This window comes from Novosphingobium sp. CCH12-A3 (assembly GCF_001556015.1).
Taxonomy (GTDB): domain Bacteria; phylum Pseudomonadota; class Alphaproteobacteria; order Sphingomonadales; family Sphingomonadaceae; genus Novosphingobium; species Novosphingobium subterraneum.
On sequence record NZ_LSIA01000089.1, the window covers coordinates 1 to 54386 of the forward strand.

General features: G+C 62.6%; 64 protein-coding genes and 1 tRNA gene (1 of these 65 running past the window's edge). 50 read left to right on the forward strand and 15 right to left on the reverse strand.

Going from position 1 to position 54386, the window contains the following annotated elements:
- Positions 1-158: 158 nt before the first annotated feature.
- From AX703_RS06855 to AX703_RS06875, 5 genes are all read left to right on the forward strand, one after another.
- Positions 159-365, forward strand: a complete 207-nt coding sequence (locus tag AX703_RS06855) for an AlpA family transcriptional regulator (protein ID WP_011536543.1) — start codon at positions 159-161, stop codon at positions 363-365.
- Positions 362-556: a helix-turn-helix domain-containing protein gene (locus AX703_RS06860; protein ID WP_041384254.1), complete on the forward strand. Its 195-nt coding sequence runs from the start codon at positions 362-364 to the stop codon at positions 554-556. Before AX703_RS06855 ends, AX703_RS06860 begins: the two co-directional genes overlap by 4 nt.
- 320 nt (positions 557-876) lie before the next feature.
- Positions 877-1740 (forward strand): alpha/beta fold hydrolase, encoded by an 864-nt coding sequence (locus tag AX703_RS06865; RefSeq protein WP_062343405.1) that lies wholly within the window; start codon positions 877-879, stop codon positions 1738-1740.
- A 39-nt stretch (positions 1741-1779) separates the two neighbouring features.
- Positions 1780-2529, forward strand: a complete 750-nt coding sequence (locus AX703_RS06870) for a phosphatidylserine decarboxylase (protein ID WP_039337508.1) — start codon at positions 1780-1782, stop codon at positions 2527-2529.
- Positions 2526-3368 carry a phosphatidylcholine/phosphatidylserine synthase gene (locus tag AX703_RS06875; RefSeq protein WP_062343406.1) on the forward strand — a complete coding sequence of 281 codons (843 nt, stop codon included), beginning with the start codon at positions 2526-2528 and terminating at the stop codon, positions 3366-3368. Before AX703_RS06870 ends, AX703_RS06875 begins: the two co-directional genes overlap by 4 nt.
- Here the strand turns inward: AX703_RS06875 and AX703_RS06880 are convergent.
- Positions 3316-3594, reverse strand: coding sequence for a hypothetical protein (locus AX703_RS06880; RefSeq protein WP_062343407.1), 279 nt, complete (start codon positions 3592-3594; stop codon positions 3316-3318). The two genes, AX703_RS06875 and AX703_RS06880, sit on opposite strands and share 53 nt — an antisense overlap.
- 467 nt (positions 3595-4061) lie before the next feature.
- Here AX703_RS06880 and rpsB point away from each other — a divergent pair, with 467 nt between their 5' ends.
- The 13 genes from rpsB (at position 4062) to AX703_RS06945 (ending at position 15929) form a co-directional block, all read left to right on the forward strand.
- A complete protein-coding gene (gene rpsB / locus AX703_RS06885; protein WP_039337510.1) occupies positions 4062-4820 on the forward strand; it encodes a 30S ribosomal protein S2 in 759 nt (252 codons plus the stop codon).
- Positions 4821-4944: 124 nt separating this feature from the next.
- Positions 4945-5871 (forward strand): translation elongation factor Ts, encoded by a 927-nt coding sequence (gene tsf, locus AX703_RS06890; RefSeq protein WP_039337443.1) that lies wholly within the window; start codon positions 4945-4947, stop codon positions 5869-5871.
- A gap of 142 nt (positions 5872-6013) precedes the next feature.
- A complete protein-coding gene (gene pyrH / locus AX703_RS06895; protein ID WP_062343408.1) occupies positions 6014-6736 on the forward strand; it encodes a UMP kinase in 723 nt (240 codons plus the stop codon).
- A 3-nt stretch (positions 6737-6739) separates the two neighbouring features.
- Entirely contained in the window at positions 6740-7297 is a 558-nt protein-coding gene (gene frr / locus AX703_RS06900) for a ribosome recycling factor (RefSeq protein ID WP_039337446.1), read from the forward strand.
- Positions 7298-7359: 62 nt separating this feature from the next.
- Positions 7360-8004: a polyprenyl diphosphate synthase gene (gene uppS, locus AX703_RS06905; protein WP_231735428.1), complete on the forward strand. Its 645-nt coding sequence runs from the start codon at positions 7360-7362 to the stop codon at positions 8002-8004.
- Positions 7994-8740 (forward strand): phosphatidate cytidylyltransferase, encoded by a 747-nt coding sequence (locus AX703_RS06910; RefSeq protein WP_062343410.1) that lies wholly within the window; start codon positions 7994-7996, stop codon positions 8738-8740. Before uppS ends, AX703_RS06910 begins: the two co-directional genes overlap by 11 nt.
- 6 nt (positions 8741-8746) lie before the next feature.
- The gene (locus AX703_RS06915; protein ID WP_062343411.1) at positions 8747-9904 is read left to right on the forward strand and encodes a 1-deoxy-D-xylulose-5-phosphate reductoisomerase; all 1158 of its coding nucleotides are present in this window, start codon (positions 8747-8749) and stop codon (positions 9902-9904) included.
- Entirely contained in the window at positions 9904-11025 is a 1122-nt protein-coding gene (gene rseP, locus AX703_RS06920; protein ID WP_082013475.1) for an RIP metalloprotease RseP, read from the forward strand. The genes AX703_RS06915 and rseP overlap by 1 nt, the downstream gene beginning before the upstream one ends.
- Positions 11026-11236: 211 nt before the next feature.
- Entirely contained in the window at positions 11237-13870 is a 2634-nt protein-coding gene (bamA, locus tag AX703_RS06925) for an outer membrane protein assembly factor BamA (protein ID WP_062343412.1), read from the forward strand.
- Complete coding sequence (locus AX703_RS06930) at positions 13870-14553, forward strand: OmpH family outer membrane protein (protein ID WP_039337455.1); 684 nt, start codon at positions 13870-13872, stop codon at positions 14551-14553. The genes bamA and AX703_RS06930 overlap by 1 nt, the downstream gene beginning before the upstream one ends.
- Before the next feature lie 24 nt (positions 14554-14577).
- Positions 14578-15051, forward strand: a complete 474-nt coding sequence (gene fabZ, locus AX703_RS06935) for a 3-hydroxyacyl-ACP dehydratase FabZ (RefSeq protein ID WP_062343413.1) — start codon at positions 14578-14580, stop codon at positions 15049-15051.
- A 99-nt stretch (positions 15052-15150) separates the two neighbouring features.
- Positions 15151-15375, forward strand: a complete 225-nt coding sequence (rpmE, locus tag AX703_RS06940; RefSeq protein ID WP_039337458.1) for a 50S ribosomal protein L31 — start codon at positions 15151-15153, stop codon at positions 15373-15375.
- 113 nt (positions 15376-15488) lie between these two features.
- Positions 15489-15929, forward strand: a complete 441-nt coding sequence (locus AX703_RS06945; RefSeq protein WP_062343414.1) for a MarR family winged helix-turn-helix transcriptional regulator — start codon at positions 15489-15491, stop codon at positions 15927-15929.
- Between the two features lie 3 nt (positions 15930-15932).
- Here AX703_RS06945 and AX703_RS06950 read toward each other — a convergent pair whose 3' ends face one another.
- On the reverse strand, positions 15933-16565 hold the full coding sequence (locus AX703_RS06950; RefSeq protein ID WP_062343415.1) for a 2OG-Fe(II) oxygenase: 633 nt from the start codon (positions 16563-16565) through the stop codon (positions 15933-15935).
- A gap of 85 nt (positions 16566-16650) precedes the next feature.
- Between AX703_RS06950 and AX703_RS26505 the strand changes: the two genes are divergently transcribed.
- The 15 genes from AX703_RS26505 (at position 16651) to AX703_RS07020 (ending at position 27860) form a co-directional block, all read left to right on the forward strand.
- Positions 16651-17121, forward strand: coding sequence for a GspH/FimT family pseudopilin (locus tag AX703_RS26505; RefSeq protein ID WP_231735418.1), 471 nt, complete (start codon positions 16651-16653; stop codon positions 17119-17121).
- A complete protein-coding gene (gspI, locus tag AX703_RS06960) occupies positions 17111-17485 on the forward strand; it encodes a type II secretion system minor pseudopilin GspI (protein WP_062343417.1) in 375 nt (124 codons plus the stop codon). The genes AX703_RS26505 and gspI overlap by 11 nt, the downstream gene beginning before the upstream one ends.
- Positions 17482-18078 carry a type II secretion system minor pseudopilin GspJ gene (gene gspJ, locus AX703_RS06965; protein WP_062343418.1) on the forward strand — a complete coding sequence of 199 codons (597 nt, stop codon included), beginning with the start codon at positions 17482-17484 and terminating at the stop codon, positions 18076-18078. The genes gspI and gspJ overlap by 4 nt, the downstream gene beginning before the upstream one ends.
- Positions 18075-19058, forward strand: a complete 984-nt coding sequence (gene gspK, locus AX703_RS06970) for a type II secretion system minor pseudopilin GspK (protein ID WP_062343419.1) — start codon at positions 18075-18077, stop codon at positions 19056-19058. The genes gspJ and gspK overlap by 4 nt, the downstream gene beginning before the upstream one ends.
- A 90-nt stretch (positions 19059-19148) precedes the next feature.
- A tRNA-His gene (locus tag AX703_RS06975) sits at positions 19149-19225 on the forward strand.
- A gap of 153 nt (positions 19226-19378) precedes the next feature.
- Positions 19379-20107 carry a heme ABC transporter permease CcmC gene (gene ccmC / locus AX703_RS06980; RefSeq protein WP_039337467.1) on the forward strand — a complete coding sequence of 243 codons (729 nt, stop codon included), beginning with the start codon at positions 19379-19381 and terminating at the stop codon, positions 20105-20107.
- 7 nt (positions 20108-20114) lie between these two features.
- Complete coding sequence (locus AX703_RS27815; RefSeq protein WP_169745750.1) at positions 20115-20255, forward strand: hypothetical protein; 141 nt, start codon at positions 20115-20117, stop codon at positions 20253-20255.
- Positions 20252-20731, forward strand: coding sequence for a cytochrome c maturation protein CcmE (gene ccmE, locus AX703_RS06985; RefSeq protein WP_231735420.1), 480 nt, complete (start codon positions 20252-20254; stop codon positions 20729-20731). The genes AX703_RS27815 and ccmE overlap by 4 nt, the downstream gene beginning before the upstream one ends.
- Positions 20728-22683 carry a heme lyase CcmF/NrfE family subunit gene (locus tag AX703_RS06990; RefSeq protein WP_062343420.1) on the forward strand — a complete coding sequence of 652 codons (1956 nt, stop codon included), beginning with the start codon at positions 20728-20730 and terminating at the stop codon, positions 22681-22683. Before ccmE ends, AX703_RS06990 begins: the two co-directional genes overlap by 4 nt.
- Positions 22680-23228, forward strand: a complete 549-nt coding sequence (locus AX703_RS06995) for a DsbE family thiol:disulfide interchange protein (RefSeq protein ID WP_062343421.1) — start codon at positions 22680-22682, stop codon at positions 23226-23228. The genes AX703_RS06990 and AX703_RS06995 overlap by 4 nt, the downstream gene beginning before the upstream one ends.
- A 14-nt stretch (positions 23229-23242) precedes the next feature.
- Positions 23243-23650 carry a cytochrome c-type biogenesis protein gene (locus tag AX703_RS07000; protein WP_062343445.1) on the forward strand — a complete coding sequence of 136 codons (408 nt, stop codon included), beginning with the start codon at positions 23243-23245 and terminating at the stop codon, positions 23648-23650.
- Positions 23647-24345, forward strand: a complete 699-nt coding sequence (locus AX703_RS07005; protein WP_039337471.1) for a tetratricopeptide repeat protein — start codon at positions 23647-23649, stop codon at positions 24343-24345. The genes AX703_RS07000 and AX703_RS07005 overlap by 4 nt, the downstream gene beginning before the upstream one ends.
- A 166-nt stretch (positions 24346-24511) precedes the next feature.
- Positions 24512-26446 (forward strand): potassium transporter Kup, encoded by a 1935-nt coding sequence (locus tag AX703_RS07010; RefSeq protein WP_039337473.1) that lies wholly within the window; start codon positions 24512-24514, stop codon positions 26444-26446.
- Between the two features lie 96 nt (positions 26447-26542).
- A complete protein-coding gene (locus tag AX703_RS07015; protein ID WP_062343422.1) occupies positions 26543-27517 on the forward strand; it encodes a sensor histidine kinase in 975 nt (324 codons plus the stop codon).
- Entirely contained in the window at positions 27510-27860 is a 351-nt protein-coding gene (locus tag AX703_RS07020) for a response regulator (RefSeq protein ID WP_039337474.1), read from the forward strand. Before AX703_RS07015 ends, AX703_RS07020 begins: the two co-directional genes overlap by 8 nt.
- A 51-nt stretch (positions 27861-27911) precedes the next feature.
- Here AX703_RS07020 and AX703_RS07025 read toward each other — a convergent pair whose 3' ends face one another.
- The 7 genes from AX703_RS07025 to AX703_RS07055 all read right to left on the reverse strand — a co-directional run bounded on the left by AX703_RS07025 (position 27912) and on the right by AX703_RS07055 (position 34413).
- Positions 27912-28217, reverse strand: coding sequence for a hypothetical protein (locus AX703_RS07025; protein WP_062343423.1), 306 nt, complete (start codon positions 28215-28217; stop codon positions 27912-27914).
- 146 nt (positions 28218-28363) lie between these two features.
- Positions 28364-28936 (reverse strand): urate hydroxylase PuuD, encoded by a 573-nt coding sequence (locus AX703_RS07030; RefSeq protein WP_039337478.1) that lies wholly within the window; start codon positions 28934-28936, stop codon positions 28364-28366.
- 143 nt (positions 28937-29079) lie between these two features.
- Complete coding sequence (locus AX703_RS07035) at positions 29080-29739, reverse strand: inner membrane-spanning protein YciB (protein ID WP_062343424.1); 660 nt, start codon at positions 29737-29739, stop codon at positions 29080-29082.
- Positions 29736-30674 (reverse strand): signal recognition particle-docking protein FtsY, encoded by a 939-nt coding sequence (gene ftsY, locus AX703_RS07040; RefSeq protein ID WP_039337482.1) that lies wholly within the window; start codon positions 30672-30674, stop codon positions 29736-29738. The genes AX703_RS07035 and ftsY overlap by 4 nt, the downstream gene beginning before the upstream one ends.
- Positions 30671-31891 (reverse strand): MiaB/RimO family radical SAM methylthiotransferase, encoded by a 1221-nt coding sequence (locus AX703_RS07045; protein WP_062343425.1) that lies wholly within the window; start codon positions 31889-31891, stop codon positions 30671-30673. The genes ftsY and AX703_RS07045 overlap by 4 nt, the downstream gene beginning before the upstream one ends.
- Positions 31888-32697 carry a diaminopimelate epimerase gene (gene dapF, locus AX703_RS07050; RefSeq protein ID WP_062343426.1) on the reverse strand — a complete coding sequence of 270 codons (810 nt, stop codon included), beginning with the start codon at positions 32695-32697 and terminating at the stop codon, positions 31888-31890. Before dapF ends, AX703_RS07045 begins: the two co-directional genes overlap by 4 nt.
- Positions 32698-32748: 51 nt before the next feature.
- Complete coding sequence (locus AX703_RS07055) at positions 32749-34413, reverse strand: bifunctional diguanylate cyclase/phosphodiesterase (protein ID WP_062343427.1); 1665 nt, start codon at positions 34411-34413, stop codon at positions 32749-32751.
- A 334-nt stretch (positions 34414-34747) separates the two neighbouring features.
- On the opposite strand from AX703_RS07055, the gene ffh reads away from it, so the two are divergent.
- The 12 genes from ffh (at position 34748) to AX703_RS07115 (ending at position 44240) form a co-directional block, all read left to right on the forward strand.
- On the forward strand, positions 34748-36223 hold the full coding sequence (gene ffh, locus AX703_RS07060) for a signal recognition particle protein (protein ID WP_062343428.1): 1476 nt from the start codon (positions 34748-34750) through the stop codon (positions 36221-36223).
- A 45-nt stretch (positions 36224-36268) separates the two neighbouring features.
- Positions 36269-36697: a 30S ribosomal protein S16 gene (rpsP, locus tag AX703_RS07065; RefSeq protein ID WP_039334735.1), complete on the forward strand. Its 429-nt coding sequence runs from the start codon at positions 36269-36271 to the stop codon at positions 36695-36697.
- Positions 36698-36699: 2 nt separating this feature from the next.
- Complete coding sequence (rimM, locus tag AX703_RS07070) at positions 36700-37197, forward strand: ribosome maturation factor RimM (protein WP_062343429.1); 498 nt, start codon at positions 36700-36702, stop codon at positions 37195-37197.
- Between the two features lie 30 nt (positions 37198-37227).
- Positions 37228-37497 carry a hypothetical protein gene (locus tag AX703_RS07075; RefSeq protein ID WP_062343430.1) on the forward strand — a complete coding sequence of 90 codons (270 nt, stop codon included), beginning with the start codon at positions 37228-37230 and terminating at the stop codon, positions 37495-37497.
- Complete coding sequence (locus AX703_RS07080; protein ID WP_082734466.1) at positions 37494-37871, forward strand: type II toxin-antitoxin system VapC family toxin; 378 nt, start codon at positions 37494-37496, stop codon at positions 37869-37871. The genes AX703_RS07075 and AX703_RS07080 overlap by 4 nt, the downstream gene beginning before the upstream one ends.
- A 5-nt stretch (positions 37872-37876) precedes the next feature.
- Entirely contained in the window at positions 37877-38224 is a 348-nt protein-coding gene (locus AX703_RS07085; protein ID WP_156451949.1) for a hypothetical protein, read from the forward strand.
- Entirely contained in the window at positions 38221-38961 is a 741-nt protein-coding gene (trmD, locus tag AX703_RS07090; RefSeq protein WP_062343432.1) for a tRNA (guanosine(37)-N1)-methyltransferase TrmD, read from the forward strand. The genes AX703_RS07085 and trmD overlap by 4 nt, the downstream gene beginning before the upstream one ends.
- 2 nt (positions 38962-38963) lie before the next feature.
- Positions 38964-39332 carry a 50S ribosomal protein L19 gene (rplS, locus tag AX703_RS07095; RefSeq protein WP_011445066.1) on the forward strand — a complete coding sequence of 123 codons (369 nt, stop codon included), beginning with the start codon at positions 38964-38966 and terminating at the stop codon, positions 39330-39332.
- Positions 39333-39485: 153 nt separating this feature from the next.
- Positions 39486-41756 (forward strand): S9 family peptidase, encoded by a 2271-nt coding sequence (locus tag AX703_RS07100; RefSeq protein WP_062343433.1) that lies wholly within the window; start codon positions 39486-39488, stop codon positions 41754-41756.
- Positions 41757-41861: 105 nt separating this feature from the next.
- Positions 41862-42887, forward strand: a complete 1026-nt coding sequence (locus tag AX703_RS07105) for an aspartate-semialdehyde dehydrogenase (RefSeq protein ID WP_039334753.1) — start codon at positions 41862-41864, stop codon at positions 42885-42887.
- 7 nt (positions 42888-42894) lie between these two features.
- Complete coding sequence (locus AX703_RS07110) at positions 42895-43647, forward strand: alpha/beta fold hydrolase (protein ID WP_062343434.1); 753 nt, start codon at positions 42895-42897, stop codon at positions 43645-43647.
- Positions 43648-43760: 113 nt separating this feature from the next.
- The gene (locus AX703_RS07115; protein ID WP_231735422.1) at positions 43761-44240 is read left to right on the forward strand and encodes a YbjN domain-containing protein; all 480 of its coding nucleotides are present in this window, start codon (positions 43761-43763) and stop codon (positions 44238-44240) included.
- Between the two features lie 96 nt (positions 44241-44336).
- On the opposite strand, the gene AX703_RS07120 is transcribed toward AX703_RS07115, so the two are convergent.
- Positions 44337-45779 (reverse strand): AMP nucleosidase, encoded by a 1443-nt coding sequence (locus AX703_RS07120; protein ID WP_255355036.1) that lies wholly within the window; start codon positions 45777-45779, stop codon positions 44337-44339.
- Positions 45780-45945: 166 nt separating this feature from the next.
- On the opposite strand from AX703_RS07120, the gene AX703_RS07125 reads away from it, so the two are divergent.
- Positions 45946-46902 (forward strand): amidohydrolase family protein, encoded by a 957-nt coding sequence (locus tag AX703_RS07125; protein ID WP_197423637.1) that lies wholly within the window; start codon positions 45946-45948, stop codon positions 46900-46902.
- Positions 46903-46966: 64 nt separating this feature from the next.
- Here AX703_RS07125 and rplI read toward each other — a convergent pair whose 3' ends face one another.
- Genes rplI through rpsF form a run of 3 tightly spaced genes read right to left on the reverse strand, consistent with a single transcriptional unit; the run spans position 46967 to position 48169 of the window.
- Positions 46967-47566, reverse strand: coding sequence for a 50S ribosomal protein L9 (gene rplI, locus AX703_RS07130; protein ID WP_039334765.1), 600 nt, complete (start codon positions 47564-47566; stop codon positions 46967-46969).
- Between the two features lie 12 nt (positions 47567-47578).
- The gene (gene rpsR / locus AX703_RS07135) at positions 47579-47803 is read right to left on the reverse strand and encodes a 30S ribosomal protein S18 (protein ID WP_011445073.1); all 225 of its coding nucleotides are present in this window, start codon (positions 47801-47803) and stop codon (positions 47579-47581) included.
- Positions 47804-47806: 3 nt separating this feature from the next.
- On the reverse strand, positions 47807-48169 hold the full coding sequence (gene rpsF, locus AX703_RS07140) for a 30S ribosomal protein S6 (RefSeq protein ID WP_039334770.1): 363 nt from the start codon (positions 48167-48169) through the stop codon (positions 47807-47809).
- Positions 48170-48377: 208 nt separating this feature from the next.
- Here rpsF and AX703_RS07145 point away from each other — a divergent pair, with 208 nt between their 5' ends.
- Entirely contained in the window at positions 48378-49154 is a 777-nt protein-coding gene (locus AX703_RS07145; protein WP_156451950.1) for an enoyl-CoA hydratase, read from the forward strand.
- 21 nt (positions 49155-49175) lie between these two features.
- On the opposite strand, the gene AX703_RS07150 is transcribed toward AX703_RS07145, so the two are convergent.
- Positions 49176-50333, reverse strand: a complete 1158-nt coding sequence (locus AX703_RS07150; protein ID WP_062343438.1) for an acyltransferase family protein — start codon at positions 50331-50333, stop codon at positions 49176-49178.
- Positions 50334-50488: 155 nt separating this feature from the next.
- Here AX703_RS07150 and AX703_RS07155 point away from each other — a divergent pair, with 155 nt between their 5' ends.
- Complete coding sequence (locus AX703_RS07155) at positions 50489-52660, forward strand: EAL domain-containing protein (protein ID WP_231735424.1); 2172 nt, start codon at positions 50489-50491, stop codon at positions 52658-52660.
- Between the two features lie 92 nt (positions 52661-52752).
- The gene (locus AX703_RS07160) at positions 52753-53694 is read left to right on the forward strand and encodes a DUF808 domain-containing protein (RefSeq protein ID WP_062343439.1); all 942 of its coding nucleotides are present in this window, start codon (positions 52753-52755) and stop codon (positions 53692-53694) included.
- Positions 53695-53698: 4 nt separating this feature from the next.
- Here AX703_RS07160 and AX703_RS07165 read toward each other — a convergent pair whose 3' ends face one another.
- Entirely contained in the window at positions 53699-54067 is a 369-nt protein-coding gene (locus tag AX703_RS07165; protein WP_052242402.1) for a PilZ domain-containing protein, read from the reverse strand.
- A gap of 216 nt (positions 54068-54283) precedes the next feature.
- Here AX703_RS07165 and AX703_RS07170 point away from each other — a divergent pair, with 216 nt between their 5' ends.
- A protein-coding gene (locus tag AX703_RS07170; RefSeq protein WP_062343440.1) for a GNAT family N-acetyltransferase crosses the window boundary here: on the forward strand, positions 54284-54386 show its beginning. 431 nt of this gene lie beyond the right edge of the window; 103 of the gene's 534 nt are visible here — the first part of the coding sequence; its start codon is at positions 54284-54286; its stop codon lies beyond the right edge, outside the window.

Genomic DNA, 54386 nt, shown 5'->3' on the forward strand with positions numbered 1-54386 from the left:
ATCCGGCGTGCCGCAAGACACTGTCATTCAACGAATTAGTTTCGAATCCGACTCTAAGGATGCGTCTGAATTTCCGCTCGTTCGACCTCTTGCGTTACGTCGAAAAGTTCTCACTATGTTCCGTAGAGGGGCTGCCAATGTCAAAGTGAGAACGCCCAATGTCCAATACCGAACGCATTATCCGACTGAAGACCGTGCTCGACCGAACCGGTCTCTCCCGCTCCACCATCTATCGCAAGATCGCAGAGGGCACTTTCCCGACGCAGGTGAAAATTAGTGTCCACGGCGCGGGCTGGCATGAGTCTGCTATAAATCGCTGGATCGCCGATCCCGTTCACTACCGCGAAGAAGATCTGGCTGAATGAGCGGTCAACGAACAGTCGAGCCGATCTGCGTCCGGGTCAATGATGCCGCACGCATGATCGGCGTCGGGCGCACAAAGCTCTACGAACTGATCTCCAGTGGCGAGCTCGAAACCATCAAGATTGGCAAGGCAACGCGCATCACGACAGCCAGTTTGCATAGGTTGGTGGAGCGGCATCGGGCATTGAACTGACCAGGCCGCTAACTCGCAATTGGACAGCGTCAGACCGTACCATTATGTTGCGATCAGGCGCAGCACGAACCACCCATTTATTCAGCTTTCCGGTCAAAACGCTGAACAGAACCACCGTTAAATGAACGAAAATGTGGGGGAGAGTGTGGGGGAAGGCCTGCGTTTGTTCCAAGAACAGGATTGATATCAAAAGGTTATTTTTTCGGTTCGATTCAAGCCCTGCCACCACCGCTGCTTCTCGATTACGAGAGAATTCCAGGCCTTAATCGGCCAATTAATTCCTGTTGCATGGCGCGGGATGTTGCGCAACGCTGCGCAGCATGACGACGATCCGCATTCCCGCAGCTGGCGGTTTGGCCATCGTGGCCGACGAACTGGGCAACCCGGATGCGCCTACCGTGATCCTCGGGCACGGCGGTGGGCAGACGCGGCACAGCTGGGACCGCGCCGGGCATGAACTGGCCGAGGCCGGCTATCATGTCATCAACTACGATCTGCTGGGCCACGGTGAGAGCGACTGGGAGCCTGATGGCGATTATTCCTATGCCCGCCGTGCTGCTGACCTCACGGCCATCGCAGCGCGGGCGCGGGGACCATTCGCGTTCGTCGGTGCTTCCCTGGGGGGACTTTCGTCGATGGCGGCGGCAAGCCTTGGGACGATGCCGGCAGCGATGGTGCTGGTGGACGTGGTGGTGCGTCTGTCCGAATCCGGGGTGGACCGCATCGTCGAGTTCATGTCGGCCAATCCGCGTGGTTTCGGTTCGCTTGAGGAAGTTGCAGATGCGATCGCGGCTTATTATCCGGACAGGAAACGCCCGGCGCGGCTCGATGGCTTGCGCAAGAACCTGCGCGAGAGTTCCGATGGGCGGTTCTACTGGCACTGGGACCCGAAGTTCCTGATCGGAGGGCGGCCTCACGGCGCACTCGAAGACCTGATCGAGAACGCGGGCTGGACCGCGACTGTGCCGACATTGCTGGTCCGCGGCATGAAGTCGGACATCGTTACCGACGAAGGCGTGGCGCATCTCGCAGAACGGATTGCGCGGCTCGAGGTCGTCGACATTGGCGGCGCGGGACACATGGTTGCCGGCGATCGCAACGACCTTTTCAACGAGGCGGTCATCGGCTTTCTGGCGCGTGTGATGCCGCCTGTGACGGGCGAAGCGCTGCGCGAGCCGGGATGATTGCTTGTCCCCGCGCGAGGCAGCGCCTAGATGGGAAGCATGTCCGGAGAAATTCTCGATAACCGTGGTCGCGGTTCCGCCGGTTGGTCATGGCCATCCATCCATCCCGAAGGGCGCAAGTTCGGCCTGATCGCTGCTGCGTTGAGCGCGGGCGCCGCCTTCATGGCGTGGGAGACCATCGCCTGGCCGCTCGCCTTTCTGACGCTGGGCGTGCTGGCCTTCTTCCGCGATCCCGTGCGCGTTACGCCGCGGGACGACAGGTTCGTCGTATCGCCCGCCGACGGTCTGATCACGCTGATCCAGAAGGTGCCGCCGCCGCGCGAACTGTGCGCCGACGATGGTTCTGGCGTCCGCGGCATGAACCCCGAGCCGGTCACCCGCGTGTCGATCTTCATGTCGGTATTCGACGTGCACATCAACCGCACCCCGATCGCCGGGACGATTCGCCGTGTCGTCTATATTCCCGGCAAGTTCGTGAACGCCGACCTCGACAAGGCGAGCGACGAGAACGAACGCCAGCACTTCCTCGTCGAACGTGGTGATGGCGTACAGATCGGCTTTACGCAGATCGCAGGGCTTGTAGCGCGCCGCATCGTGCCGTTCGTCAAGGGTGGAGACATCGTGGCGGTGGGGCAGCGCGTGGGACTTATCCGTTTCGGCAGCCGTGTTGACGTCTATCTGCCTGCCGGGACCGAGCCGAAGGTGCTCATGGGCCAGAAGTGCGTCGCCGGGGAGACGATCCTTGCCGAGATCGGTGAAGCTCCGATGATCGAAGGCATCGGCCAATGATCGACGAGGGCAGGGCGGCTCGCCTCCGTCGCGGGCGCCTGCCCGGGGGGCTGACGTTGCGGGCGATGGCCCCGAATGCGATTACCACTGCCGCGCTTTGCTCGGGCCTGACCGGGATACGGTTCGCGGTTACTGCAGCGTCCGGCACCGATCCGGTGCAGGTGGCCGAGGATTGGCGCAAGGCAGTTGCTGCCGTCATCATCGCAGGCCTGCTCGACGGCATCGATGGCCGCATCGCCCGCCTGCTGAAGGCGCAGTCGCGCTTTGGCGCGGAGCTCGACAGTCTGGCGGACAACGTCTCGTTCGGCGTAGCGCCTGCTCTCATCCTGTTCCTGTGGTCTCTGCAGGAGGCGCCCCGCGTCGGCTGGTTTGCAGCACTTGCGGTAGCGATCGCTTGCGCGCTTCGGCTTGCCCGATTCAACGCGCGCATCGACATGGAGGAACAACCCCACAAGTCGGCAGGTTTCCTGACAGGTGTACCTGCGCCGGTTGGGGCGGGGCTGGCGTTTCTGCCGCTCTACCTCTGGATCGCAACGGACAACCCGATGTTCCGCGAACCCTTGCTGGTCGGGCCGTGGCTCGTTCTGGTGGCATTCCTGATGATTTCCAACATCGCTACGCTGAGCTGGTCGTCACTCCGACCCCGTCGCAGCGTACGGCTGGAACTGATTGCACTGTTTGGTCTGGTGATTGCGGCGCTGCTGAGCGAGCCTTGGCTGACCCTGTCGGGGATCTGCATCGTCTATTTGCTGCTGATCCCCGTAGGCGTGGTGCGCTACGCGAGAGTCAGGCGGCAGCGCGCCGCGAGCGTGCGGAGCGAACCGCATCCGCCTGCTTGAACGGGCGGCGCGGCGTGCGACGGAGCTGAGGCGCGGCGAAAGCCCGGGGCGCGTCGGCTTCGTGGCTGGTGACATGGACGAGAAATTCGCGGTCACGCTCCAGCGAGCGGTATTCTGCCAGAAGAGCAGTGATCTGCCCTTTTCGCCCCTGCATCGTCACGAAGACCGCGCCCACGGCGAAGGTGGCTGCAGCTGCGAAGACGAGTGTGCAAACAAGAGCGAGCATTGGACCATTCCCTGCGTTCTGCCAGATCCACCTGGTTAAGAATCCATTTACGATTCACCTGTGGATAACCTGTGGATTGAGCTATCGTTCCTGACTGTCCGATGACTGATTCGGTTATGGAGCTAATGTTCCTGTTTTGTTCCGATCCGTCAAGCTGGAACAGGCGTGCCAACAGCCAAATTGCTGCCAAACGACCCATATCCTTGATTTGAAGCGGATATTTATTGCAGCGTGATCGGATTAATCTCGATCAAGCACGGCGTTCGCCTAGGGACCAGCGGCGCGATTCAATGCTGGATTTTCCCGCATTCCTCATCTATCGGCGGCGCGTTCGCATGAATCCGTTCGGCATGGTGCTGACGGAATAGGGTGAACAATCCACACGGGATGCACTTTCACCGGTGCCGCCAGCGGGAGCTCCGCAGCGGTTCCAGCGTCCCGGAGGCACAACCGGAAAGGAATTACCCATGGCGGCACCAGTCGTCACGATGCATCAGCTTATCGAAGCCGGGGCCCACTTCGGCCACCAGACCCACCGTTGGAACCCGCGGATGAAGCCGTACATCTTCGGCGCCCGCAACGGCATCCACATCCTTGACCTGTCGCAGACCGTTCCCCTGTTTGCCCGTGCGCTCGAGTTTATCTCGGCGACGGTCCAGGCTGGCGGAAAGGTCCTGTTCGTTGGCACCAAGCGCCAGGCGCAGGAGCCGATCGCCCAGGCTGCGCGCGCTGCCGGTCAGCACTACGTCAACCACCGCTGGCTGGGCGGCATGCTCACCAACTGGAAGACCATCTCGGGCTCGATCAAGCGCTTTAAGGCTCTTGAAGAGCAGCTCGCTGGCGATACTGCCGGTCTGACCAAGAAGGAAGTCCTTCAGCTGACCCGCGAGCGTGACAAGCTCGAGCTGTCGCTGGGCGGCATCCGCGACATGGGCGGCATTCCGGACGTGATGTTCGTGATCGACGCCAACAAGGAAGAGCTGGCGATCAAGGAAGCGAACGTCCTCGGTATCCCGGTCGTCGCGATTCTCGATTCGAACGTCTCGCCCGATGGCATCGCATTCCCGGTTCCGGCAAACGACGACGCAAGCCGCGCCATCCGCCTTTACTGCGAAGCCGTTGCTGCTGCTGCCACCAAGGGTGGCCGTGACGCGGCGATCGCTTCGGGTGCCGACCTTGGCGCCATGGCCGAGCCGCTGGCAGAAGAAGCCACGGCTGAAGCCTGATCCGGATTTTCGTGTGGCGGCCTTGCCTTGCAATGGCGGGCCGTCACCGAACTGACCCGGGTACGATTTACGAGCCGCGGCAGTGCTGCGGCTTCCTGTGTTTTCAAGATAAAGGATCAACGCAATGGCTTACACCGCCGCTGACGTGAAGAACCTGCGCGAGCGCACCGGCGCCGGCATGATGGATTGCAAGAAGGCTCTCGACGAGGCCGGCGGCGATTTTGAAGCCGCCGTTGACGCACTGCGCGCCAAGGGTCTGGCCGCTGCTGCCAAGAAGTCGAGCCGCACCGCCGCCGAAGGGCTTGTCGGCGTTGCCGTTTCGGGCACGAAGGGCGTTGCCGTCGAAGTGAACTCGGAAACCGACTTCGTCGCCAAGAACGACCAGTTCCAGGACTTTGTCCGCAAGGCGACCGAAGTTGCGCTGAACACCGGCGCTTCGGACGTCGAGACGCTGAAGGCCGCAGCCTATCCGGACGGCGGTTCGGTTGCTGACAAGCTGACCAACAACGTCGCCACCATCGGCGAAAATCAGCAGCTGCGTCGCATCAAGCATGTCGAAGTCTCGAACGGCGTCGTCGTGCCCTACATGCACAATGCGGCCGCCACCAACCTTGGCAAGATCGGCGTGCTCGTCGCGCTCGAATCGGATGCTGCTGCCGACAAGCTCGAGGCGCTCGGCAAGCAGATCGCGATGCACATCGCTGCTGCCTTCCCGCAGGCCCTCACCGCCGACCAGCTCGACGCCGAGCTGATCGCGCGCGAGCGCAAGATCGCGGCAGAGAAGGCTGCCGAGAGCGGCAAGCCGGCGGAAGTCCAGGCCAAGATGGTGGACGGTGCCGTCGCCAAGTACGCCAAGGAAAACGCACTGCTGTCGCAGATCTTCGTGATGGACAACAAGTCGACCATCCAGCAGGTCGTCGACGCCGCTGGCAAGGAAGCCGGCACGAAGATCGTGCTGAAGGACTATGTCCGCTTCCAGCTCGGCGAAGGCATCGAGAAGGAAGAGACCGACTTCGCTGCCGAAGTGGCTGCTGCCGCCGGCATCAAGTAAGTCTGCGTTGAACAATCCCCGCATTGACGGGCCGGATATCTGGCCCGTCGGTGCGGGGATTGTTATGCCTGCGCCCTTGGCAGGCCCCTTCACAGGGCTATAAGGGCGGCCACTTCCCTTTGGTTACGAGTGCATCCGATCCATGAGTGTCCCCAGCTACAAGCGCATTCTTCTGAAGCTCTCGGGCGAAGTGCTGATGGGGGAACAGCAGTTCGGGATCGACACGGGCTACGTCGCCCGCGTGGCGCAGGAAGTGAAGGACGCGCGCGACAGCGGCCTCGAGATATGCCTGGTCATCGGTGGCGGCAACATCTTCCGCGGCATGGCCGGAGCTGCCAAGGGCATGGATCGGGCGCAGGCCGACTACATGGGCATGCTGGCTACGGTGATGAACGCGCTGGCGATGCAGTCGGCGCTGGAACAGCTTGGCGTCCCGACCCGCGTGCAATCAGCGATCGAGATGGACAAGGTGTGCGAGCCGGTGATCCGTCGTCGTGCCGAGCGTCACCTGGAAAAGGGCCGCATCGTGATTTTCGCAGCCGGCGTAGGCGCACCCTATTTCACCACTGACTCCGGCGCTGCGCTGCGCGCTGCCGAAATGAAGTGCGACGCCTTGCTCAAGGGGACCAGCGTGGACGGCGTCTATGATGCTGACCCGAAGAAGGATGCCACCGCAAAGCGTTATGAAACCGTGGATTATGACACGGTGCTGGCAGACAACCTGAAGGTCATGGACGCAAGCGCAGTGGCGCTGTGCCGTGACAACAACATTCCGATCGTCGTCTTTTCGATCCGCGAGCGCGGCAATCTTGCCCGCGTGCTTGCGGGCGAGGGGACGCAGACGATCGTCAAGCAAGGAGCCTGAGCCATGGCAAAGTACGACAAGGCCGATCTCGAACGCCGCATGAAGGGCGCTGTTGAATCGCTCAAGGGCGATCTTTCCGGCCTGCGCACCGGTCGCGCCAATACCGCGCTGCTCGATCCGATCATGGTCGAGGTTTACGGCAGCCACATGCCGCTCAGCCAGGTGGCCAGCGTCTCCGCGCCGGAACCGCGCATGCTTTCGGTACAGGTGTGGGACAAGTCGAACGTGACTCCGGTCGAGAAGGCAATCCGCTCGGCAGGCCTGGGCCTTAATCCGATCAGTGATGGACAGACCCTGCGCCTCCCGATCCCGGACCTCACCGAGGAGCGCCGCAAGGAACTGGCCAAGCTTGCGAGCAAGTATGCCGAGAACGCCCGCATCGCGATCCGTAATGTGCGCCGCGATGGCATGGATGCTCTCAAGGCCGACGAGAACAAGAAGGAAATCTCGGAAGATGAGCGCAAGCGCGCCGAGACCGACCTGCAGAAGCTGACCGACGATATCATCAAGCAGGCCGATGAAGCGGCCGTGGCCAAGGAAAAGGAAATCCTCGGCAAGTGACGGCGGTCCCCGCCTCGACGGGCGGCAGCGCGTCCCATGGCGCGCGGCACGTCGCGATCATCATGGACGGCAATGGCCGGTGGGCGAAGAAGCGGATGATGCCGCGCGCCTTCGGCCACAAGCGCGGTGTAGACACGGTGCGCGACATTGCCCGCGCCGCGCGCGACATGGGGCTTGAGGCGCTGACGCTCTATGCTTTCTCGTCGGAGAACTGGAAGCGTCCGGCAGACGAGATTGCCGACCTGATGGGGCTGTTGCGGACATTCATCCGCAATGACTTGGCGGAACTCGTTGGCAACAAAACGCGACTGAAGATCATCGGCGATTATCAGGCGCTTGCGCCCGATATCGTGGAATTGATCGAAGATGCGATGGCGCGGACGGCGGGCAACACCGGCACGACGCTGGCAATCGCGCTGAATTACGGCTCGCAACAGGAAATTGCCCGGGCGGCGGCCAAGGCCGCAGCCAAGGGGCCGGTCACGCCCGAAGCTATCGAGGCGGAACTGGACACCGCGTGCCTGCCACCCCTTGACCTGCTGATCCGGACTTCGGGCGAGGTTCGCCTTTCGAACTTCCTGCTGTGGCAGGCGGCCTATGCCGAGATGTGGTTCACGGACGTGCTCTGGCCGGACTTTACCGCGGCGCACCTGCGGGAGGCACTTGAGCAGTTCGGATCGCGCGAGAGGCGCTTCGGTGGACGCTGAACCCCAAGTCGCACCGAGCGCGGCAGAAGCTCCCAGAAAATCCGATCTCGGCGTGCGTGTTGCTTCCGCTGTGGTGATGCTCACGATCGCCGGTGCCGCCTTCTGGGCGGGCGGTCTGTGGCTGGACCTGTTCGTGGCCGTCGTGGCTTTCGGTGTATTCGTGGAGTACGTGCGACTGGTCGGCAAGATCGCTGACAATGCAGCGCGCCTCTCTTCCATGGTGATCTTCGGTGCGGTCTACGTCGGCTGGGGCGGGCTTGCCCTTGCCGTCATGCCTGAGCCGTTGATGCTGGCGGTGCTGGGCCTGGTGATCTGCACCGATACGGGTGCCTACTTCACCGGCCGTTCGCTCGGCGGGCCGAAGATCGCTCCCAGGATCAGCCCATCAAAGACATGGTCCGGGCTGCTCGGAGGTATGGCGGCAGCAGGCATCTGGGCGTCGTTAGTGGTGCTTTCCGCAAGCTATCTCGTCTCTGCTATCGGGCCCACGGGGCCAAGCGTGGCGGCGGCGCTGGAAGTCGCCAACCTTGGCATGGCTGCCATCGCGGGCGCGGTGCTGGCCGTTTTTGCCCAAGTCGGAGACTTCTACGAATCGTGGTTGAAGCGCCGGGCAGGGGTGAAGGATTCATCGCGGCTGATTCCAGGACACGGTGGTCTGTTCGACAGGGTTGACGGACTGCTCCCGGTTGCCATCATCGTCGGCACGGCTTGGGCCGCAACGCAGGCAGGACTTTAGAGGCAGATGGCGCGCTCCATTTCCGTTCTGGGCGCAACCGGCTCGATCGGTGCCTCCACGCTCGACCTGATCAGACGCAATCGCAATGACTGGCGTGTCATTGCCTTGACCGCCAATGGTGACGCCGAGGGTCTGGCCAGGCTGGCCCGCGAGTTCGGCGCTGAAGTTGCGGTGGTGGCCGATGAGGGCGCGCTGCCTGCCCTCCGCGAAGCCCTTGCGGGGACCAGCATCCACGCAGCAGCGGGATCGGCAGCCCTGATCGAGGCCGCCTCGCGTGGGGCTGACATCACCGTGGCGGCGATTGTTGGATGCGCCGGGCTTGCCCCGACGATGGCGGCAATCGAGCGCGGCGGTGTGATCGCCTTGGCCAACAAGGAAGCGCTGGTTTCCGCAGGAGACGTGATGACTGCGGCCGTCGCGCGGCACGGCGCAACGTTGCTTCCGGTCGATTCCGAGCACAATGCCATCTTTCAGTGCCTGGCTGGCAATAGCCTTGAGCACGTCCACGCGATCACGCTGACGGCGAGTGGCGGGCCTTTCCGCGATTGGACGTTGGAACAGTTGCAGCGCGCAACCCCGGCAGAAGCGGTCAAGCATCCCAACTGGTCGATGGGCGCCAAGATCAGCGTGGATTCCGCCACGATGATGAACAAAGGCCTCGAGTTCATCGAGGCGTTCCATCTGTTCCCCGTCGGGGTGGAGCGCCTGCGCATCATCGTCCACCCGCAATCGATCGTGCATTCGATGGTCGAATATCGCGACGGATCGACTCTCGCCCAGCTTGGCCCCTCGGACATGCGGGTGCCGATTGCTTCGGCGCTCGCCTGGCCCGAGCGGATGGACACACCCTGTGCTCCGCTCGATCTCGCCGCCATTGGACAACTGACTTTCCGCGCGCCGGACGAGATCCGCTTTCCGGCTACGCGCCTTGCCCGCAACGCCGTGATCGAAGGTGGCGCGGCCCCTGCCACTATGAACGCGGCCAACGAGATCGCCGTGGCAGCGTTTCTGGATGGTCAGATTGCATTCACCCGGATCGTGCAATCGGTTGAGGATGTGCTTTCGCGCAGCGCCATGCCGGCGCCCACCTGCCTTGACGATGTCATCGCAATCGATGCCGAGGCGCGGGCAAGGGCGCGCGAACTGATGGAACCCGTACGCTGATGTCGCCGATGGAAAGCCCTGGAATTCTCGTCACTTTGCTCGGTTTCGTGCTGGTGCTGGGGCCTTTGGTGTTCATCCACGAACTGGGCCATTACCTTGTTGGCCGCTGGTTCGGGGTAAAGGCCGACGTCTTCTCCATAGGATTCGGCAAGGAAATTGCGGGCTGGACCGACAAGCGCGGCACGCGATGGAAGCTCTCTGCCCTGCCGCTGGGCGGCTATGTCCAGTTCGCCGGGGACATGAATGCGGCGAGCCAGCCCAGCCCCGAATGGCTTGCTCTCCCGGCCGAGGAACGCAATCGCACCTTCCAGGCGAAGCCGCTGTGGCAACGGGCGCTGATCGTGCTGGCGGGGCCGGTTACAAACCTTCTGTTCGCGGTGCTGATCCTGGCCGGGTTTACCCTCGCCTACGGCAAATCGGTCGTTCCTCCTGTGGTGGGCGAAGTTCAGGCGGGTTCCGTTGCTGAGCGTGCAGGGGTGAAGGTAGGCGACCGCGTGGTTTCCATCCGAGGTCGTGCGATCGAGTCTTTCCTCGATATCCGTCTCGAGGTTGGCCAGAATCCGGGGGAACCACTCGATCTGGTCGTGTTGCGGGAAGGTCGCCAGATTGACGTGCCAGTCAGCGCCGCTGTGAAGGTCGAAAGCGACCGGTTCGGCAATACGCAGAAGATCGGCTTTCTTGGCATCGGTCCCAAGAGTTACGAGATCGTCAGGGTCGGGCCAGTTGAGGCGGTAGTGGACGGCGTCAGGCAAACCGGCAACATCATCGCGATGATGGTCAACGGCATTGGCCAGATTGTCATGGGCAAACGCGAGGTCAAGGAACTCGGCGGACCGATCAAGATTGCCAAATATTCGGGTGAGCAGCTGGTTTCCGGTTGGCAATCGTTCGTCGGCTTCGTGGCACTTATCTCGATTAACTTGGGGTTCATTAACCTCCTGCCAATTCCGGTTCTCGACGGGGGCCACCTCGCTTTCTACGCGGCCGAGGCAATCCGCCGGAAGCCGGTTGGCCAGCGCGGGCAGGAGTGGGCATTCCGCACCGGCCTGGCGTTCGTCATGGCATTGATGCTGTTCGTCACGATCAACGACGTGGCGTCGCTCAAGCTGTTTGGAGGGTGAGGCGAGTTTGACTGCGTCCGGTGCGGGGACGCGTGGTATTCGGCGGTCAGGGGTGGCAGGCGGATTTCCACATAATGTCTTTCCACAGAAATGCGGGGCAATGTTTGCTTGATTGGCCTTGTGGCATCGGGCAGAGGGCTACATTGCTTGCCGTGGCCGGACTTCCTCGGGGGCGTCCTGCTGCCACTTTATTACGGGATGGCGCTTGGTGATGATTGGACGTAACGCGGGCCGGGCAGAGAATCGGAACGCCAGGACTTCCCCGCTGTGCGCAGGCCTTCTGGCCACCAGCGCCTTGGTGGCTGTTCCAGGAATTGCCTCGGCGCAGGCCGTGGCTCCTGTTTCGCAACCTGCAGCCCCGGCTCCGGTGGTGCAGGCGCCGGTACCTGCCGGAGACGTCATTCGCACTGTGACTGTGCAGGGCTCGCAGCGCCTTGAGCCGGACACGATCCTTTCGTACATCCGCCTGCGTCCGGGCCAGACATATACGCAGGCGCTGGGTGACCAGGCGCTGAAGGACCTTTACGCGACTGAACTCTTCGCCGACGTCTCGATCCGCAACAACGGCGGTGACGTTGTGGTTCAGGTCAAGGAAAACCCGGTCATCAACCGCATCATCCTTGAAGGCAACAAGCGCCTCAAGGAAGACAAGATCCTCCCCGAGATCAAGTTGGCGGCTCGCCAGATCTTCACGCGATCAAAGGTCCGGGCCGACGTTGCGCGCATCATCGAACTCTACAAGCGGCAGGGCCGCTTTGCCGCGACGGTCGAGCCGAAGATGGTCATGCTTGACCAGAACCGCGTCGACATCGTGTTCGAGATCAGCGAGGGGCCGAAGTCCAAGGTTCGTCAGATCAACATTATCGGCAACGAGAAGTTTTCGGACGGGAAGCTTCGCGGCGAGATGGTGACCAAGCAGGCGCGTTTCTTCCGCCTGTTCTCCTCGGGCACCAGCTACGACCCCGACCGTCTGGCCTTCGATCAGCAGAAGCTGCGCCAGTTCTATCTGACCGAAGGCTATGCCGACTTCCGCGTGGTTTCGGCCGTGGCCGAACTGACTCCGGACAAGCGTGACTTCATCATCACCTACGTGGTGGAGGAAGGCGATCGCTACAAGTTCGGCGACGTGAAGGTTGACAGCCAGCTGCGCGATTTCGACAGCGATGCGATGTCCAAGCGCCTGCCGATCAAGGCGGGTGACTGGTACAACGCCAAGATGGTCGAGGACCAGGTCGACGCGTTGACCGAAACCGCAGGCGCGTTCGGCTATGCCTTTGCCGACGTCCGCCCGGACTTTTCGCGCAACAAGGATGACCTGACGATGTCGGTCACCTTCCGCATTGCCGAAGCGCCTCGCGTCTATGTCGAAAGGGTCGACGTCAACGGCAATACGCTGACGCAGGACAAGGTCGTGCGCCGCGAGTTCCGTCTAGCCGAGGGCGATGCGTTCAACACGTTCCAGGTCAAGCGTTCGACCAACCGCATCAAGTCGCTGGGCTACTTCCAGGAAAAGTTCGAGATCGAGCAGAAGCCGGGCAGCGCGCCCGACCGCATCGTGCTTGAAGCTAACGTGGAAGAGCGGCCCACCGGCGAACTTCAGCTCTCTGCCGGTTTCTCAAGCCTCGAGAGCTTCATTTTCCAAGGGTCGATCCGCCAGAACAACTTCCGCGGTCGTGGCCAGACGATTGGCCTCTCGGTCGACTACTCGCGCTTTACCCGTTCGGTCCAGGTGAGCTTCACGGAACCGTACCTGTTCGACAAAAACATCTCGATGGGTGTCGACGTCTACCGCCGTGACTTGAACAGCTTCAACCAGTTCAACTCGAACCGCAACACGACCTACAAGCAGGCAACCACGGGCTTTTCGGCGCGTATCGGCGTGCCGCTGTCGGAGTACATGTCGCTGATAGGGCGCTACACGTTCAATCTCGATGACGTCACTCTGGACCAGAGCACGTTCTATGTGAACGGCCAGTGCAGCATTCTGCTGGCAGGGCGTTACCTGTGCGATGCCATCGGCAAGCGGACAAGCTCCATTCTTGGCGCTTCGCTGGTCTACGACACGCTGGATAACCGCCTGCGTCCGAGCCGGGGCACGCAGTTCGTCGTCGGCGCCGACGTTGCCGGGCTGGGCGGTTCGGTCCGCTACGCACGCATTACTGCCAACGCAGCCAAGTTCTGGCCCGTGGGTGGGGGATTCATCTTCTCCGTCCGCGCCGAAGGTGGCGCGATCAAGGCGCTTTCGAGCCGTTCCAGCGATCCCACCATCGACGACGTGCGCCTGACGGACCGCTTCTTCCTGGGCGAACCCCAGATCCGCGGCTTCGACATTCGCGGTGTCGGACCCCGCGTCCTGCGCAAGTTCCTGACGATCGATACCAACAACGACAACATTCCCGACACGGCATCGACTGACCGCAACCAGTGGGTCGATGACGCTCTGGGCGGCAAGTATTATTACCTGACCCGCGCCGAGCTTGAGATTCCGCTGGGATCGGGCGCACGCGAACTCGGTCTGCGTCCGTCGATCTATGTCGACGCCGGCGCGGTCTGGGGCATTGCCAACCCGCTCACGCAGAACCCGAACAACGTCGTCTATTACACTGACGCGCTGACCGGGAAGATCACGAACAGCCCGACCGCATCGGATGGTACGGCAAACACTGCCACGCGTTATGTCGAAGAGTACGTTGGCGATACGCTGTCGCCGCGCGTCTCCGTCGGCATCGGCGTGAACTGGAATTCGCCGTTCGGCCCGTTCCGCCTCGATTTCGCCAAGGTTCTCAAGAAGGCCAATGGCGACGACCCCAAGACTTTCACTTTCAACGTGGGAACCCAGTTCTGATGAAAATCCGTTACGCTTCCGCGCTTCTCGCGGGCCTCGCTGTTCTTTCCGTTTCGCCGACCGCTGCCGTGGCACAGGCCACCTCGGGCACGGTCACGCCCGGTATCGCCATCGCCAATCCGTCGGCGGTTGTCGCCGCTTCTGCTGCCTATCAGACCGCCCAGCAGCAGCGTCCGACGACCTACAAGCCGCAAATCGACCAGGCCAATGCACGCAAGGGCCAGATCGAAGCGCAGCTCAAGCCTCTGATCGACAAGCTTCAGGCGGATTCGAAGGCGGCCAACCCCAACCGTGCGGCGCTTCAGGCCCAGTACGAGCAGATCCAGCAGATCGAACAGGCCGGCCAGGCAGAGATCCAGAAGATCCTCGAGCCGCTGAACCTTTCGCAGCAGTACGTGCTCGAGCAGATCGGCGACAAGCTTGACGCTGCCACCCAGGCCGCGATGGACAAAAAGAAGATCACGCTGGTGATCGATTCGCAGTCGGTCATCAAGGCTGGCCAGGTCTACAATCTCAACCAGGACATCCTGACCGAGCTCAACAAGGCCATTCCTTCGGCACAGCTGGTGCCGCCGGCTGGCTGGATGCCGCGCGCGCAGCGTGAGCAGCAGGCTCAGGCTCAGGCCGCACAGCAGCCGGCTACCGCCGCGCAGCCTGCGAAGAAGGCACCCGAAGGCCGCTGAGGTCTTCGGTTTGGGGGCCGGGTAATGTCCGAGGATCAGAACGCGCCGCAGGGCGTGATCACCGACTATGACGTGCGCAAGGTTATGGCGGCGCTTCCGCACCGCTATCCGCTCTTGCTGGTCGATCGTGTCGCTTCGCTCACCCTGAACGAGCGTATCCACGCGGTTAAGGCCGTGTCGATGAACGAGCAGTTCTTCCAGGGGCATTTCCCCGGACGCCCGATCATGCCCGGCGTCCTCCAGATCGAGGCGCTGGCCCAGGCGGCTGGCGTGCTCGCGGTGGAATCGCTCGGCCTCGCAGGTTCCGGCAAGCTGGTCTACTTCATGGCGATCGAGGAGGCCAAGTTCCGCAATCCCGTGGAGCCCGGCGTCCTGCTCGACCTGCATGTCGAGTTCACCCAGAAGCGTTCGCGCGTGTGCAAGTTCGCTGGCAAGGCGATGGTCGGTGACAAGGTGACCTGCGAGGTCAGCTTTACCGCGATGATCGCAGACAGCTGAGGCTGCAGCCGCTGGACAACCTTGCGGCTTTCCGCTAGGCGCGCGCCCTTACAGATTCTAGCGGCCGGTCGGAACCGGCTGCGCACCGGAGCAAGACCCATGAAGACTGGCATTCACCCCGACTACCACATGATCAAGGTGCAGATGACCGACGGCACCGTTTTCGAGACTCGCTCCACCTGGGGCAAGGAAGGCGACACGCTCGCTCTCGAAATCGACCCGACCTCGCACCCGGCATGGACTGGTGGTACGCGCCAGCTGGACCAGGGTGGCCGCGTTGCCCAGTTCAACAAGCGCTTTGGTGGACTTTCGCTCAAGCGCTGAGCGCTGGCGACAGGACATTGACGGGAAGGGCGGCTTCGGTCGCCCTTTTCTTTTGCGTGAACGGTTTGCCATGGCATATTGCTATCACCGATAGCCGTCCTAAAGATCAGGCCATGACGCTGACCAATTCCCTCGAGAGCCGCCTCGGCTATCAGCTCCGCCGCGCATCCGCCGTGATGATGGCAGACCTGGGGCGCGAGCTTTCCGATCTTGACCTGCGTCCGGCCGAAGTGACGACGCTGTTGGTCATCGCCGAAAATCCCGACTGTTCGCAGACCGAGGTCGGGCAAGTGCTGGCGATCAAGCGGGCCAACATGGTTCCGATCATATCCCGGCTGATGGAACGAGGCCTGGTCGAACGTCGGCGTCTGGATGGGCGCAGTCACGCACTGACGTTGACGGACGCTGGCCGCAGGATGGCAGACGATGCCGTGGCGCGGATCGACAAGCATGAAACCCGATTTACCGCCTTGCTTGGGGATGCGGACACGGGCGTTCTGTTTCGGTGCCTTCCGACCATCCGAAGCGCGCGGAGTGGTGAAGAGGAAAGCTGACCGTCAGACCCAGGGTCTTTCACGATACCATTTGGTTATCACGTACTTGAGGCCCTTGCGCACCTTCATGGCATGGTGAAGCGTGGCCGGGTTCACCGAACCATCGGGACGACGATTGTTCCAGCACACCAGCTTGCCTTTTTCGGGCTGGATGATCTTGTCGATCACTTTGAACCGCGTTGCACCGCCCGCCTCGACATCGTTGAGATAGACCATGAAGGTCCACGTGCGCTGACCTGCTAAGTGGCAATATCGCTGGAAGTCTGCGCCATGCGGATCGAAGTAATCCGTGTGCGATTTGAATTCCTGCCCCGGTTCGTACCGCTGACCCTGAATGGGTTCGCCGAACTGTCGATCAATTCCCGAGATTGCCGAGATCTTTTCGTCCAGCGCAACGATCTCCGGCTCCTGCATCGGCAGATCGCAGGTTTCGCTCGTCCGGAAATAGTGGTCACCGTTGGCATCTGCGATTGTGGAAGGCCGGCGGTCACGATCGATCCTAGCGATGAGCGAAGCGCATTCCCGATCGCTCAGAAATCCGCGCAGCATGAACATCTCGAGTCTGGGCGTTGGCACGCGCATCATTCCCGGCAAGGTCAGCAAGCGGTCGGCAGAAGCTTCATTGGCGGGCGTCATCGCCAGTTCTCTACTCCAGCGACATGCCAGACTGCAACTTGAAGCCTCTGGTGTCTTGGTCGTAAAACCGTCACGTTTCTGCCGCATGCGAGCTACCGTGCCCTGTCAGAGTCCATCCTGCGCTGTCCGCAACGGCTTCTCGTTGGTCGAGATGATGGTGGTCCTGCTCGTGATGGGGCTGCTGGCGACCGCTGCAGTGCTGACGATCCCCGGCGATGGGCGCAAACTTCGCGACGAGGCCGAGCGCTTTGCAGCGCGAACGCTCGCGGCGCGGGACGAGGCCATTGTCGGCGCGCGACCTGTATCGCTGGTAGTGAGCGAGAGGGGATACTACTTCGAAGGGCGCCGCGAAGGTCGTTGGGAGCCCTTGCCGGGCCGGGGCTTTGAACTTACGGGGTGGAATGCCGAGACCATTGTCGACGGCCAGCGGCAACGCATCGTTTTCGATTCGCTGGGGCTTGCCAGCAGCGAAGCCCTTATCCGCTTGCGGCGTGCTGAAACGGCGCTTTCAATCCACCTGCGCCGAGACGGGAGCGTGATCGTCGATGGCGGTTGAGCGCAACGGCTTCACCTTGCTCGAACTGCTCGTTGCACTTGCCGTGTTTGCGATCGCGGCGCTTGCCCTGCTGCAGATGGAAGGCGCAAGTATCTCCCGCACCGCAGATCTGGACCAGCGCCTGCTTCGAGAAATCGTGGCGCAGAACATGGCGGCCGAGATACTGACCGATCCAGCGCCGCCGCCGGTTGGATCGGCTTCGGGCACCATAGAGAATGCGGGACGCCGCTTCCAGTGGACCCGCACCGTCGAGATGCAGCAAGATTACGGCGTGTTGCGCATTGCTCTGTCGGTCCGCGAGACGACTCCGGGCGCGCAGAGCCAGGCTTTCACTCTCGATTTCACCAGGCTGCCGGGAGCATGAGGCAGGAACCCTCGCCCAACGGCTTCACCTTGGTGGAGATGCTGGTGGCGCTTGCCCTGTTCGCGGTGATCGCGGTCGGCGCACTGGGGCTGCTGCGGTTCTCGGTGGACGCGGAGCTTGCGAGCCGGGACAAGACGGAAAGCATTGCTAGCCAGCGGCGGTTCCTGTCAGTTTGGACAGCGGATCTGGCTCAGGCGGTGCCGCGCCCTTCGCGTGACGCGTCCGGCACGAGCCGTCCGGCCTTCGAAGCCAATACCGATGGCGTGATGATCCGTTTTACCCGGAGCGGCTGGGACAATGTCGATGGCGCGCCGCGTCCGGGCTTGCAGAAGGTCGAGTACCGAATCACCGCAGGAGCACTGGTTCGCGCAGGCTATCCCTTTCCCGATGGCTCTGTCGCAGAAGCCGGAGCGGATGTTCTCTCCCTCAGCGCGCCGGCCACGGTGCGTTTCCGGGCGAAAGACGGCAATTGGCGCGATCGCTGGGACCCGCAACTGTCGACCGAACTGCCCGTGGCGATCGAGCTGCTGATTCCGCAAAAGGGCGTGCCGCCGTTGCGGGTGGTCTCCCTTGTCGGGGTGAACTATCAGTGAGGCCGGATGACCCTCGCGAGCGTGGCGCAGCGTTGCTCTCCGTCCTGCTGCTGGTCGCCGTGATGGCAGTCATTGCGGCGTTGATGCTCGACCGTCTCAATCTGGCCACGCGCCTTGCCGCCAATGGCCAGGCCATGACGCAAGCGAGGCTCTATGCGACTAGCGCCGAGACGCTGGCGATGGCGCGGATCAAGGCGCTGGTCGAAACCTCCCAGGAAAGGACGGTAGATCGCAGCGGTCTGCTCGGTCGAGACTTTCCGCTGCCCTTGCCGCGCGGCACCGTGATGGCGCGCGTTGATGATGCGGGGAACTGCTTCAATCTCAATTCGCTCGTCGAAGCCGATGTGCAAGGCGCCTTGCGCCTCAGGCTGGTCGGGCTGGGCCAGATGCGTGCATTGATGAAGGGTCTGGCCATTCCCGAAGCGGAAGCGGCCATCATAAGCGATTCGATTGCCGATTGGATCGACAGTGATAATGCGCCGGCTCCAAATGGTGCCGAGGACGACAGCTATCAGGGCCGTGCCGTCCCCTACCGCACGGCCGGCCGGTTGATCAGCGACGTCAGCGAGATTCGCGCGGTGCGGGGGATGACGCCGCAATTCTATGAGCGTTTGCGCCCATGGCTCTGTGCCTTGCCCGGGGCGGACCTGTCGCCAATCAACGTCAACACGCTGCGCCCGGATCAGGCCCTCCTGCTGACGATGATCGCACCCCAGGCCATTCCCGCGCAGCGCGCCCGCGCCATGTTGGCGGTACGACCTGCGCTTGGCTGGAAAAGTCCCGATGAGGCCTTGCGTGGCGTGGGAGGGGAGGGCGCTGCCGTTCCTCTCAACCAGTTGCAGGTGCGCAGCCGCTGGTTCCTGCTTACGCAGACAGTGACGGTCGATTCGGTCAGCGTGGAGGAGCAGGCATTGATCGATGTCGGCGTGAACCCGCCGCGCGTCGCTTTCCGCAGCTGGGGGGACAGGTTCAGCCGCTGAATCGTCGCCACCCGCAAATTTCCGCTTCCCTTTGTCGCGCCTTTCTGCAAAGGGGCCACCCCGCGCAGAGCAAACCTGCGCAGCAATGTGGCGACCGTAGCTCAGTTGGTTAGAGCGCCGGTTTGTGGTACCGGAGGTCGTGGGTTCGAACCCCATCGGTCGCCCCATTCTCTCCTGACATCAAAGGCATTTTCGCCATGTCGTATCGCCTTTTGGTACGGCTCGGCGCCATTGCGCTTGCCCCGTGGCGCGGCAAGTGGCAGAGCGATCATGGACCGGCGGCGGGGGTCGCCGGGAGAAGGATCAGATTCCCCGCGCCCATGCACGGATTTGCCAATCCCGCCCGTTTCCTGCGCCTTGCCCGCTGGATGATGCCGTTGCTTCTGGTGTCCGGCCTGCTCCTGTCGATGGGGGCGGTACTCTATGGCGCAATCGTTGTGCCGCCCGATCGGCTCATGGGCGATACGGTCCGCATCCTGTTCATTCATGTTCCGGCAGCCTGGCTCGGCATGGCTGGCTGGTCCACCATTGCCATCGCCAGTCTCGTCGAGCTCGTCTGGCGGCACCCGTTGGCAGCCATTGCAGGGCGGGCGGCCGCGGTTCCCGGCGCGACGTTCACGGCAATCTGCCTCGCCACCGGCTCGATCTGGGCGCGGCCCACTTGGGGCACGTGGTGGGTCTGGGATGGGCGCCTTACCAGTTTCCTCGTCCTGCTGTTCCTTTACTTCGGCTATATCGCACTGTCCGGCGCGGCGCAGCGCGACATGGCAGGCGGAGGTGGCGGCAGTCGCATCACGGCTATCTTCGGGCTGGTCGGTGCTATCAACATCCCGATCATCAATCGTTCAGTGGTGTGGTGGAACAGTCTGCATCAACCTCCATCGATCACGGCCGGCAAGTCTGCAATTGATGGCACCTTTCTGTGGCCCCTGCTGATTGCCGCACTCGGCTTCAGCCTCGTGTTCGGCGGCGTGGTCCTTGCGCGGATGCGCACTCTTCTGGCCGATATCCAGGCCGAGGCGCGGCTGCGCCGGAAAGCGATGGCGTAAACGTACGATGCGCGAAGGTCTTCAGCAGTGGGATTACGTGGCAGCAGCCCTGGCAATCGGCGTGATCGGCACGCTGGTGCTGGTAGGCTGGACGCTGGTGGCGATGATCCGGGCGGAACGCCGTCGTGACAAGGTGAGAGGCAAGTGAGCAGCATTTCCAGCGGCGGGCCAACCGGCGGCATCAAGCCGAAGCATCAGCGGCTCGTCCTGCTGGTGATCGCACTTGTTGCGCTGATCGGGGCAGGGCTGCTTGCGGCCTATGCCTTGTCAAACCAAGCCAGCTACTTCTACGTGCCGAGCGACCTGGTGAGAGACAAGCCGGAGCAGGGCCGCGCCATCCGCCTCGGCGGCATGGTCGAGCAGGGCTCGCTCAAGACGCAGGCTGATGGCGTGACGATCGATTTCATCGTCGGCGACGGCAAGGCCCGCGTGCCGGTCCGCTATACCGGCATTACCCCGGATCTCTTCGTCGAGGGATCGGGCGTCGTCGCCGAGGGCCGGATGGAGGGCGACACTTTCGTCGCCGACAATCTTCTTGCCAAGCATGACGAGAAGTACGTTCCCCGCCAGATGGGCGACATGACCGCCGCACAGGCCAAGCAAGTGGTGGCCGAAACCAAATGATCGCAGAACTCGGTCTTGCCGTATTGTGGATGGCGGCAGCGCTTGCCGTGTTGCAGCTGTTCGCCGGTTTCTCGGCGCTTCGGCCGGGCGGGAAGGTGCTGGCCGGCGTGGTTCGGCCGCTCGCGGTGATGCAGGGGGCACTGGTTGCGGTGTCCTTCCTCTGCCTGATCGACCTTTTTCTCGAGACCGATCTTTCGGTGAAGCTCGTCGCCGAGAATAGCCATTCGATGAAGCCATTCATCTTCAAGCTGGCTGGAACCTGGGGCAACCACGAAGGCTCGATGCTGCTGTGGGTGACGATCATGGCGGTTTCGGGCGGCATCGTTGCCCTGGTCGAGAAGCGCCTGCGCGAGGAAACGCTGCTGGCCACGCTTGCTGGGCAAGCCTTCGTCAGCCTTGGCTTCTATGCCTTCCTGCTCCTGTCGTCGAACCCGTTCGAACGACTGCCGGAACCGGCACCGGAAGGAGCAGGGCTGAACCCGCTTCTCCAGGATATCGGCCTCGCGTTCCACCCGCCGACGCTGTACGTCGGCTATGTCGGTCTTTCGGTCGCCTTCAGCTTCGCCATTGGCGCGCTGATCACGCGCGATGTTGGTCCCGCGTTTGCCCGGGCGATGCGTCCCTGGGTACTTGGTGCATGGATTTTCCTTACCATCGGCATCACTGCCGGTTCCTACTGGGCATACTACACGCTCGGCTGGGGCGGCTGGTGGTTCTGGGACCCGGTCGAGAACGCTTCGCTGATGCCCTGGTTGGCGGCGACGGCGCTGCTGCATTCGGCTTCGGTGCTGGCGAGCCGCAATGCCTTGCGGGCCTGGACCGTGATGCTCGGCGTGATTGCTTTCTCGATGTCGATGGTGGGCACGTTCCTTGTCCGCTCTGGCATTCTGACCTCGGTTCACGCCTTCGCAGTCGATCCTGAGCGCGGCTCGTTCATCCTTGCGCTGCTGGCGATTTACATCGGCGGTGCATTGGCTCTGTTCGGCGTTCGCGCCTCGACCGTCACCGAAGGTGAGCGGTTCAGCGTGTTCAGCCGCGAATCCAGCCTGGTGTTCAACAACGTGATGCTGTGCGGCATTCTCGGCATCGTGCTTCTGGGCACGCTTTACCCCCTGCTGACCGAGGCGTTCGGAGCCAAGGTCTCGGTCGGTCCGCCGTATTTCAATCCGGTCTCGGCCATTTTCGCGATCCCGATGATGATGGTCATGGCGGTCGGACCATTGCTGCGCTGGCGCAAGGACAAGCCGGGGCGGATAACCGCCACCGTCGCGGTGCCCGCATTGCTGGCGGCATTGGTGCTGCTGGCCGTTGCGGTCATGGCGCCGGGCATTCGTGTGCTGCCGATGCTGGGCATCGCCGTGGGCGCAGGGCTCGCAGTGGCGAGCTGGTTCCCGCTGCGTGGCCGCAATCTGCGCCGCACGCCGCTGGCGGTCTATGGCATGGTCTTCGGGCACTTCGGCATTGCCGTGGCGCTGCTTGGCGCGGCGGCGGAAAGTGCATTCTCGACCGAGCGCCTCGCCGCCATGAACGTTGGCGATACGCAGACCGTGGGGCCGATCTCGCTCAAGCTGCATAGCGTCGAGCCGGTGGCGGGGCCGAACTGGACCGCGCTGGAGGCCACCGTCAGCGCATCGTACAAGGGCGGTACGCCGGTAACGCTTCACCCGCAGGCGCGCACTTTCACCTCGCCGCCGGGCGAGCGCACAGAATCCGCGCTGCACACGCGGTGGAACGGCCAGCTCTACGCAGTCTTGGGCAACGAGGGTGAGGACGGCCGCTGGCAGATGCGCTTCTGGTGGAAGCCCTTCGTGCCACTGCTATGGCTGGGTGGCCTGCTCGTGGCCTTTGGTGGCCTGCTCGCCTTGATTGGTCGCGTGGCGCACGACGTCCGTCGCCTGCGCGCTGAAGGGAAGATTGCCTGGCGCAAGTCGCAGCAGGAGCAGCTCAAGTGACCGAGCCCGCGCCAAAGCGCTCCAGACTCGCCATCTGGCTGCCACTGATCCTGTTCGGCGCGTTCTTCGCCCTCGTGATCTGGGGCCTTGTTCGCCCGGCTGACCGTGAAGTCGCCAGCACCTTCATCGGCAAGCCTCTGCCGAGTTTTAATCTCCCGGCAGCAACCGATGACAGGCCTGGGCTGAACACTGCAGAGATGAAGGGCAAGCCCAGGCTTCTCAACGTCTTTGCTAGCTGGTGTATTCCTTGCGCCGTGGAAGCCCCACAGTTGGAAGCGCTGCGCCAGCAGGGCATCGAAATTGACGGTGTTGCCTTGCGTGATCGCAAGCAGGACCTTGAGGATTTTCTTGCCAGAAACGGCAATCCCTTTGCCCGCATCGGCAAGGACGACCTCTCCGAAGTGCAGCTCGCCATTGGCTCATCCGGCGTGCCGGAGACATTCGTCATCGATGCCAAAGGGGTGATCCGGTACCAGCACATTGGCGAGATTCGCCCCGAGGATGTGCCGCTGATCCTTGAAAAGCTGAAGGAGGCGCAATCGTGAAGCGCCTGTTCCTCATGATCGTGGCGTTGCTGGCGTCTCAGCCCCTGTTCGCTCAGGATCAGCTGCCACCTGCGCCTTATGCCTACAAGCAGCTTGAAGACCCGACGCTGGAGGCCAAAGCACAACGGCTGATGGAAACGCTGCGCTGCCTCAAGTGCCAGAGCCAGGCCATTTCGGATTCCGATGCGCCGATGGCCGGTGACATGCGGCATCAGGTCCGCACCCGCATCAAGGCGGGCGAGGACCCCGAGGCCATTCGCGCCTGGCTGGTTGAACGCTATGGCGATTACGTCAGCTACGCGCCGCAGAACAAACCGATCATGTGGCCGCTGTTTGCGGCACCGCTCGTCATTCTGCTCCTCGCTGCCGTTCTGCTGCGGGGGCGCTTCCGCAGGAGCATCAAGCCGGAGGACGGCCAATGACCTGGGTCCTGATCCTGCTGATTGCCGCGATCGTCTTCGTGCTGTTGGCTTTCGTGTTGAAGATGCCGCGTGCCGGCTGGGAACTGTCAGGCGCGGCGTTGCTCGTGGGGATCGCAGGCTATGCGCTGCAAGGCCACCCGGGCGCGCCCGGCGCGCCCAAGGCGCCGATCGAGAACAAGCGCGCCGCGGACGAGGCTCTGGTCAAGCAGCGCCAGCAGATGGGTGACCAGTTTGCCCAGGGGCAGAGCTGGATGATCCTGGCAGACGGACTTGCCCGGCAGGGGCAGTACGGCGCGGCCGCGGAGGTTTTGCGCAAGGGGACGCAACAGTTCCCCCAGGACGCCGACTTGTGGGTATCGCTCGGCAATGCGCTGGTCGGTCACAGCGATGGCATAATCACTCCCGCAGCGCAGTTCGCGTTCCAGAAGGCCGCGGCGATTGCGCCGGATCATCCCGGCCCACCGTTCTTCATGGGGCTGGCACTTGCCCAGTCCGGCAGGCTTGCCGATGCTCGCGCGATGTGGGCCGAACTGCTCCGGCGTTCTCCTGCAGACGCGCCCTATCGCGCCGATCTCTCGGAGCGAATCCAGCGCATCGACTCGATGCTTGGCGCAACCTCGGGCGCGTCGACTGCCGGAGCGCCGGTTGCGGTGCCCTCGGCAGAGGCCGGCGGATCTGGTCAAGCTGCTGAATAAAAATCAGAATTTTCTGATGAGGAACGGCCCCGTATGCCGTTCGTTAGGCTCCCGCGCGCCCGTTTTCCAGCCCATTGCGGGGGCATTGGGGCAGTGCTAAAGCGCCGCGCCGCGCCGCCCTTTCGGCGGTCGCGATCAAGGCTATGAGGCCGGGGGCACTGTTGCCATGAGTAATGCTGTCAGCAATGCCGAACCAGCCAGTGGAAGCGCACCTGCGCATTCCGCAGGGCACGGTCATCCCGGCCATTCGCACGGCCCCCTGCTGAAGCTTGCCGTCGGCGCAATCGGGGTCGTGTTCGGCGATATCGGTACCAGCCCGCTTTACGCGCTGCGCGATACGTTTGCCGGCCATCACAAGCTCCCGCTGGATCTGCTGCACATCTACGGCATCATCAGCCTGATGTTCTGGTCGATGATGATCATCGTGACGTTCAAGTACGTCTCGATCATCATGCGCGCCGACAACAAGGGCGAAGGCGGCAGCCTTGCACTGCTTGCGCTGATCAACCAGCACACTGACGGAAAGCGCTGGGGCAAGGGGATCATCCTTCTGGGGGTGTTCGCCACCGCGCTGTTCTATGGTGACTCCATGATCACCCCGGCGGTTTCGGTAATGGGCGCGATCGAAGGCGTCGCGGTTTACCGACCTGACATGCATCCGCTGATCGTGCCGCTGGTCGTCGGTATCCTGATCGGCCTGTTCTTTATCCAGAGCCGCGGGACTGAGAAGGTTGCCGCGTTCTTCGGGCCGATCATGCTGGTCTATTTCGGCACGATTGCGGTGCTCGGGAGCTTCAGCATCGCTGAATACCCTCAGGTCATCACCGCGCTCAGCCCCCACCACGCGGTCACCATGTTCATCTCCGACCCATGGCGAGGCTTCCTGGCCATGGGCGCCGCCGTGCTCGCAGTGACCGGTGCCGAGGCGCTTTACGCAGACATGGGCCACTTTGGCCGCAGCCCGATCCGGATGTCGTGGCTGGTCTTCGTCCTTCCGGCGCTGGTGCTCAACTATCTCGGCCAGGCATCGCTGCTGATCCGCAATCCCGCGGCGCTTGAAAGCCCGTTCTATTATCTTGCGCCAGAGTGGTTCCAGTGGCCGCTGCTGTTCATTGCCTCCTGCGCTGCCGTGATCGCCTCACAAGCAGTGATCTCCGGCGCATTTTCGGTGACGCAGCAGGCGATCCAGCTTGGTTTCATCCCGCGCATGACGATCAAGCACACCTCCACTGCGGCCGGCCAGATCTACATCCCCGTGATCAACTGGGCGCTGATGATTGCGGTGATCCTGCTGGTGCTGGTGTTCCAGCGCTCGTCGAACCTGACCGCCGCCTACGGCATCGCGGTCACCGGTGCGATGCTGATCGACAACTTCCTTCTTGCCGTTGTGCTGTTCAAGCTGTGGCATTGGAAGGCTCCTGCGGCCGTCGTCATGCTGGCCTTGTTCTTCGCGATCGACGGGGCATACCTTGGCGCGAACATGACCAAGATCCCCGACGGTGGCTGGGTTCCGCTCGTCATGGGCATTGCCATCTTCACCCTGTTGACGACATGGTCGCGTGGCCGTGCCCTGATGCGGGAGAACATGGCCGAAGGCACGATCCCGCTTGAGGTGTTCACAAAGTCTGCCCATTCGAGCGCGGCGCGCGTGTCCGGCACGGCGATCTTCATGGCGTCGACTGCCGCTGGCGTCCCTTCGGCCCTGCTGCACAACATCAAGCACAACAAGGTCCTGCACGAGCGCGTCGTGATCCTCACGGTCTCGATCGAGGATGTGCCCTACGTTGACGAAGGCGATCGCTATTCGGTCAAGGATTTCGGCAACGGCTTCTACCGGCTGAACCTTCGATTTGGCTTCCTCGAAGAGACGGACGTGCCCGGCGCATTGAAGGGCGTGAGCATGTGTGGCGAGCCGTTCAACATGATGAAGACCAGCTTCTTCCTCTCGCGCCAGACGCTCATCCCCTCGGAAAAGCCCGGCATGGCTTTGTGGCGCGAGAAGTTGTTTGCCTGGATGTTGCGTAATGCGGCAAGCGCCATGGAGTTCTTCCGGCTTCCCACCAACCGCGTTGTCGAACTGGGCAGTCAGTTGAAAATTTGAACGGTCCGCTTCGGTTCGTCCGGTTTTCAGTAGCGGATATTGGAATTCGGGAGAATTCCGTTACTTCTTGCCCAACGTGGCAACAGGGACGCCCACATGGCCGATAGCGCGCTTCTGCGCGAGATTCTCGATGCTCAGCTTGAAACCGTCTGCCGTTTTCGGGCGGACGGCACGATCCTGTTCGTCAATCGCGCCTACGCAGCAACCTTGGGGCGCGAGCCGCACGAACTGACGGGGCGGAACCTGTGGGATTTCGTCACGGGTGAAGATCAGGCGCATGTCCGCGCCATGTTGCTCAACCTGACCCCTGCGCAGCCTGAACTGACCATAGAGAACCGTTTCGAAGCTGCGGGCGGGACCCGGTGGATGCTGTGGCGCAATCACGCCCTCGAATTCGATGATGCGGGCGCATGGTCGGTTGCCCAATCGACCGGCATCGACATTACCGAGCGCAAGCAACTGGAAGAGCAACTCAAGCTGCTCGTCGACGAGCTGAATCATCGCGTGAAGAACACGCTCATGGTGGTTCAGGCGATGGCTCATCAGACGTTTCGTGGCGAAGGCGCAGCCGATGGTCGCATCAGCACATTCAGCGACAGGCTTGCCGCGCTATCCGGAGCCCACGACGCCCTGAGCCGGACAAACTGGGCCGGAGCGCGGCTGGCCGATATCGTGAACCATGGGCTGTTGATCTGCAGAGCCGATGACATGCGGATCGATTTGTCGGGGCCGGAAGTGATCATGCCTGCGAATGCCACTGTTTCGCTGGTCATGGTCCTGCATGAACTGGCTACCAACGCCATGAAATACGGCGCGCTGTCGGGCCTTACCGGCCGAGTGACGGTGCGTTGGGCGCTCGATGACTCCGAAATGGTTGTAATAGATTGGGTCGAAAGCGGTGGCCCTGAGGTGAATATGCCGGAACGCAAGGGTTTCGGCTCGCGCCTGTTGGCCGAAGCGATACCTCGCCAGCTTGGTGGTCGCGTCGATCTGGACTATGACAGGGCCGGGTTACGATGCCGTATCGCAGTGCCGCATTTCCGGCCATTTCCTGGGACGCAAGATGATTGACGGGAAACGCATACTGGTCGTTGAAGACGAGTTCATTGTCGCGGCAATGCTTTGCGATACCCTGGAGGATCACGGCGCCATGCCTGTGGGTCCGGTCGGCAGGGTGAGCGAGGGGCTGGATGTGATCGCCGCAGGCGGAATAGACGCTGCGGTACTTGATTGGAACCTTGCCGGGGAATCCGGTTCGTCACTGGCAGAAGCGCTGGCTGCGCGAGACGTTCCGTTCATCATCGCCACGGGTTATGGTTCGGTCGATGCGCCGTTCAACGATCGGCCAATTCTGAGCAAGCCATACGTGTCGGCTCATCTCATTGAAAAGCTGTCCGGTCTTTTCACCGGCTGACTTGCAAAACCGTTGAACCCCGGAGCGGCATTGCCGCCCCGGGAATTCAGATCAGTCCTTCTTGGCTTCCGCCACGGATTCGTTGTGAAGGCTGGCTTCGGCTTCGGCGGCTTCCTGCTTGGTAGCCGCAGCTGCCTTGTCGGCCATTTCGTCGGTCTTTGCGGCCGCATTGTCGACGGCAGCAGCGGCCTTGTCACCCAGCTCGTCAGTAGCGGCCGCCGCGTTGTCGGCAGCGTTGGCAACGTCATTACCGGCCGATTCCGCCGTCGTCTCGGCAGCTTCCTGCGTCTTTTCCGAGCAAGCGGAAAGCGTCAGGGCGGTCGCCGCGGCGGCAGCGAGGATCGTGAACTTGCGCATGTGGTGAATTACTCCCCTTGGTGTCGTACCCGCAGCGCGGGTTGAGGAGGCAACGCATGAACACGCATTAGTATCCCGTCGCAGAAAAAGGGCGCAGCATCCGAGAATGCCGCGCCCCCCGTCAGAGTGCGTCAAGGCTGAGATGGTCAGCCGAGGTTTGCGCTCACCATGCAGTACAGCATCGGCAGCGACAGCAGCAGATTGGTGCGGCTTGCGGCCAGCGCGCGCGGTGCGGCGGCAGCCTTTTCCTCAGCCGATGCCTCGACGATGCCGAGGATCTTCTTCTGGGCGGGCCAGATGATGAACCATACGTTGAACGCCATGATCAGCGCCAGCCACATGCCAAGGCCGATCATGTTGACGTTGCCTTCGCCCGAGAAGGTCATCGCCTGGTGGCCGTATCCGTTCACGAACGCGATGACGAGGCCGGTGATGACCGTAAGCAGCGCGGCATAGCGGAAGAAGAAGAACACCTTGGGTGCGATGTGACCCGTGATCGCGCCCTTCTGTTCGGCCGGGATCTTCGGCATGGTCGGCACCTGAACGAAGTTCAGGTAGTAGAGCAGGCCGATCCACAGGATGCCGAAGAAGGCGTGGAGCCAGCGGAACACCGAGTTGGCGTCCACCGGAGCGGATGCGCCGTAGCCCACCATCACCGCAATGGCAGCGACGAGACCGACTACGAGTACGAGATGAAGATTGCCAAAGAATTTGGCCATGTGATTTCCCCCTATGTGCAACCGTCATATGGCAGGAGCACGACCATGCCCCCACGGTTGCCGCGCATATTAGGCAGCGTGCCGCAAATGTCACACAAAATTAGGGATGGGCTGCCAGCCTCTTCGGGAAGGCTAGGCGCGCCTCAGTCGTGCGGAGGGTTCTGTTCCACCTCGGTCTTTTCGTCCATTGCCAACCCGTGCTTCATCAGCATGGGGATCTGGGCGAACGTGAACAGGAACGACAGTGAGGTCACACCCCAGAGCTTTGCCTGCAGCCAGATTTCGAAGTTGCCGTTGGCCGTATTGAAGAAGTACCGCAGGACTTCATTCAGCCCGGCCAGGAACAGGAAAAAGAACGCCCAGTTCCGCGACAGCTTCAGCCAGCCTTCCTCATTCAGACCATCGAATGCGGCTTCGAGCAGGTAGCGCAGCATGGCCTTGCCCTTGGCAAGGCCAGCGAACAGCACGCCAGCAAAGAGCAGATATATCGCCGTTGGCTTGACCTGGATCCAGAAGGGATCGCCCAGCAGGACAGTCAGCGTCCCGAACCCGAGGATCAGCACGGTCGACAGCCACAGCATCGGCGAAATCTTGCCGAGCCGCAGCTTCGAGACGATCAAAGCCACGACGGTTGCGACCATGAAGGCTGCAGTGCCTTTGGTAACGGCCACCACCTCGGCCAGCCCGGCATCACCACTGTCGCGCTTGAAGTAGCGATAGGCGAGGAAGAACACGAGCAGCGGACCGTAATCGACCAGCAGGTTCAGCCAGGACGATTTGGGCTTCTTTCGGGCCTCGCTCACCGGAACACTCCTGCGATGACCTTGGCGACAAGGTCGGGATCGAACGGGCGCAGATCGTCGATCTTTTCGCCCACGCCGATCGCGTGGATCGGCAAGCCGTACTGCTCCGCCGCCGCCACCAGCACGCCGCCACGCGCGGTGCCGTCAAGCTTGGTCATGATCAGGCCGGTCACCCCTGCCACTTCCTTGAAGATCTCGATCTGCTGCAGCGCATTCTGTCCGTTGGTGGCATCCAGCACCAGCACCACGTCATGCGGGGCTTCCGGATTGAGGCGGCCGAGCACGCGGCGCACCTTTGCCAGTTCGTCCATCAGCTCGCGCTTGTTCTGGAGGCGGCCGGCGGTATCGACGATCAGGGTGTCGATGCCGGTGTCGGTGGCGGTCTTTACCGCATCGAACACGATGGCAGCCGGGTCGCCGCCCTCGGGGCCGGTGACGATGGGCACGCCGAGGCGATCGGCCCATACCTTGAGCTGGCCTATCGCCGCCGCGCGGAAGGTGTCGCCCGCTGCCAGCATCACGCCGTAGTCCTGCTCCTGGAACAGGTGGGCGAGCTTGGCGATGGTGGTTGTCTTGCCTGATCCGTTGACGCCGATCACCAGGATCACCTGCGGACGAGGAAACGCCACGATTTCCAGCGGCTTGGCAACCGGGCGGAGGATCGCGGCGATCTCTTCGGCCACTGCTTCCTTCAGTCCCCGTTCGTCCACGCCGTTTTCGAACCGGGCGCTTTTCAGGCGTTCGCGGATGCGGGCGGCGGCACGGGGGCCGAGGTCGGACAGGATCAGCGCGTCCTCGATATCATCGAGTTGCTCGTCGCTCAGGCGGCTGCTGCCGACGATCCCGCCGAGATTTTCGGCAAGCCGCTCGGACGTCTTGCGGAATCCGCCGAGGATGCGGTCGGACCAGCTGGGGCTGGCGGTTTCGGCACTCATTCGAGTATTCCTTCAAAAATCCTGGTCGGCGTTACCGTGACGAGGCTCCCGACGGGAGTGCCTTCCGGAACGCGGTAGGTCGCAAAGTGTCCCGCATGGCCGGTTCCGTCGCGCTCGGCAAGGACTTGCGCAGGCGTGCCGAGGAGCGACTGCAGCCAATCCCGGCGTTGCCTGGCCACTTCGGCCCGGACTTCGGCCGCGCGTTCCCTGACGAGCACGGGATCGACTTGCGGCATGCGCGCTGCCGGCGTGCCGGGACGAGGGGAGTAGGGGAAGACGTGGCCGTGGACGACCGAGCAGTCGCGCACGATCGAGACATTGTCGGCGTGCATTTCGGGCGTCTCGGTCGGAAAACCTGCGATCAGGTCGGCGCCGATTGCTATGCCTGGGCGTCGCGCCTTCAAGCGCTGCACCAGATCGATCGCGTCATGGCGCGAGTGCCGCCGCTTCATCCGCTTGAGCACCATGTCGTTGCCGGACTGCAAGGACAGGTGGACGTGCGGCATCACGCGCGCCTCCTGCGTGATCAGTTCGAACAATAGCGGATCGATCTCCACGCCGTCGAGAGAGGACAGCCGCAAACGGGGCAGGGCGGGAAAAGCGTGCAGGATCGCCGCGACAAGATCACCAAGCCGCGGGCTACCGGGCAGGTCCGCGCCCCATGAAGTGACATCGACACCCGTCAGAACCACCTCGTTGACGCCCTCGAGCCGCGCGATCGCTTCGATGACTGCTGCTGTCGCGAGCGAAACGCTGGTCCCCCGGCCTTGCGGGATGATGCAGAAGGTGCAGGCGTGATCGCATCCGTTCTGCACCGGCACAAAGGCGCGAGTGTGAGAAGTGCCGCTTCCCCGCGAAGGCAGGGGCCGCAGCCGGTTTACGGAAGGTTCTGTAGCAACACCGAGGTCCCCGCCTTCGCGGGGACGCCATGTGGCGGGCTTCAGCTTGTCGGCATTCGGCACCACCGCATCGACCTCGGCCATTCCGGCGAAGGCGTCCTGCTCGATCGTGGCGGCGCAGCCGGTCACCACGAGCCGGGCATCGGGATTTTCTCGCCGCAGCCTGCGCACTGCGCGGCGTGACTGGCGCACGGCTTCGGCAGTCACGGCGCAGGAGTTGACGACCACGGTCGGCGGTCCATCAGCGAGAAACCCGCTGATCGCCTCGCTTTCGGCAATGTTGAGGCGGCAGCCGAGAGAGACGACCTGTCCGCTCATGCGGGGAAATCAGCGTCCTCGAAGGAGCCTTCGAAGCTCAGCGCGGCAGGACCGGTCATTTCGATCGAGCCGCCTTCCGGCCAGGCGATGGTGAGGGGGCCGCCGGGCAGGTCGACGCGGACCTTGCGGCCGGTCAGCTTGCGACGCATGGCTGCCACGGCCGTCGCGCAGGCGCCGGTGCCGCAGGCGCGGGTCACGCCTGCACCGCGCTCCCACACGCGCAGTCTGAGGTGATTGGAGCCGACCACGCTGGCAACATTGACGTTTACGCGCTCGGGAAAAACCGCATCGTTTTCAATGATGGGGCCCAGTCTTTCAAGCTCTACCGCATCGGCATCGGGCACGAAGAATACCGCATGGGGGTTGCCGACATTGACGCCGACGGGATTTTCCAACTCTTCCCAGCCAAGCGGCAACTCCAGGGTATCCATGGCATAACTCAGGGGTATCTCCTGCCAGCCAAAGCGGGGCAGGCCCATGTCCACGGTCACGCCATCCTCGCCCGCCTCGGAGCGGATCAGGCCACCCAGGGTCTCGATCGAGTTCGTTCCCCCGAGCAGAAGTCCAACAGCCCGGCTGGCATTGCCGCAAGCCTCGACCTCGCCGCCGTCGTTGTTGAAGATGCGCATGCGCACGTCGGCAATCCGCGACGGCTCGAGCACGATCAGCTGGTCGCAGCCAATGCCGGTGCGGCGGTCGGCCAGCGCGGCGGCGCGGCGCGTGGTCATTGCCACCGGCGTCTCGCGTGCGTCGATCACCACGAAATCGTTGCCGAGGCCATGCATCTTGCGGAAGGGAATGCGCATGGCGCGCGACTTAGGGATTGCGGCGCCTCGTGGCAATCATTTCGCCGAAAATCAGGCCGTGGCCGCTCGCGGCATTTCGGGCAGTTCGTTGACCGAGATCGCGGGGGCGCTGGGCAGCAGGTTGTGGCTGGCCAGCAGGGCCCGTACGGCGTCTGCGTCTTCAGGCTGACCGTAGAGATAGCCCTGGCCCTTGAAGGAGCCGTATTTGCGCAGTTCGTCGAGCACTTCCGGGCTTTCGATGCCTTCGGCGGTGATCGGCAGGTCCATGCCCTTGCCGAGCGACGAGATCGCTTCGATGATGGTACCGCTGTCCTTGCTCTTGCCGAGCGTCGAGACGAAGAAGCGGTCGATCTTGATCCGGTCGAAGGGCAGGGTGCGCAGCTGCGCCAATGACGAATAGCCGGTGCCGAAATCGTCGAGGCTGATGCGGATGCCCTGATTCTTGAGGCTGGTGATCAGGGTGCGCACGACGCCGACGTTTTCATGCAGGCATGTTTCGGTAATCTCGATGTCGAGCCGGTGCGGCGGGAAGTTGGCTTCGACCAGCAGCTTGAGCAGCTTCTGGGCAAACCACGGATCGCGCAGCTGCAGCGGCGAGATGTTGACCGAGAGAGTCAGGCGAGGGTCCCATTCGCGCGCATCGCGCAGCGCCTGACGGATCAGGCTTTCCGACAGCTCCGAGATCAGGCCGATTTCTTCTGCGATCGGAATGAAAAGTTCGGGCGAGAGCAAGCCATGCCTGGGGCTCTTCCAACGGGCAAGCATTTCGAAGCCGGTCAGCTCGCCACTGTCGAGATCGACCTGCTTTTCGTAATAGGGCACGAATTCGCCGCGAGGAATACCTTCGCGGATGCCGCGTTCGAGTTCGCTGCGGAAGCGCAGTTCGCTCTCCATGTTCTGTTCGAACCAGTAGTAGCGGTTCCGTCCGCCCTTCTTTGCCTGGTACATGGCCAGGTCAGCGCGGTGGATCAGCAGTTCCGCCAGGGTGCCGGCGTCGTTCGGGTCGGCCGGTCCCGTGTTGGCAAGGCCAATGGAGGCTGTCACTTCAAGTGCGAGTCCGTCGATTTCCACCGGGCGCGCGATCGAAGCGTTCAGGCGGATCATCAGGCGGTCGATGGCTTCGACATGATCCGGATCGTAAATGGTGGCAAAGGCGAATTCGTCGCCGCCAAGGCGCGCCATGATCGATTTCTCGGGCAACAGCGCGCGAATCCGTTCGGCGGTCTGCAGCAGCACGGCATCGCCAGCCTGGTGGCCGTGCGCATCGTTCGACTTCTTGAAGTTGTCGAGATCCATCATCATCGCCACCACCTCATGACCGGTGGCCCGGGCGGTGTGGATCATGTCCTGCAGGGCAGGGCCGATACTCCGGCGGTTGAGGCAGCCGGTGAGGGGGTCGGTATGGGCCAGTCTGTGGGCCACTTCCTCGGCAACTCGGCGCTGGCCGACTTCGCGGGTGAGATCGACATAGCGCCGCCAACCGAACAGGAGGAGGGCGATATTGAGCACAAGCGCGGTGCCGAGCATCGGTTCTTGCGGCCTTGCGCCCGTCGCGAGTGAATGCAGGAAATCGCGCAGCACGGATGAGCCGTTCGCCACGAAGAGCAGCACGGCTGCAATGATGACGCCGAGACCCACGATGTCGTGATCCCGCCGGTCCTTGAGCGCGATGCTTGTGGCATCCGGCTCGTTGAACTTGATAGGCGCTGTCGCCATACCCCCGCTTTCATCTCTGCCGCATGTCCTGCGGCCCGATTCCGTCAGGGCCATGGCTAAGGGAACGTCCTGAAATTTTGGTTAAGGACTGGTTCTGACGCAGGGCAGGCGTTGCGGGCGGACAGCAGGCCGGGTGGCCAATCGGCCTAAGCTGCTTGCCTTGCGGGCAAAGCGAGGCTAAAGGGCAGGCCTGCGAGCGCCATTGCGTCTTGCGGATTCGACAACGGCCCCTGTTCAGGATGCCACACGCTGGTCGGCGAGGTTTCGCCCACCGGCGTTTTTCGCGTTACGCGAAAGTGGTTCCCGATCAAGGGCATGATGATGGGAATTGCGCGTGTTCGACAGTCTTTCAGACCGGCTTGGAGGCGTATTCGATCGCCTGCGTGGCCGCGGCGCGCTGCGTGAGGAAGATGTCCTTGCGGCGATGCGCGAAGTGCGGATCGCGTTGCTTGAGGCCGACGTTGCCCTTCCCGTCGTTCGCCGATTTATTGACTCCGTTTCGGAGCAAGCCGTTGGCCAGTCGGTCCTGAAGTCGGTCACGCCCGGCCAGCAGGTCGTCAAGATTGTCAACGATGCGCTGGTCGAGATGCTTGGCGGCGGCACGGCCGAGCTTGATTTGAATGCTGCTCCGCCGGTCGTGATCATGATGGTCGGCCTGCAGGGGTCGGGCAAGACCACCAGCACGGCCAAGATCGGCAAGTTGCTGAAGGAAAAGCAGGGCAAGAAGGTCCTGATGGCCTCGCTGGACGTCAATCGTCCGGCGGCGCAGGAACAGCTTCGCGTTCTGGGCGAACAGGCGGGCGTTGCCACGCTGCCGATCATCACCGGGCAGCAGCCGGTCGACATCGCCACCCGCGCCGTGAACGCGGCCAAGCTGCAGGCGGTCGACGTCCTTCTGCTCGACACCGCAGGCCGACTCCACGTCGATCAGGCGCTGATGGACGAGATGAAGGCGGTTGCCGCTGTCTCGGCCCCGAAGGAAACGCTGCTCGTCGTCGACTCGCTGACGGGCCAGGATGCGGTCAACGTTGCACAGTCGTTCTCGGGCGAAGTCGATCTTACCGGCGTGATCCTCACCCGCATGGACGGTGATGCGCGTGGCGGTGCGGCGCTGTCGATGCGGGCCGTTACCGGCAAGCCGATCAAGTTTGCCGCAACCGGCGAAAAGCTGGACGCGATTGAGCCGTTCCATCCGGAGCGCGTGGCTGGCCGTATCCTTGGCATGGGCGACATCGTGTCCATCGTCGAGAAGGCGGCGGCGACGATCCAGGCGGAAGACGCCGAGAAGCTCGCCCAGCGCATGGCCAAGGGTCAGTTCGACATGAACGACCTGCGCACCCAGTTGCGCCAGATGCAGAACATGGGCGGTCTTGGTGTGCTGGCGGGCATGATGCCGGGCATGAAGAAGGCCAAGGCGGCGATGGCGCAGTCCGGCATGGACGACAAGGTGCTGCTGCGCATGGACGCGATCATCGGTTCGATGACGCCCAAGGAACGCGAGAAGCCCGAACTGCTCAACGCCAAGCGCAAGATCCGCGTCGCCAAGGGTTCCGGCACGCAGGTGCAGGACGTCAACAAGCTTCTGAAAATGCACCAGGAAATGGCCAAGGCCATGAAGCAGATCAAGAAGATGGGCGGCCTCAAGGGGCTGGGCGCGCTGTTCGGCAAGGGTGGCCTTGGCGCCGCGATGCCGGGGCTGGACCAGCAGATGGGTGCCGGTGGTCTTGGCGGTCTGGGTGGGGGCGGCCTGCCCGGTCTGGGTTCGGGCGGCTTGCCGGGCAATCTCGGCGATCTGCTCAAGAAGAAGTGATTTCGAGTTTCGCAGTTCGCACAGTTTGATTGAAAGGTAGTTCAAATGTCCGTTTCTATGCGTCTTTCGCGCGGTGGTTCGAAGAAGCGCCCGTACTACAAGATCGTCGTTTCCAACAGCCGCGCCCCGCGTGACGGCAAGTACCTCGAGCAGGTTGGCACCTACAACCCGCTGCTCGCCAAGGACGACGAGAACCGCGTGCGCCTGGTCGAAGACCGCGTGCGTTACTGGATCGGCGTCGGCGCGCAGCCGACCGACCGCGTTGCCCGCATGCTCGACAAGGCCGGCATCAAGGAGCGCAAGCCCACCAACAACCCGCAGGCTGGCGAACCCGGCAAGAAGGCCAAGGAGCGCGCCGAGGAAAAGGCCGAGAAGGCTCGTGAAGCTGCTGAAGCCGCTGCTGCCGCATCGGCTGCTCCGGCCGAGGAAGCTCCGGCTGCCGAAGCTGCTGCTGAAGAGCAGACGGAAGCCTGATCTTGCGCGACCGGCCCGTCACGCTCGCCGCCATCACTGGCGCACATGGGGTGACGGGCGAGGTCCGCTTGAAGCTGTTCGGTGAAGGCGTGGCGGCGCTCAAGCGCTACCGCGCCTTCAACGATTCTGGCGATGGTTCTGGGCTGACCGTCGTAAAGCTGAAGGACGACGGCAAGGGCGGCGCGATCGCTCGCTTTGCCGAAGTGCCAGATCGCACGGCGGCGGAGAAGCTGCGCGGCACGGCGCTGACCGTGCGCCGCTCCGAAATGCCTGCGTTGCCTGATGACGAATATTACCATGCCGACCTGATCGGCCTGCCTGCCGTTTCCACCGAGGGCGAAACTCTGGGCGAATGCGTTGCGGTCGAGAACTTCGGCGCGGGGGACGTGATCGAGATCCGCAAGGCCGACGGCAAGAAGTTCATGGTGCCGATGAAGCTGGAAGCGGTTCCGGAATGGACCGACGAGCGGATTGTGATTGAGGCGGGCTGGGTAGAGTAGTATATACGTCGCGTATATACGGAGGCCGTGATGGGCAAGGAATACACCGCCAAGAGCTTCAAGTCTGGGAATTCCGTCGCAATTCGCGTGCCTGCGGCATTGGGAATCGAGCCGGATCGCGAATGGGCGGTCGAGTGGGTCGATGGCAATCTGGTGCTTCGCGCGAAGCCGACAGCCAAGCGCAAGATCGACATCAGTGGGTTCGCCGGCAAGGCGCCGGGTATCCGATTGGCGCCGCGCGAGGATTTCGAGGAAAGGCCTAGCGCGATTGCTGCCCGCAAGGCGGCTGGTCTGCCTTGATCAAATACCTCATCGATGCCAATTCTGCCGTCTATGCGATGGACGAGGGGCATGAACTTCTAAAGGCGCGCATAGCTGATTGCGAAGCGGGCTCGATGGCAATCTCCGTTATCAGCTATGCTGAAGTGGCTTACGGAACCTACATCGGGAAGCCACCAAAGCCCGAAGTTCTCGAAGCGTTTATCCAGGAAATCCCCTTGCTGGGTTTCGATGAAATTGCCGCGCGAGAATACGCCAAGCTGCCGTTCAAGCGAGCGCGGTTTGATCGGCTGCTCGCCGCACATGCCTTGAGCATTGGTGCGGTCGTGGTGACCAACAACGAGGCGGACTTTGCGGACGTGCCGGGGTTGGCGGTTGAGAACTGGACGGTTTGATGCTCGTGGAATTGCTCTTCATCGTTCTGTTTTCGCTCGTTGTGCCCTATTCAGTTACGCTCCTGGTGATGAGATTTCGCCAAGGCTGGTCACGGCGAAAAACCGCCTTTGCTGCTGCCTTGCCTTTGGCCCTTCTCATTTGGGTGCCATGCATTTGGCTCTTAGTTGATGCTTCAATATCTCCAAAGGAGGAGTGTGGGGTTGACGCCTGCGGCATGGCGATGATGTTTGCCACGATCGGCATTTTCTATGGCTTGATTGCCTTTGCTTTCGGACTTGGCGCGGCTTTTCTGGCGATGCGACTTTCGGGAAAGCGCGGGGATTTGTCTATGACGAACGAGACGTTCAAATGACCTTCGCCGCTACAGTCCTCACCCTCTACCCCGAGATGTTCCCCGGTCCGCTGGGGGTCAGCCTTGCCGGGCGCGCCCTGCGTGAAGGGACTTGGGCGATGGAGGCGGTGCAGATCCGCGATTTTGCCATCGACAAGCACAAGACCGTCGACGACACGCCGGCTGGCGGCGGGGCGGGGATGGTGTTGCGGGTGGATGTGCTGGCCAAGGCCATCGACCATGCGCGCGCCGCCCATCCGGGCCGCCCGGTGATCGCGATGACGCCGCGCGGCAAGCCCCTGACGCAGGAGCGGGTGCGCGAGCTTGCCGAGGGTCCGGGCGTGATCGTTCTGTGCGGCCGGTTCGAGGGGTTTGACGAGCGGATTTTCGAGGGGCGCGAGGTCGAGGAAGTCTCGGTCGGCGACATCGTTTTGTCGGGTGGCGAATGTGCCGCGCTGATGCTGCTGGACGCTTGCATTCGGCTGCTTCCCGGCGTAATGGGCGCGGCTTCTAGCGGGCATGAGGAGTCGTTCGAGAACGGCCTCCTCGAATACCCGCACTATACCCGACCCCAGGAATGGGAAGGGCGCACGATCCCTGAAGTGCTGCGATCGGGGGATCATGCGAAGATCGCGGCGTGGCGAAAGTCACAGTCCGAGATCGATACACGGTTACGCAGGCCGGACCTTTGGGAGCGCCACATCGGCGTTCGGGTCCAGTCTGCCTCTGGCGCGCAGCGTGAAGTGCAGGATGATTGAAAATGAACCTGATTCAGCAGCTTGAAGCTGAAGCCATCGCCGAATTCAAGGCGAAGAAGGAAATTCCGGACTTCCGCGCTGGCGACACCGTCCGCGTTGGCGTGCGCGTCGTCGAAGGCGAGCGTACCCGCGTCCAGGCCTACGAAGGCGTGTGCATCGCGCGTTCGAACCGTGGCCTCGGCTCGAACTTCACCGTTCGCAAGATTTCGTTCGGCGAAGGCGTGGAGCGCGTGTTCCCGCTCTACTCGCCCAACATCGATTCGATTACCGTGGTGCGTCGTGGTGTCGTGCGTCGTGCGAAGCTCTACTATCTTCGTGGCCGCACCGGCAAATCGGCGCGTATTGCTGAGCGTAAGGTCACCAAGGCCTGAGCAACGCCCCGACGCGGATAACGTGTTCAGAAAGGCGTCCTGGCTCAGAGCCAGGGCGCCTTTTCTGCTTTCATACGCAACCATTTCGGGCCACCTAGGCGCATCGCAAACACGCCCCGGACGTGGAGCCGGGCCAGAGGATACCGAAAACCCATGCGTCACTTCCGCCTGCTCGCCGCCTGCGCGCTTGTCTCTTTCGTCGCTGCGCCTGCGCTTGCCCAACAGGGAACCCCGATGACCACTGCCGCGTCCGCTCCAGCCCCGGCCGAAGCGAAAGACCTGACGTTCGAGCGCGTGTTCGCCAGTCCGAGCCTCAATGGCCCGGCGCCGCGGGCGGTGAAGCTATCGCCCGATGGTCGCTACCTGACGCTGCTGCGCAACCGCGCCGACGACCGCGAGCGCTATGACCTGTGGGGCTTCGACCGCCAGACGGCTGAGTGGAAGATGCTGGTGGATTCGCTCAAGCTCTCGTCCGGCCGCCAGTTGACCGAGGCCGAGAAGATGCAGCGCGAACGCCAGCGCATCGGCGATCTCAAGGGCATCGTGTCGTACGAGTGGAGCGCGGACGGCAAGTCTGTGCTGGTGCCGGTGGACGGCGACCTGCTGCTGGCCGGGCTCGACGGCTCGGTGCGCAAGGTTGAAGGAACCAAGGGGGGCGAGCTGACGCCGAAGCTGGGGCCGAAGGGCGAGCACATCGCCTTTGTGCGCGACCGCCGTCTGTGGGCAGGGCCGGTGACCGGTGGGGCAGCGCAGGCGATCACGCCGGAAGAGGCGAATGCCGACGTCCATTGGGGCGAGGCCGAGTTTGTCGCACAGGAGGAAATGAACCGCTTCAACGGCTTCTGGTGGTCTCCCGATGAAAGCCGCATCGCGGTAGAGCGCTTTGACGAAAGCATGGTCGGCGTGGTCACGCGCGCCGCTATCGGTGCGGAAGGCACCAAGACTTTCGATCAGCGCTATCCGGCTGCGGGCACGCCCAACGCCGAAGTCTCGCTCTATGTGATGGGGCCGGATGGCTCGAACCGCGTGCAGGTCGATCTGGGCAAGGACAAGGACATCTACCTCGCCCGCGTCGACTGGGCGCCCGATGGCAAGACGCTCTACGTCCAGCGCATGAACCGTGAGCAGACCGTGCTCGACATGCTCAAGGTCGATCCTGCGACCGGTAAGTCGAGCGTGCTGTTCAGCGAGAAGGCGGCGGACAGGCACTGGATCGATCTTTCGGACAGCTATCGCTTCCTGTCGGACGGCAGCCTTGTCTGGTGGTCGCAGCGCGATGGCTTCGGGCATCTGTACCGCTTCAACAAGGGCAAGTGGAGCCAGCTGACCAAGGGTGAGTGGGTCGTCACCGGCCTGGTCGGCGTCGGCGAGAAGGGCGGCAAGCTTTACCTGACGGGCACCAAGGACGACGTTCTGGCGCAACAGGTCTATGCGATGGACCTCAAGGCGCCGGGCAAGCTGACCCGTCTTACCGAACTCGGCTGGGTCAACAGCGCGGGCATGGACAAGAGCGGCCAGACGCTGATGATCACGCGATCGTCGGACGCACAGCCGGCGCAGTCCTATATTGCGGACACCACGGGCAAGCGCCTGGCGTGGATCGAGGAGAACAAGGTCACTGGCTCGCACCCCTATGCGTCCTACCTTGCCAGCCATCGTCCCGCGCAATTCGGCACCATCCCAGCGGCTGATGGCACGCCGCTGCATTACACGATGATCACGCCACCGCTGGAACCCGGCAAGAAGTACCCGGTGTTCACCTACCACTACGGCGGGCCGACCGCGCAAGTGGTAGCCAAGGGCTTCCAGGGCGCGCTGGCACAGGCGATTGTCGACAAGGGCTACATCTACTTCGCTATCGACAATCGCGGGTCGGAGAACCGCGGCGTGAAGTTCGCCTCGGCGCTGCACCACGCGATGGGCACGGTCGAGGTCGAGGACCAGCTGGCAGGCGCCAACTGGCTGAAGAAGCAGAACTTCGTCGATGCCGACAAGATCAGCACCTTCGGCTGGTCTTATGGCGGCTACATGTCGATCAAGATGCTCGAGGCCAATCCAGGCGCCTATGCGGCGGGCATTGCCGTGGCGCCGGTGACCAAGTGGCAGATGTACGACACGACCTATACCGAGCGTTACCTGGGCGATCCGAACAAGCTGCCGCAAGTCTACGAGAAGTCGAACGCGCTGGCCGACACCGGCAAGATAAGCGATCCGCTGCTCGTCATCCACGGCATGGCCGACGACAACGTGGTGTTCGAGAATGCGTCGGCGATCATCGCCAAGATGCAGGCCGAGGCGGTGCCGTTCGAGATGATGCTCTATCCCGGCTACACGCACCGCATCAGCGGGCCGAAGGTGAGCCAGCACTTGTACGAGACGATTTTCCGCTTCCTTGACCGTAATGGCGCAGGGAGTGGCAAGTAGCCTCACTTCATGGGCCTAAAGCCCAAAACACTTGGCTGGTCGGAACCAGCCGCTAGGGAACGGCCCGTCCGCTGTTGAAGGGCGGGCCGCAGGAAGGGAATGGAAATGGGTTACCGGGTTGTAGTGGTCGGTGCGACGGGGAATGTGGGCCGCGAGATGCTCAACATTCTGGCCGAGCGCGAGTTTCCCTGCGACGAGATCGCGGCGGTTGCTTCGTCGCGTTCGCAGGGCACCGAGATCGAGTTCGGCGAAACGGGCAGGATGCTGAAAGTCCAGAACGTCGACAATTTCGATTTCACCGGCTGGGACATTGCCCTGTTCGCAGCGGGTTCGGGCCCGACGCAGGTTCATGCCCCCCGCGCTGCCGCCGCAGGCTGCGTAGTGATCGACAACTCGTCGCTCTACCGCATGGACCCGGACGTGCCGCTGATCGTGCCCGAGGTTAACCCGGATGCAATCGACGGCTATACCGCGAAGAACATCATCGCCAATCCGAACTGCTCGACCGCGCAGATGGTCGTTGCACTGAAGCCGCTGCACGATGCTGCGAAGATCAAGCGCGTCGTCGTCTCGACCTATCAGTCGGTTTCCGGCGCGGGCAAGGAAGGCATGGACGAGCTGTTCGAACAGAGCCGTGCGATCTTCGTCGGCGACCCGGTCGAGCCCAGGAAGTTCACCAAGCAGATCGCCTTCAACGTGATCCCGCACATCGACGTCTTCCTTGACGATGGTTCGACCAAGGAAGAGTGGAAGATGGTCGCCGAAACCAAGAAGATCCTCGATCCCAAGGTCAAGGTCACCGCCACCTGCGTGCGCGTGCCGGTGTTCATCGGTCACTCGGAATCGCTGAATATCGAGTTCGAGAACGAGATTTCGGCCGAGGAAGCGCAGAACATCCTGCGCGAAGCGCCGGGCGTGATGCTGATCGACAAGCGCGAGAACGGCGGATACGTGACGCCGGTCGAATGCGTGGGCGATTTCGCCACTTTCGTGTCGCGCGTGCGCGAGGATTCGACCATCGACAACGGCCTGAACATCTGGTGCGTTTCGGACAACCTGCGCAAGGGTGCGGCACTGAACGCAGTGCAGATCGCCGAACTGCTCGGCCGTCGCCACCTCAAGAAGGGCTGATCATCGCATGACGGAAGCAACCACCGAGTTCTTCCCAGGCTTTGGCGGAGCGCAATTGGCGCTGCATCGCTTAGGCGCGGGAAGACCGGTGGTGCTTCTGCATGGCCTGTTTTCCTCCGCCGAGGTCAATTGGATCAAGTTCGGAACGGCGGCGAAGCTGGCCGAGGCGGGCTTCGAATGCCTGATGCCCGATCTGCGCGTCCATGGGCATAGCGCTGCACCGCATGACCCGGCCGCCTATCCCCAGGACGTGCTGGTGCGCGATCTTGAGGCTTTGGTGGCGCATCTTGGCCTGACAGACTTCGATCTGGTCGGTTTTTCGCTGGGCTCGCGAACCGCAGCGCGCGCAGTGATTGGTGGCATGAGACCGCGCAAGCTGGTGCTTTCGGGCATGGGACTCGAAGGGCTGGCCGGTTGGGCGCGGCGGCAGGACTTCTTCCTCGACGTCATCAACCGGTTCGGCACCATCAAGCGCGACGATCCGGCATACTTCTCGCAGCAGTTCCTCAAGACCATGGGCGTTGACCGGCTGGCGGCGCGGATGCTGCTCGGCACCATGGCGGACACCGATCCGGCAGAGCTTTCCGCGATTACCATGCCCACACAGGTGCTGTGCGGCGATCAGGACAATGACAATGGATCGGCCGAACGGTTGGCCGAAGCCCTACCCGATGCGACGCTGACGTTCATCCCCGGCACGCATATGAGTTGCGTGACACGTCCGGAAATGGGGGAGCGTCTGGCCGAATTCCTCGCCTGAGGGGACGCAAAAAAGGTTGTCAGAGCCCTCTTGCCGACAGCGTGCAATGATGGCAGCTTCGATCCCACAAACGAACGGGCCGGCAAGAGCCCTTTTCGGGATTGAGAATGCGAATGATCTGGAAGAGCCTGCTGGCGGCGGCTGCCGTCAGCGTTCTTGCCCCTTCGGCAGCTCAGGCGGCAACTGCCACCGTCAGCGCGGTAAAGCCCGAAGGTGTGGCTGAAGCGTTGAAGAACCTGGGGTATACTGCCGAACTCGCCAAAGACGCCAACGGCGATCCACTGATCAACACAGAGATCGGGGGCTGGCAGGCAGCGCTGCTGTTTTACGAATGCAACGAAAAGACCCATGACGGGTGCCAGTCGCTGCAATTTGTGGCAAATTTCACGCCCGAGAAGAAGTTCACTGCCGAAGACGCCGTGCGCTTCAACCGCAATACCCGTTTTGCCTCGGTCTCACTGGGCAAGGACGATGCCGTGATGATGACATGGGACATGGTCACCGGGAAGGGCATAGACTTCGAGGTTTTCTCCAACTCGGTCGATATGTTCCGCAGCGCCATGGATACGCTGGGCGCGGAAGTCTTCAAGTAATCAGGACCCCGCTTCGGCCACCCCGAAGCGAAGGGACGCAACCTCGGCAATCCGCAAGCAGGGCTAGCTGCTTCGGATTGCCTTTTCTTTTGTGACTTAACGAAACGGCGGTTCGTTAAAGGCGCGCAGCTTGCGGCTGTGGAGGCGGGGGCCTTCCTGTCGTAGCAGGTCACAAGCGGTCGTGCCGATGGCGAGATGGGCGGCGATGGCTTCCTCGTAGAAGCGGTTCGCCTGGCCCGGCAGTTTGATCTCCCCGTGCAGAGGCTTGTCCGAGACGCACAACAGGGTGCCGTAGGGCACGCGGAAGCGATAGCCCTGCGCGGCGATCGTGGCGCTCTCCATGTCGATGCCGACCGCGCGGCTGAGTGACAGGCGACGGGCGGAGTGGGTGTAGCGCAGTTCCCAATTGCGATCGTCGGTGGTGACGATCGTGCCGGTGCGCATGCGCTTCTTGAGATCGGTGCCGCCTTCGCCTGACACGAGCTCCGCCGCCTTCTGCAGTGCCACCTGCACTTCGGCAATTGCGGGAATAGGGATTTCGGGCGGGAGGACGGGATCAAGCACGTGGTCATCGCGCAGATAGGCGTGGGCGAGGACGTAGTCGCCGATCTTCTGGGTCGGCCGCAAGCCGCCGCAATGACCGATCATCAGCCAAGCCTCGGGGCGCAGCACCGCGAGGTGGTCGCAAATCGTCTTGGCGTTGGAGGGGCCGACGCCGATGTTCACCAGCGTGATGCCCGACTTGTCCGGCGCCACGAGGTGGTAGGCCGGCATCTGGTGACGCCGCCAGGCGGTGTCGGACAGGCGGGCGCGGGCGTTCTCGGTTCGTGCATCCAGGGAAAGGCCGCCCGCGCCGGTGAGGGCGATGAAATTCTCGCCATCGATCTGCTGCGCGGCCCAATCGACGAACTCGTCGACATAGCGGTGATAGTTGGTGAACAGGATGTAGCGCTGGAAATCGTCGATCTGCGTCCCGGTATAATGCGCCAGGCGGGCGAGACTGAAATCGGTGCGCAAGCCGTCAAACAGTGACAGCGGCAGCGGGCCATCGCCCACATCATAATCGGCATCCGCGATTTCGTCGCCGATGTGGGCGAGGTCGGTGGCGGGGAAGTGCTGCGCCAGTTCCTGCGGGTTTATACGGCCGATCTGGGCGCCATAGGCACCGTCGAGCACATAGGGGAAGGGTATTTCCTGCCGCGAGGGGCGGACCGCGATCTCGACCTCGAAGCCTTCGCGGATCAGGTCGATCTGCTCGTTCAGGTAATCGTCGAACAGCGCGGGCCGCGTGACCGTGCACGAATAGTCACCACGCTGGGTGAGACGTCCGAACGCCCTCCCTGTCGATTCATGGCTTGGCTCCGCATTGAGGCGGACGTGCAGTTCGGGGTAGCAGTAGCTGCCGTCGGTCCGCCGCTGCGAGGGGGGCAGGGTGCCGTGGTTGGCGTAGTCCGCTATGTCGGCCCTGAGCGTGGCGACGGCGTTGTCGTAGATGCGGGAAAGTTCGGCGACGATCGTTTCAGTTGTTTCCATCCCCACTTGTCTAGCGCGGCTGCGTGTCCCTGCAAAGACACCGCCATGCGCACGAAGTCAGCAATCCAAACAGGTCTTGCGCCTTGCAGGCGTTCGAATGATAACGCTGTCAAATATTGGGAGAACCACGAAGATGCGCCTTGGATTGAGTTCGCTTGCGATAATCGCGCTGATGGGAGCCGGCTCTGCCTCGGCCCAGAACACCACTGCCGCCGTGGCACCGGTCATTGATGTTCACATGCACGCCATGGCCGACGCGCCCTGGGCCACGCCCGTTTGCCCGAATCAGGCCCGCTTCGAAGCCTCGGATCCGAAGAATGGACCCGAAGCACCGTTCGGCTGGTCCAGCGAGGAGTGTTCGCCCAAGCTCTATCCGGCACCCAAGGGCGAGTACATGAAGGCAGTCCTGGCCGAGATGGAGCGCCTCAATGTGCGCGGCGTCGTCTTCGGCGATGTCGAGGCGGTGAAGACGTGGCAGGCGGCGGCGCCGGCGCGCGTCATTCCAGGAACTGCGTTCGGGCGGGTTGAAGGCGGGGATCCAGCCAAGCAGCTCAAGATGCTGGAGGTTGCCTTCACCAAGGAGGGCTTCAAGGTCATGGGCGAGATCGGCTTGCAGTACGAAGGCATCTCGCCATCGGACATGCGCGTCGATCAGTACTTCGCGCTGGCAGAGAAGCTGGACATTCCGGTGGCGATACACATGGGCACGGGCGGTTCTGGCCGCGCCAACATTGCGATGCCGAAGTATCGTGGCTCGATGGGCAACCCGCTGTTGCTGGAGGAATTGCTGGCGCGACACCCGAAGCTGCGGGTGCAGGTGATGCATGCCGGGTATCCGATGATCGACAACATGCTGACGCTGCTGCAGGCCAACAGCCACGTCTATGTCGATATTGCCGGACTGATCTGGAGCTACCCGCGCAAGGACGTGAACCACTACATCGAGCGACTGGTCGATGCCGGCTTTGGCGACCGCGTGATGTACGGGACGGACCAGCTCGCATGGCCTGGGCTGATGGCTTACTCGATCGGGCTGATACAGAACGCGGACTATCTGAGCCCAGAGCAGAAGCGCGACATTCTCTACAACAATGCCGCGCGCTTCCTGCGGCTTGAACCTGCGAAGTAAAGCGAAAGAAAAAGGGGCGCCCCGAAGGACGCCCCCAATTCTGTTGCCGAAAAGCGATGAAGCCTCAGGCTTCGGTCGCTTCCTCGCCGCCTTCCAGCAGCTCGGCCGGGATTTCGCCCGGTTCTGCGTTCGGATCGTAGGCTTCGGTGAAGCCGCCGGTCTCGTTGTCGAACATCGCGTCGATGACGTTGACGCCCTTCGACTGCAGTTCGGCTTCGTCGGGCGAACGCGCGACGTTGACCTTGACGTTCACCGAGACTTCCGGGTGCAGCGAGACCTTGACGTCGTAGACGCCGAGGGTCTTGATCGGGCGTTCGAGCACGATCATGGCCTTGCTGACCTTGGCGCCCTGTTCGACCAGAGCGTCGGCGATGTCGCGAACCGAGACCGAGCCGTAAAGCTGGCCAGCGTTCGAAGCGGCGCGGATGAGCACGACTTCCTTGCCTTCGACGTTGCCTGATTCATTCTGGGCGTCTTCGCGGCGGGCGGCGTTTTCGGCTTCGATGCGGGCGCGGTTGGCTTCGAAGACCTTGCGGTTGGCTTCGTTGGCGCGCAGGGCCTTCTTGTTGGGAAGAAGGAAGTTGCGGGCATAGCCGTCCTTCACGGTGACTTCGTCACCGATCGAACCCAGCTTCTCGATGCGCTCGAGCAGGATGATCTGCATGGGTAGCGCTCCTTACTTCACGATGTAGGGCAGGAGGCCGATGTGCCGGGCGCGCTTGATCGCCTGGCTCAGCTCACGCTGCTTCTTCGCCGAAACGGCGGTGATGCGCGACGGAACGATCTTGCCACGCTCGGACATGAAGCCCTGCAGCAGGCGCACGTCCTTGTAGTCGATCTTCGGCGCGTTCTTGCCCGAGAACGGGCAGCTCTTGCGGCGACGGAAAAACGGACGAGCCATGTCTTATTCCCCTTCGCGTTCGCGGCGACGGCTGCGCTCGCGATCGTTCTTGCGCATCATCACGGACGGGCCGGCTTCATGCTCGTCAACGCGGACGGTCATGTAGCGGATCACGTCTTCGTTGATCTGCGTCTGACGCTCGAGCTCGGCGATCACGTCGCCCGAAGCTTCGATGTTCAGCAGCACGAAGTGCGCCTTGCGGTTCTTCTGGATCTTGTATGCCAGCGAACGGAGGCCCCAGGTCTCGGTCTTGGTGACCTTGCCGTTGTTGCTCTCGACGATTTCGGTGGCGGCGGCCGCGAGCGTATCAACCTGAGCCTGGCTCAGATCCTGGCGCGCGAGAAAGACATGCTCGTAAAGCGGCATGCTTCGTGCTTCCTTATCTAACTAACCGATCGCTGGCTTGTCCGCGGGATTGCGGGGCCCCTCCGGCTTTCTTCGGTTTTCACGGGACATCCCGCGAAGGGGCGGCGCATAGCGATTCTGGCGTGGATAGCAAGCCTGAACTTGGCCGGGGTTGGCTTGCCAAGGGCTGATGACTTGCCTTTAATCGCTCCATTAAGGGAGGTGCAGGATGCTGGTCAAAGTCGAACGTCACGATGCCGTGGCCGTGGTTACGCTCAACCGCCCGGAAGCGATGAACGCCTTGTCTTCGGCTATGCGCGCCGAACTGGCGCAGGTGATGCGCGATGTCGATGCGGACGAAAGCATCCGCGCAGTCGTGCTGACGGGAGCAGGGGAGCGTGCGTTCACGGCTGGGCTCGATCTCAAGGAGCTTGGGTCCGATACCTCGAAGCTGGGCGATGCCAACGCCGGTGAGGCCGAACGCAATCCGGTCAAGGCGGTGGAGCAGTGCCGCAAACCGGTGATCGGTGCGATCAATGGGGTGGCCATCACCGGTGGCTTCGAACTGGCGCTGGCATGTGATGTGCTGATCGCCAGCCAGAATGCGCGCTTTGCCGATACCCATGGGCGCGTCGGAATCATGCCCGGCTGGGGGCTCTCGCAGAAGCTCTCGCGGATGATTGGCATTTCGCGAGCGAAAGAGCTGTCGCTGACGGGCAACTTCATCAGTGCAGATCAGGCCTGCGCCTGGGGGCTGGTGAACCGCGTGGTTCCGACAGCAGACCTCCTGTCCACATGCATTGCGCTGGCGCAGGACATGGCAAGCATCGAGCCGCGTATGACAACGGCTTACAAGGCCTTGATCGACGACGGCTACGCCTTGGCCTTCGCTGAGGCACTGGCGCTTGAAGGCCAGGTCTCCCGTGCAATGAACGGGAAGGTCGATGCGAGGCAAGTCGAAGCGCGCCGCCGCGAGGTAATGGAGCGGGGCCGCGCGCAGGGGTAAGGGGGCCGCCGGCCATGCTCGTCAGAAGCGCGCAGGCGAAACCGGCGGGGCAGCAGAGGCGGTCTGCTTCAATGGGGCGCCACAGAACAGGATCGAGGTCAGGTTTGTGGTGCGGCCGGCGAGGTAGCTCAAGACCGCCAGCAGCAGGACAGCGCCGGCGCTGACCAGCCATTGGGCCTCGGCCGGCAGGGGTAGTGACCGTGCCTGCGGCAGGACGATCATCGCCCAGACCAGGTGGAAGAGATAGATCGCCAGTGCGCCGTTGACGAAGAAGGTCACGACCTTGCTCGGTCCTCTCACTGCCCAGGCCAGCAGGCGAAACAGCGCAAGCGACATGAGATAGGCCAGCGGCAGTTCGAGCGCGCGCAGCGCCAGCGTCCCGGCGAGGTCAGGATAGATTTCCTTGCCCAGCGCAGGTCGGATAAGCGGATCGAGCGGGACGTAGGGTACCAGCAGCACTGCGATGCCGGGAATGATCCAGCGGCTGCGCAGCGCGAAGATATGCTCGCCAAGCTGGCCGTGCCAGGCCACCACACCAAGCGCGAACCCCGCGGCGTGGAACACGTATTGCTGCCACAGCAGGGTCTCGCTCGGCGCGTTCGGGATCGGCGGGACCTGTTCGATTGCGTAACGCAACAGGCCCCACAGCGCGAGCGAGGCCAGCAAGACCAGCCCTCCGGGGCCTTCGAGCAGCATGGCGCGCCGGACACCGGAGCCGGGCTTCAAGCGCTGCATCGGCATGGCGGCATAGGTGACGCAGAAGCCCAGCAGCACGACCAGAAACCAAAGGTGATCGAGCGCCAGGGGCAGTCCGAGAAAGGTCGGTGATGCTTTGTGCAGTAGCTGGTCCTGCAAGCGGAACTGCAGCGCGCCGAGTGTAAGAAGGCTCGCCGCGAATGGCAGGCCAAGCCGCCGCGTTCGCTCCGCCAGCCACGCTTTCGTGCCTTTCCGCTCGCGGATCATGCCAGCAAAATACCCGGCCAGCATGAAGAAGGCGAACATGCGGAACACGTGTGTCAGCGAGGCCCAGCCACCGATCACCAGCGATTGCTGGAAGTCTGTTGCGGGCGGTGCGCTCTCGAAGATCGCCTTGGTCGCGACGTGAAAAGGCAGGCCCAGCAGCAGCAGCAAGGCACGGGCGGCATCGAGATGGTGCAGGCGTTTCGCGGGCGAGGACATCGTCGCGCTCTAGCGGTTCCCGCCCGTCTAAGCGAGATAGGCATTCCTATCGGTGGCATCGTCGACGGGCGGACGGCGTTAGGGTGAAAGTAACCACCGCCGTTTAGTCTGAGACGCTGAAAATCCTGCAACTTTTGCTTGAACGAAACTGTCTGATGGTCAGAGGCATATTCAGGGGGCTGGTAAAGCCGGGGGCAGTAGCAAGCGCTGACTGCCCTTCCGCTAAGCCCCCTGCCGGCTCTCCGGCCACGGTTCATGTCGATTCAGCGGTTCGGCTTGCGGTTCTGGACGGGTTCGAAGAGGGCGGTCTTGGCTGGCTTTGGGCCACGGACGGCGAAGGCCGGTTGAGCTATATCACGCAGACGATTCTCGACCATGCACAGTCGTATATCGGGCGCCCTTTTCCGAGCGTGGTTGAAACCGACAACAGCGCCGCCGCAGGCCAGCCATCGCGTTCCCTGGCTTTCCAGTTCTCTGCCCACAGCCGGATATCGGATGTCATCGTGCGCTTTGCCGTCCGCCGTGATGACCAGCGTTGGTGGTCCTTGTCCGGACAGCCAAGGTACACGCCGGAAGGCACATTCACCGGTTACGTCGGCTTTGCCCGTGACGTGACGCAGGAATATGCGCGGCAACGCGAGGATGAACGCGCCGCCGAATTCGATTCACTCACCGGTCTTTTCAACCGGCATCGCATGACGCGCAGGTTGGATGCCATACTGGCAGCCTATCGCGCTTCCGGCCGCTGCTGCAGCTTGCTGATGCTCGATCTCGACAAGTTCAAGCACGTCAACGATACGATGGGCCATCCCGCCGGAGACGAACTGCTGCGCCAGGTGGCCGAACGCTTGCGCAAGGTCGTCGGGGATCGTGGCGATATCGGCCGCCTGGGTGGCGACGAGTTCCAGGTCATCCTGCCCGACATCGAAGATCGCGGCCGTTTGGGCGAGATTGCCTCCAAGCTGATCCAGATGATCTCGCAGCCGTATGCCATCGAAGGCAAGCGTGCAGTCATCGGCACTTCGGTTGGTGTTGCCGTGGCGCCGCACGATGGCGAGGACCGCGAAGCGCTGGTGGCATCGGCCGACCTTGCGCTCTATGCCGCCAAGAACGGCGGTCGGGGGCAATTCCGCTTCTTTTCGGCCGAGCTCAAGGACGAGGCGCAGGAGCGCACGATCCTCACCGAAGATCTGCGGGAAGCACTGGGGCGCGGTGAACTGGAACTGCATTACCAGCCTGTCGTCCGGATTGCCGACAACTATGTCGTGGGATTCGAGGCGCTGATGCGCTGGAATCATCCCGAACGGGGAGCGATCGCGCCTTCGGTGTTCATTCCGATCGCCGAAGAGAGCAACCTGATCGTCCCCTTGGGCGAATGGGCCTTGCGGCAGGCTTGCGCCGATGCAGCCCAGTGGCCGGACAGCGTGCGCTTGTCGGTCAACGTTTCGGCCGTGCAGTTTGCCGTGTCGGGTTTCGTCAATGCAGTGGCATCTGCAGTGGCGACAAGCGGGATCGATCCGGAACGTCTGGAGCTCGAACTGACCGAAACCGTGTTCATGCGGGACAGCGAAGCGGTTGACGAGGTGTTTGCGTCACTGAAAGGGCTGGGTGTGCGCCTTGCCCCCGATGACTTCGGAACGGGCTACTCCTCGCTCAGCTATCTGCGTTCGGCTCCGTTCGACAAGCTCAAGATCGACCGCAGCTTTGTCGAGACTTGTGCGGCGAAGGACAACAACAGCGCCAAGATCATCTCCGCGATCATCGGTCTGGCCGAGGCGCTGGGCATGGAGACTACGGTTGAAGGCGTCGAGGCGTTCGACCAGCTCGACGTGGTGAAGAAGCGGGGGGCCAAGCTCGTGCAGGGGCATCTCTTTGCCCGTGCCATGCCTCTGGCCGAGGTGGAGGCAAAACTCGAGAGCGGCGATCTGAAGCTTGAGCCCAACGGCCCGAAGCGGCATCGCCCGGAGAGAAGGTCGGTATTCCGCCGCGTGACAGTGATCCATGAGGACCACCGCTACGAAGCCGTCATGCGCGACCTTTCTCGCACTGGTGCGCGGATCGACGGCTTGCTCGGCGTGCCGGTGGGGACCAGCCTTGTCGTCGACCTGGGCGGGGGGCAACTGGTCGTCTCGATGGTGGTTCGTTCTGAGGAGGCGGTGATCGGCGTCGAATTCGAACAGCCCCTGACCAGCGATGGCGCTGGTGGCCTGTGCACACGTCACCGGGTGCCGCCATCGACGTTACAAGCTGCGGGCGCTGCTGCCGAACCGAAGGGCAAACCGCGCTTCATCCAGGTTGCCGTGCCGGGCTCGCGCGAGAGAACCTGACAAAATTGCGCCGAACGGGACCCTTGCACTCGTCTCGTCGTTCCCGCACATCGCACTTTCGATTTTCCGCCTCTGCAAGGATCCCACCCAGAATGCCTACCGGCCTTGTCGCCCTGCTTGACGACGTGTCCGTCATCGCCCGTGCCGCTGCTGCCTCGCTTGACGATGTGAGTGCCGCCGCAGCTAAGGCCGGGACCAAGGCCGCAGGCGTAGTGATCGACGACGCGGCGGTGACCCCCTCATACGTGACCGAATTCACCCCGGATCGCGAATTGCCGGTCATCGCGCGCATCGCCAAGGGCAGTCTGTTCAACAAGCTGGTGATCCTGCTGCCTGCAGCTCTGTTGCTCAGCGCGTTCCTGCCATGGGCGATCACGCCCCTGCTGATGGCCGGGGGGCTGTTCCTCTGCTTCGAGGGGGCGGAGAAGCTTCTGGAAAAGCTGGGGGCTGAGAAACATGGCCAGACCCTGGAAGACCAGCCGGCCGATGCAGCGTCATTCGAGAATGAACGCGTTTCCGGTGCGGTGCGGACAGACCTGATCCTGTCGGCCGAGATCATGGCGATCGCCCTGGCCGAAGTGGCTGATCAGGGCATCATTCAGCAGGCGCTGATTCTGGCGCTCGTCGGTGTGGTCATCACCATCGCGGTTTATGGCACTGTCGGCTTCATCGTGAAGATGGACGATATCGGTTTGCATCTTGTGAAGCGGACCTCGGCCACGGCCAAGGCCATCGGCGGGTTTCTTCTGCGAGCGATGCCAGTGTTGCTGGCAGTGCTGGCCACGGTCGGCACGGCGGCGATGCTTTGGGTCGGCGGCGGCATCATCCTCCATGGGCTGGAGGTTCTGGGCATCTCGGGGCCGGCACACCTTGCACACGAGGGGCAGCATTGGGTGGAGCATGCAACGGGCGCACTTGGTGGAGTGCTGGGCTGGCTCACCTACGCCGTGCTTTCTGCTCTGGTCGGCGTGGTGCTTGGTGCTATCGTCGCCTTTGTCGTCCACGCCATCGGCAAAGCGCGAGGAAAACACTGACGCGTCAGGCTGCGCGGCGGACGGGCGCCTGCTTCGGCGAATGCCCCTCGCGATAGTGGCGGATGGCAAACTCGCTCACCAGGCGTTCGAACACAGCGTCGTGCAGGCGATGTTCGAACTCCAGCCCCGAGACCCGATCCCGACTCCACACCACGAACGCCAGCTTGGGCTGGAGGCCCGGCAGCATCAGGTAGAGCGGTTCGTCGATCCGCAGCTTCTCGAGTCCCTCGATCCTCGCGCCGTAAGGATTGAGATCCTTAAGCATAACCGTTGACCGTGTTGCGCCGTGCTTGCAGCGAACCGGAAGCTCGATTCCCACGCGTGAGGCGCGGCGCTTTACATCAAGTTCTTCGGAACTGGTATCCAGCCACATGACAGATCCTCCTCTGGTATTAACCACATGGATAAGGACGGAGCGTCGGGACAGGATTTCAGGGCGGTACGTGTTTGCCACAAGACCCGTGCGTCAGTTGCAAGCGGCACAGCTTGATTTGCAAGTGTAACGCGAGGCCAGCTTGCGCTGGATCAAGGCTCCGACTGTTGAGGGCATTAATCACGCATAGCTTCACAGGATGCCAAGGAGATCCTCATGACCGCCGCAAGCCTTGCCGAACTCGCCCCGCTTCGTCCCTTTGCAACGCGCGACGGCACGCGCCTGGATGTGCGTGCGGCCTTTGCCGAAGACGAGGCGG

Bases quoted from the DNA above. Each gene is read 5' to 3' on its own strand.
- tsf (WP_039337443.1), top strand. From the start codon at position 4,945: ATGGCTTACACCGCCGCTGACGTGAAGAACCTGCGCGAGCGCACCGGC.
- AX703_RS06945 (WP_062343414.1), top strand. From the start codon at position 15,489: ATGACGCTGACCAATTCCCTCGAGAGCCGCCTCGGCTATCAGCTCCGC.
- AX703_RS07110 (WP_062343434.1), top strand. From the start codon at position 42,895: ATGACGGAAGCAACCACCGAGTTCTTCCCAGGCTTTGGCGGAGCGCAA.
- ftsY (WP_039337482.1), bottom strand. From the start codon at position 30,674: ATGAGTGCCGAAACCGCCAGCCCCAGCTGGTCCGACCGCATCCTCGGC.
- rpsR (WP_011445073.1), bottom strand. From the start codon at position 47,803: ATGGCTCGTCCGTTTTTCCGTCGCCGCAAGAGCTGCCCGTTCTCGGGC.
- AX703_RS07010 (WP_039337473.1), top strand. From the start codon at position 24,512: ATGAGTAATGCTGTCAGCAATGCCGAACCAGCCAGTGGAAGCGCACCT.
- AX703_RS07055 (WP_062343427.1), bottom strand. From the start codon at position 34,413: ATGGCGACAGCGCCTATCAAGTTCAACGAGCCGGATGCCACAAGCATC.
- rpmE (WP_039337458.1), top strand. From the start codon at position 15,151: ATGAAGACTGGCATTCACCCCGACTACCACATGATCAAGGTGCAGATG.
- AX703_RS06880 (WP_062343407.1), bottom strand. From the start codon at position 3,594: ATGCTCGCTCTTGTTTGCACACTCGTCTTCGCAGCTGCAGCCACCTTC.
- AX703_RS07115 (WP_231735422.1), top strand. From the start codon at position 43,761: ATGATCTGGAAGAGCCTGCTGGCGGCGGCTGCCGTCAGCGTTCTTGCC.
- frr (WP_039337446.1), top strand. From the start codon at position 6,740: ATGGCAAAGTACGACAAGGCCGATCTCGAACGCCGCATGAAGGGCGCT.
- rplI (WP_039334765.1), bottom strand. From the start codon at position 47,566: ATGCAGATCATCCTGCTCGAGCGCATCGAGAAGCTGGGTTCGATCGGT.
- AX703_RS07015 (WP_062343422.1), top strand. From the start codon at position 26,543: ATGGCCGATAGCGCGCTTCTGCGCGAGATTCTCGATGCTCAGCTTGAA.
- AX703_RS07150 (WP_062343438.1), bottom strand. From the start codon at position 50,333: ATGTCCTCGCCCGCGAAACGCCTGCACCATCTCGATGCCGCCCGTGCC.
- AX703_RS07045 (WP_062343425.1), bottom strand. From the start codon at position 31,891: ATGAGCGGACAGGTCGTCTCTCTCGGCTGCCGCCTCAACATTGCCGAA.
- AX703_RS06950 (WP_062343415.1), bottom strand. From the start codon at position 16,565: ATGACGCCCGCCAATGAAGCTTCTGCCGACCGCTTGCTGACCTTGCCG.
- AX703_RS06855 (WP_011536543.1), top strand. From the start codon at position 159: ATGTCCAATACCGAACGCATTATCCGACTGAAGACCGTGCTCGACCGA.
- AX703_RS07030 (WP_039337478.1), bottom strand. From the start codon at position 28,936: ATGGCCAAATTCTTTGGCAATCTTCATCTCGTACTCGTAGTCGGTCTC.
- AX703_RS07100 (WP_062343433.1), top strand. From the start codon at position 39,486: ATGCGTCACTTCCGCCTGCTCGCCGCCTGCGCGCTTGTCTCTTTCGTC.
- AX703_RS07125 (WP_197423637.1), top strand. From the start codon at position 45,946: ATGGGAGCCGGCTCTGCCTCGGCCCAGAACACCACTGCCGCCGTGGCA.
- AX703_RS07020 (WP_039337474.1), top strand. From the start codon at position 27,510: ATGATTGACGGGAAACGCATACTGGTCGTTGAAGACGAGTTCATTGTC.
- AX703_RS06930 (WP_039337455.1), top strand. From the start codon at position 13,870: ATGAAAATCCGTTACGCTTCCGCGCTTCTCGCGGGCCTCGCTGTTCTT.
- AX703_RS06915 (WP_062343411.1), top strand. From the start codon at position 8,747: ATGGCGCGCTCCATTTCCGTTCTGGGCGCAACCGGCTCGATCGGTGCC.
- AX703_RS27815 (WP_169745750.1), top strand. From the start codon at position 20,115: ATGCGCGAAGGTCTTCAGCAGTGGGATTACGTGGCAGCAGCCCTGGCA.
- pyrH (WP_062343408.1), top strand. From the start codon at position 6,014: ATGAGTGTCCCCAGCTACAAGCGCATTCTTCTGAAGCTCTCGGGCGAA.
- dapF (WP_062343426.1), bottom strand. From the start codon at position 32,697: ATGCGCATTCCCTTCCGCAAGATGCATGGCCTCGGCAACGATTTCGTG.
- rpsB (WP_039337510.1), top strand. From the start codon at position 4,062: ATGGCGGCACCAGTCGTCACGATGCATCAGCTTATCGAAGCCGGGGCC.
- AX703_RS07145 (WP_156451950.1), top strand. From the start codon at position 48,378: ATGCTGGTCAAAGTCGAACGTCACGATGCCGTGGCCGTGGTTACGCTC.
- AX703_RS07005 (WP_039337471.1), top strand. From the start codon at position 23,647: ATGACCTGGGTCCTGATCCTGCTGATTGCCGCGATCGTCTTCGTGCTG.
- rplS (WP_011445066.1), top strand. From the start codon at position 38,964: ATGAACCTGATTCAGCAGCTTGAAGCTGAAGCCATCGCCGAATTCAAG.
- AX703_RS07075 (WP_062343430.1), top strand. From the start codon at position 37,228: ATGGGCAAGGAATACACCGCCAAGAGCTTCAAGTCTGGGAATTCCGTC.
- uppS (WP_231735428.1), top strand. From the start codon at position 7,360: ATGGACGGCAATGGCCGGTGGGCGAAGAAGCGGATGATGCCGCGCGCC.
- AX703_RS07165 (WP_052242402.1), bottom strand. From the start codon at position 54,067: ATGTGGCTGGATACCAGTTCCGAAGAACTTGATGTAAAGCGCCGCGCC.
- AX703_RS06875 (WP_062343406.1), top strand. From the start codon at position 2,526: ATGATCGACGAGGGCAGGGCGGCTCGCCTCCGTCGCGGGCGCCTGCCC.
- fabZ (WP_062343413.1), top strand. From the start codon at position 14,578: ATGTCCGAGGATCAGAACGCGCCGCAGGGCGTGATCACCGACTATGAC.
- bamA (WP_062343412.1), top strand. From the start codon at position 11,237: ATGATTGGACGTAACGCGGGCCGGGCAGAGAATCGGAACGCCAGGACT.
- AX703_RS06990 (WP_062343420.1), top strand. From the start codon at position 20,728: ATGATCGCAGAACTCGGTCTTGCCGTATTGTGGATGGCGGCAGCGCTT.
- rseP (WP_082013475.1), top strand. From the start codon at position 9,904: ATGTCGCCGATGGAAAGCCCTGGAATTCTCGTCACTTTGCTCGGTTTC.
- AX703_RS07155 (WP_231735424.1), top strand. From the start codon at position 50,489: ATGGTCAGAGGCATATTCAGGGGGCTGGTAAAGCCGGGGGCAGTAGCA.
- ccmC (WP_039337467.1), top strand. From the start codon at position 19,379: ATGCACGGATTTGCCAATCCCGCCCGTTTCCTGCGCCTTGCCCGCTGG.
- gspJ (WP_062343418.1), top strand. From the start codon at position 17,482: ATGAGGCAGGAACCCTCGCCCAACGGCTTCACCTTGGTGGAGATGCTG.
- AX703_RS07000 (WP_062343445.1), top strand. From the start codon at position 23,243: ATGATCGTGGCGTTGCTGGCGTCTCAGCCCCTGTTCGCTCAGGATCAG.
- AX703_RS07160 (WP_062343439.1), top strand. From the start codon at position 52,753: ATGCCTACCGGCCTTGTCGCCCTGCTTGACGACGTGTCCGTCATCGCC.
- AX703_RS26505 (WP_231735418.1), top strand. From the start codon at position 16,651: ATGCGAGCTACCGTGCCCTGTCAGAGTCCATCCTGCGCTGTCCGCAAC.
- gspI (WP_062343417.1), top strand. From the start codon at position 17,111: ATGGCGGTTGAGCGCAACGGCTTCACCTTGCTCGAACTGCTCGTTGCA.
- rpsF (WP_039334770.1), bottom strand. From the start codon at position 48,169: ATGCCGCTTTACGAGCATGTCTTTCTCGCGCGCCAGGATCTGAGCCAG.
- trmD (WP_062343432.1), top strand. From the start codon at position 38,221: ATGACCTTCGCCGCTACAGTCCTCACCCTCTACCCCGAGATGTTCCCC.
- AX703_RS06870 (WP_039337508.1), top strand. From the start codon at position 1,780: ATGTCCGGAGAAATTCTCGATAACCGTGGTCGCGGTTCCGCCGGTTGG.
- AX703_RS06860 (WP_041384254.1), top strand. From the start codon at position 362: ATGAGCGGTCAACGAACAGTCGAGCCGATCTGCGTCCGGGTCAATGAT.
- AX703_RS07025 (WP_062343423.1), bottom strand. From the start codon at position 28,217: ATGCGCAAGTTCACGATCCTCGCTGCCGCCGCGGCGACCGCCCTGACG.
- rpsP (WP_039334735.1), top strand. From the start codon at position 36,269: ATGTCCGTTTCTATGCGTCTTTCGCGCGGTGGTTCGAAGAAGCGCCCG.
- AX703_RS07105 (WP_039334753.1), top strand. From the start codon at position 41,862: ATGGGTTACCGGGTTGTAGTGGTCGGTGCGACGGGGAATGTGGGCCGC.
- AX703_RS06865 (WP_062343405.1), top strand. From the start codon at position 877: ATGACGACGATCCGCATTCCCGCAGCTGGCGGTTTGGCCATCGTGGCC.